49 protein-coding genes (1 of these 49 cut by a window edge) are annotated in these 57415 nt (G+C 70.6%); 31 read left to right on the top strand and 18 right to left on the bottom strand.

Features of this window, described 5'->3' with window-relative positions; all coding sequences use genetic code 11:
* From AB0M47_RS19365 to AB0M47_RS19355, 3 genes are all read left to right on the top strand, one after another.
* Positions 1–98: the 3' portion of a VOC family protein gene (locus AB0M47_RS19365; RefSeq protein ID WP_363415268.1), read on the top strand. It extends 553 nt beyond the left edge of the window; 98 of the gene's 651 nt are visible here — the last part of the coding sequence; its start codon lies beyond the left edge, outside the window; its stop codon occupies positions 96–98.
* A gap of 131 nt (positions 99–229) precedes the next feature.
* The gene (locus AB0M47_RS19360) at positions 230–1093 is read left to right on the top strand and encodes an alpha/beta hydrolase (RefSeq protein ID WP_363415265.1); all 864 of its coding nucleotides are present in this window, start codon (positions 230–232) and stop codon (positions 1091–1093) included.
* Between the two features lie 122 nt (positions 1094–1215).
* Positions 1216–3969, top strand: a complete 2754-nt coding sequence (locus AB0M47_RS19355) for a LuxR C-terminal-related transcriptional regulator (RefSeq protein WP_363415262.1) — start codon at positions 1216–1218, stop codon at positions 3967–3969.
* Here AB0M47_RS19355 and AB0M47_RS19350 read toward each other — a convergent pair.
* Complete coding sequence (locus tag AB0M47_RS19350; protein WP_363415259.1) at positions 3966–4325, bottom strand: nuclear transport factor 2 family protein; 360 nt, start codon at positions 4323–4325, stop codon at positions 3966–3968. The two genes, AB0M47_RS19355 and AB0M47_RS19350, sit on opposite strands and share 4 nt — an antisense overlap.
* A gap of 114 nt (positions 4326–4439) precedes the next feature.
* On the opposite strand from AB0M47_RS19350, the gene AB0M47_RS19345 reads away from it, so the two are divergent.
* Positions 4440–4562 (top strand): ribosomal protein bL36, encoded by a 123-nt coding sequence (locus AB0M47_RS19345; RefSeq protein WP_363415256.1) that lies wholly within the window; start codon positions 4440–4442, stop codon positions 4560–4562.
* Positions 4563–4568: 6 nt separating this feature from the next.
* Here the strand turns inward: AB0M47_RS19345 and AB0M47_RS19340 are convergent, their stop codons facing one another.
* Positions 4569–5321: a hypothetical protein gene (locus tag AB0M47_RS19340; protein ID WP_363415253.1), complete on the bottom strand. Its 753-nt coding sequence runs from the start codon at positions 5319–5321 to the stop codon at positions 4569–4571.
* A gap of 37 nt (positions 5322–5358) precedes the next feature.
* Positions 5359–5841, bottom strand: coding sequence for a MarR family transcriptional regulator (locus AB0M47_RS19335; protein WP_363415251.1), 483 nt, complete (start codon positions 5839–5841; stop codon positions 5359–5361).
* Between the two features lie 80 nt (positions 5842–5921).
* Between AB0M47_RS19335 and AB0M47_RS19330 the strand changes: the two genes are divergently transcribed.
* From AB0M47_RS19330 to AB0M47_RS19295, 8 genes are all read left to right on the top strand, one after another.
* On the top strand, positions 5922–6398 hold the full coding sequence (locus tag AB0M47_RS19330) for a hemerythrin domain-containing protein (RefSeq protein ID WP_363415248.1): 477 nt from the start codon (positions 5922–5924) through the stop codon (positions 6396–6398).
* A gap of 12 nt (positions 6399–6410) precedes the next feature.
* Positions 6411–7229, top strand: a complete 819-nt coding sequence (locus AB0M47_RS19325) for a helix-turn-helix domain-containing protein (RefSeq protein WP_363415245.1) — start codon at positions 6411–6413, stop codon at positions 7227–7229.
* Positions 7230–7278: 49 nt separating this feature from the next.
* Positions 7279–7677 (top strand): VOC family protein, encoded by a 399-nt coding sequence (locus tag AB0M47_RS19320; protein WP_363415242.1) that lies wholly within the window; start codon positions 7279–7281, stop codon positions 7675–7677.
* A 95-nt stretch (positions 7678–7772) separates the two neighbouring features.
* The gene (locus AB0M47_RS19315) at positions 7773–8282 is read left to right on the top strand and encodes a hypothetical protein (protein WP_363415239.1); all 510 of its coding nucleotides are present in this window, start codon (positions 7773–7775) and stop codon (positions 8280–8282) included.
* 4 nt (positions 8283–8286) lie between these two features.
* Complete coding sequence (locus AB0M47_RS19310; protein WP_363415236.1) at positions 8287–9387, top strand: histidine kinase; 1101 nt, start codon at positions 8287–8289, stop codon at positions 9385–9387.
* Positions 9384–10031, top strand: coding sequence for a response regulator transcription factor (locus AB0M47_RS19305; RefSeq protein ID WP_363415233.1), 648 nt, complete (start codon positions 9384–9386; stop codon positions 10029–10031). The genes AB0M47_RS19310 and AB0M47_RS19305 overlap by 4 nt, the downstream gene beginning before the upstream one ends.
* 39 nt (positions 10032–10070) lie before the next feature.
* Complete coding sequence (locus tag AB0M47_RS19300; RefSeq protein ID WP_363415230.1) at positions 10071–11972, top strand: sigma-70 family RNA polymerase sigma factor; 1902 nt, start codon at positions 10071–10073, stop codon at positions 11970–11972.
* Positions 11973–12093: 121 nt separating this feature from the next.
* Positions 12094–12780, top strand: coding sequence for a M23 family metallopeptidase (locus AB0M47_RS19295; RefSeq protein WP_363415227.1), 687 nt, complete (start codon positions 12094–12096; stop codon positions 12778–12780).
* Between the two features lie 212 nt (positions 12781–12992).
* Here AB0M47_RS19295 and AB0M47_RS19290 read toward each other — a convergent pair whose 3' ends face one another.
* The 5 genes from AB0M47_RS19290 to AB0M47_RS19270 all read right to left on the bottom strand — a co-directional run bounded on the left by AB0M47_RS19290 (position 12993) and on the right by AB0M47_RS19270 (position 21701).
* Positions 12993–17297 carry a discoidin domain-containing protein gene (locus AB0M47_RS19290; RefSeq protein ID WP_363415224.1) on the bottom strand — a complete coding sequence of 1435 codons (4305 nt, stop codon included), beginning with the start codon at positions 17295–17297 and terminating at the stop codon, positions 12993–12995.
* 194 nt (positions 17298–17491) lie between these two features.
* Positions 17492–17719 carry a CsbD family protein gene (locus tag AB0M47_RS19285; protein WP_363415221.1) on the bottom strand — a complete coding sequence of 76 codons (228 nt, stop codon included), beginning with the start codon at positions 17717–17719 and terminating at the stop codon, positions 17492–17494.
* 57 nt (positions 17720–17776) lie between these two features.
* The gene (locus tag AB0M47_RS19280; RefSeq protein WP_363415218.1) at positions 17777–18487 is read right to left on the bottom strand and encodes an SMI1/KNR4 family protein; all 711 of its coding nucleotides are present in this window, start codon (positions 18485–18487) and stop codon (positions 17777–17779) included.
* 95 nt (positions 18488–18582) lie between these two features.
* Positions 18583–20967 carry an FtsX-like permease family protein gene (locus tag AB0M47_RS19275; RefSeq protein WP_363415216.1) on the bottom strand — a complete coding sequence of 795 codons (2385 nt, stop codon included), beginning with the start codon at positions 20965–20967 and terminating at the stop codon, positions 18583–18585.
* On the bottom strand, positions 20964–21701 hold the full coding sequence (locus AB0M47_RS19270; RefSeq protein WP_363415213.1) for an ABC transporter ATP-binding protein: 738 nt from the start codon (positions 21699–21701) through the stop codon (positions 20964–20966). Before AB0M47_RS19270 ends, AB0M47_RS19275 begins: the two co-directional genes overlap by 4 nt.
* 110 nt (positions 21702–21811) lie before the next feature.
* Here AB0M47_RS19270 and AB0M47_RS19265 point away from each other — a divergent pair, with 110 nt between their 5' ends.
* The gene (locus AB0M47_RS19265; protein ID WP_363415210.1) at positions 21812–23035 is read left to right on the top strand and encodes a histidine kinase; all 1224 of its coding nucleotides are present in this window, start codon (positions 21812–21814) and stop codon (positions 23033–23035) included.
* Entirely contained in the window at positions 23023–23673 is a 651-nt protein-coding gene (locus AB0M47_RS19260; RefSeq protein WP_363415208.1) for a response regulator transcription factor, read from the top strand. The genes AB0M47_RS19265 and AB0M47_RS19260 overlap by 13 nt, the downstream gene beginning before the upstream one ends.
* A 27-nt stretch (positions 23674–23700) precedes the next feature.
* Here AB0M47_RS19260 and AB0M47_RS19255 read toward each other — a convergent pair whose 3' ends face one another.
* Positions 23701–24294: a hypothetical protein gene (locus AB0M47_RS19255; protein ID WP_363415205.1), complete on the bottom strand. Its 594-nt coding sequence runs from the start codon at positions 24292–24294 to the stop codon at positions 23701–23703.
* Between the two features lie 195 nt (positions 24295–24489).
* On the opposite strand from AB0M47_RS19255, the gene AB0M47_RS19250 reads away from it, so the two are divergent.
* Entirely contained in the window at positions 24490–27993 is a 3504-nt protein-coding gene (locus AB0M47_RS19250; protein ID WP_363415202.1) for a discoidin domain-containing protein, read from the top strand.
* 40 nt (positions 27994–28033) lie between these two features.
* Here AB0M47_RS19250 and AB0M47_RS19245 read toward each other — a convergent pair whose 3' ends face one another.
* On the bottom strand, positions 28034–29140 hold the full coding sequence (locus AB0M47_RS19245; protein WP_363415199.1) for a crosslink repair DNA glycosylase YcaQ family protein: 1107 nt from the start codon (positions 29138–29140) through the stop codon (positions 28034–28036).
* A gap of 112 nt (positions 29141–29252) precedes the next feature.
* Positions 29253–30215 (bottom strand): hypothetical protein, encoded by a 963-nt coding sequence (locus tag AB0M47_RS19240; protein WP_363415196.1) that lies wholly within the window; start codon positions 30213–30215, stop codon positions 29253–29255.
* Positions 30216–30357: 142 nt separating this feature from the next.
* On the opposite strand from AB0M47_RS19240, the gene AB0M47_RS19235 reads away from it, so the two are divergent.
* A complete protein-coding gene (locus tag AB0M47_RS19235) occupies positions 30358–33480 on the top strand; it encodes a BTAD domain-containing putative transcriptional regulator (protein WP_363415193.1) in 3123 nt (1040 codons plus the stop codon).
* Positions 33481–33679: 199 nt separating this feature from the next.
* Positions 33680–34090: a hypothetical protein gene (locus AB0M47_RS19230; RefSeq protein ID WP_363415190.1), complete on the top strand. Its 411-nt coding sequence runs from the start codon at positions 33680–33682 to the stop codon at positions 34088–34090.
* A 42-nt stretch (positions 34091–34132) separates the two neighbouring features.
* Here AB0M47_RS19230 and AB0M47_RS19225 read toward each other — a convergent pair whose 3' ends face one another.
* From AB0M47_RS19225 to AB0M47_RS19215, 3 genes are all read right to left on the bottom strand, one after another.
* Positions 34133–36178 carry an N-acetylmuramoyl-L-alanine amidase gene (locus AB0M47_RS19225; protein WP_363415187.1) on the bottom strand — a complete coding sequence of 682 codons (2046 nt, stop codon included), beginning with the start codon at positions 36176–36178 and terminating at the stop codon, positions 34133–34135.
* 16 nt (positions 36179–36194) lie between these two features.
* Complete coding sequence (locus AB0M47_RS19220) at positions 36195–37625, bottom strand: VCBS repeat-containing protein (protein ID WP_363415184.1); 1431 nt, start codon at positions 37623–37625, stop codon at positions 36195–36197.
* 189 nt (positions 37626–37814) lie between these two features.
* Complete coding sequence (locus AB0M47_RS19215) at positions 37815–38813, bottom strand: LacI family DNA-binding transcriptional regulator (protein ID WP_363415181.1); 999 nt, start codon at positions 38811–38813, stop codon at positions 37815–37817.
* Positions 38814–39117: 304 nt separating this feature from the next.
* Here AB0M47_RS19215 and AB0M47_RS19210 point away from each other — a divergent pair, with 304 nt between their 5' ends.
* The 9 genes from AB0M47_RS19210 to AB0M47_RS19170 all read left to right on the top strand — a co-directional run bounded on the left by AB0M47_RS19210 (position 39118) and on the right by AB0M47_RS19170 (position 50143).
* A complete protein-coding gene (locus tag AB0M47_RS19210) occupies positions 39118–39765 on the top strand; it encodes an SIS domain-containing protein (RefSeq protein ID WP_253762891.1) in 648 nt (215 codons plus the stop codon).
* Positions 39762–40793 carry a ribokinase gene (locus AB0M47_RS19205; protein ID WP_363415178.1) on the top strand — a complete coding sequence of 344 codons (1032 nt, stop codon included), beginning with the start codon at positions 39762–39764 and terminating at the stop codon, positions 40791–40793. Before AB0M47_RS19210 ends, AB0M47_RS19205 begins: the two co-directional genes overlap by 4 nt.
* Before the next feature lie 21 nt (positions 40794–40814).
* A complete protein-coding gene (locus tag AB0M47_RS19200; RefSeq protein ID WP_363415175.1) occupies positions 40815–42323 on the top strand; it encodes a DUF4185 domain-containing protein in 1509 nt (502 codons plus the stop codon).
* Between the two features lie 88 nt (positions 42324–42411).
* Positions 42412–43485 carry a glycoside hydrolase family 172 protein gene (locus tag AB0M47_RS19195; protein WP_363415172.1) on the top strand — a complete coding sequence of 358 codons (1074 nt, stop codon included), beginning with the start codon at positions 42412–42414 and terminating at the stop codon, positions 43483–43485.
* A gap of 77 nt (positions 43486–43562) precedes the next feature.
* The gene (locus AB0M47_RS19190; RefSeq protein WP_363415169.1) at positions 43563–44609 is read left to right on the top strand and encodes a DUF4185 domain-containing protein; all 1047 of its coding nucleotides are present in this window, start codon (positions 43563–43565) and stop codon (positions 44607–44609) included.
* An 8-nt stretch (positions 44610–44617) separates the two neighbouring features.
* The gene (locus AB0M47_RS19185) at positions 44618–45934 is read left to right on the top strand and encodes a sugar ABC transporter substrate-binding protein (RefSeq protein ID WP_363415166.1); all 1317 of its coding nucleotides are present in this window, start codon (positions 44618–44620) and stop codon (positions 45932–45934) included.
* Positions 45931–46884 (top strand): sugar ABC transporter permease, encoded by a 954-nt coding sequence (locus AB0M47_RS19180; RefSeq protein ID WP_363415163.1) that lies wholly within the window; start codon positions 45931–45933, stop codon positions 46882–46884. The genes AB0M47_RS19185 and AB0M47_RS19180 overlap by 4 nt, the downstream gene beginning before the upstream one ends.
* Entirely contained in the window at positions 46884–47699 is an 816-nt protein-coding gene (locus tag AB0M47_RS19175; protein ID WP_363415160.1) for a carbohydrate ABC transporter permease, read from the top strand. The genes AB0M47_RS19180 and AB0M47_RS19175 overlap by 1 nt, the downstream gene beginning before the upstream one ends.
* A complete protein-coding gene (locus AB0M47_RS19170) occupies positions 47696–50143 on the top strand; it encodes a GH116 family glycosyl-hydrolase (protein WP_363415157.1) in 2448 nt (815 codons plus the stop codon). The genes AB0M47_RS19175 and AB0M47_RS19170 overlap by 4 nt, the downstream gene beginning before the upstream one ends.
* 63 nt (positions 50144–50206) lie before the next feature.
* Here AB0M47_RS19170 and rbsD read toward each other — a convergent pair whose 3' ends face one another.
* Both rbsD and AB0M47_RS19160 read right to left on the bottom strand, forming a co-directional pair.
* Positions 50207–50623 (bottom strand): D-ribose pyranase, encoded by a 417-nt coding sequence (gene rbsD, locus AB0M47_RS19165; RefSeq protein ID WP_363415154.1) that lies wholly within the window; start codon positions 50621–50623, stop codon positions 50207–50209.
* 89 nt (positions 50624–50712) lie between these two features.
* The gene (locus tag AB0M47_RS19160) at positions 50713–51705 is read right to left on the bottom strand and encodes an alpha/beta hydrolase-fold protein (protein WP_363415152.1); all 993 of its coding nucleotides are present in this window, start codon (positions 51703–51705) and stop codon (positions 50713–50715) included.
* Positions 51706–51863: 158 nt separating this feature from the next.
* Between AB0M47_RS19160 and AB0M47_RS19155 the strand changes: the two genes are divergently transcribed.
* Entirely contained in the window at positions 51864–52766 is a 903-nt protein-coding gene (locus AB0M47_RS19155) for a GNAT family N-acetyltransferase (protein WP_363415149.1), read from the top strand.
* A gap of 86 nt (positions 52767–52852) precedes the next feature.
* Positions 52853–53176 (top strand): hypothetical protein, encoded by a 324-nt coding sequence (locus AB0M47_RS19150; RefSeq protein ID WP_363415146.1) that lies wholly within the window; start codon positions 52853–52855, stop codon positions 53174–53176.
* A gap of 69 nt (positions 53177–53245) precedes the next feature.
* Here the strand turns inward: AB0M47_RS19150 and AB0M47_RS19145 are convergent, their stop codons facing one another.
* On the bottom strand, positions 53246–54163 hold the full coding sequence (locus tag AB0M47_RS19145; RefSeq protein ID WP_363415143.1) for an arginase family protein: 918 nt from the start codon (positions 54161–54163) through the stop codon (positions 53246–53248).
* 59 nt (positions 54164–54222) lie between these two features.
* Between AB0M47_RS19145 and AB0M47_RS19140 the strand changes: the two genes are divergently transcribed.
* Both AB0M47_RS19140 and AB0M47_RS19135 read left to right on the top strand, forming a co-directional pair.
* Positions 54223–54822, top strand: a complete 600-nt coding sequence (locus tag AB0M47_RS19140) for a CGNR zinc finger domain-containing protein (protein ID WP_363415140.1) — start codon at positions 54223–54225, stop codon at positions 54820–54822.
* A gap of 124 nt (positions 54823–54946) precedes the next feature.
* The gene (locus AB0M47_RS19135; RefSeq protein WP_363415137.1) at positions 54947–55936 is read left to right on the top strand and encodes a redoxin family protein; all 990 of its coding nucleotides are present in this window, start codon (positions 54947–54949) and stop codon (positions 55934–55936) included.
* Between the two features lie 3 nt (positions 55937–55939).
* Here AB0M47_RS19135 and sigJ read toward each other — a convergent pair whose 3' ends face one another.
* Complete coding sequence (gene sigJ, locus AB0M47_RS19130; RefSeq protein ID WP_363415134.1) at positions 55940–56818, bottom strand: RNA polymerase sigma factor SigJ; 879 nt, start codon at positions 56816–56818, stop codon at positions 55940–55942.
* Positions 56819–56934: 116 nt separating this feature from the next.
* Between sigJ and AB0M47_RS19125 the strand changes: the two genes are divergently transcribed.
* Positions 56935–57348 (top strand): DUF6220 domain-containing protein, encoded by a 414-nt coding sequence (locus tag AB0M47_RS19125; protein ID WP_363415131.1) that lies wholly within the window; start codon positions 56935–56937, stop codon positions 57346–57348.
* Positions 57349–57415 lie beyond the last annotated feature (67 nt).

Below are 57415 nucleotides of genomic sequence, written 5' to 3'. Positions count from 1 at the left end.
GGCGGATGGTGTCCACCGAGCACGCGCCGGCCTGGTGGGTCCTGGCGGACATGGAAGGCAACGAGGCGTGCGTCGCGACGTGGCAGGGCCGTGATTGACCCGCCGGACAGGTGATTTCGCCGATGCGCGGCGACCGGCTCCTTTAAAAGAATCGCATCTGTCAATATTTTCGGCTCGTCCGGCCAGCGCTCCCCCCACGGCCGGCGGGCCACTTCCCCCGGGAGGGCAGATGCACCTTCGCAGATCCCGGCTGCTGGCCATGTTGTCGCTGGCGCTGACTCTCGCGGTCGGCGCGGCCGTGGCGAGCCCGGCGCACGCGCTCAACCCGTACCAGCGGGGTCCGAACCCGACGGACGCGATCCTGCAGGCGAGCAGCGGTCCCTACGCGACCTCGTCGATCAGCGTGCCGTCCACCGTGAGCGGATTCGGCGGCGGCCGGATCTACTACCCGACGACCACGGCCGACGGGACGTTCGGCGGCATCGCCATCTCGCCGGGCTTCACCGCGACCTGGTCCAGCCTGTCCTGGCTCGGCCCGCGCCTGGCCTCGCACGGCTTCGTCGTGATCGGCATCGAGACCAACACCATCTACGACCAGCCGACCAGCCGGGGCCAACAGCTGCTCGCGGCGCTGGACTACCTGGTCAACACCAGTTCGGTGCGGACCCGCGTCGACTCGTCCCGGCTCGCGGTGGCCGGGCATTCGATGGGCGGCGGCGGTACGCTCTGGGCGGCGAACTCGCGACCCTCGTTGCAGGCGGCGATCCCGCTCGCACCGTGGAACACCGACAAGTCGTGGAGTGGCGTACGGGTGCCGACGCTGATCGTCGGCGGCCAGTCCGACACGGTCGCACCGGTCGCGACCCACTCGATTCCGTTCTACACCAGCATTCCGGCCGCGTCGGAGAAGGCGTACCTGGAGCTGCGCAGCGCCAGCCACTTCTTCCCGCAGACGGTCAACACGACCGTGGCGGTGTCGATGGTGTCCTGGCTCAAGCGGTACGTCGACGACGACACGCGCTACGACCCCTGGCTCTGCCCGGGGCCGTCGGGGCTGTCCGTGTCCGACTATCGCGACACCTGTCCGGCCTGATTCGGGCTTGACGCACACCGATAAGAACATCGATACGCGCATCGACGCAGCCGGGGTGCCCGCCCCGGCTGCTTCGCGTCGCCCTCTTCCCATGCCGTTACCTGTGGGTAACACTGGACCGCATGGTATTTGCATCGACAGTGCATGTATCTCGGTTGCGCGGCCGGAACCGGGAGGCCGACGCCATCGCCGGCCTCCTCGCGGGAGCCGCCGCCGGCCGAGGGGGCGCCCTGACGATCTGCGGCGAACTCGGGCTCGGCAAGTCGGCGCTGCTCGACCACGCTGGGCGTACGGCGACGGGGTTCGCCGTGCTGCGGACCGCCGGGGTGGCCGCCGAGGCGCATCTCCCGTACGCCGGACTCATCCGGCTGCTGGAACCGCTCGCCGGCGGCGTCGACCGGCTGGCCGACGAACACCAGCGCGCCGTACGCCGGGTGCTGCGCGGGGAGGGGAGTCCCGAAGCGGACCGGCTTCCCCTGCGCCTCGGCGTGCTGGCGCTGCTCGGCTCGGCGGGCCGCCCGGTGCTGTGCGGTGTGGACGACGCCGACCTGGTGGACCCGGCGACCGGCGACGTCCTGGCGTTCGTCGCCCGGCGGCTGAGCAACCGGCCGGTCGCGGCGCTGCTCACGACGAGCCGGCCCGTCGACGGCGTACGCACGCTCCGGCTCGCCGCCCTGGACTTCGCCGACAGCCAAGCCCTGGTCGCCGATCGGCTGGACCTCGTGGACGAGGCCGTCGCCGCGCACCTCGCCGAGATCGGCCACGGCAATCCGCAGGCCCTGGCCGACCTGGCCGAATCGCTCACCGCCGCGCAACGGGCCGGCGTCGCACCCCCGCCACGCGGACTACCCGGCGGTAGCCCGCTGCGGCAGGCGTACCGGGCGCGGGTGGAGAGTCTGCCGCCGGAGACCCGGGACCTGCTGCTCCTGGCGGCGACCGAGGAGGCGATGCACACCTCGACGCTCGCCCGCGCGGCCGAGGCGGCCGGTCTCGGGCTCGGCGCGCTCAGCCCGGCGGAACTGTCCGGAGTGGTACGCGTCGCCGACGGCGTGGTGACCTTCCCGCAGCCGCTCGTGCGGCTGACCGCGTACGAGCTGGCTCCGTCGGCCCGGCGCCGCGAAGCGCACCGGCTGCTGGCCGGACTGCTCGACCGGACGCCGGATCGGCTGCGCCGGGCGTTGCACCGGGCGGCGGCCGGGCACGCGCCCGATCCGGTCCTGGCGGCGGAACTGGCCGAAGCGGCCGCCGGCAACGTCCGGCCCGATGAGGCCGCCGTCGCCCTGGAACGAGCGGCCGACCTGGCCGGCGATCCGCAGACCACGGCGACCCATCTCGTCGCCGCCGCCCGGTCCGTGTGGCTGGCCGGCCGCCCGGCGTACGCCCGATGCCTGATCAGCCGCGTCCGGCGGGCCCTGGCCGACGTTGCGCGTACGCCGCAAGCCGACCGCGTCCTCGGCCAGACCGACCTGCTCCTCGGCGAGATCGAGCTGCGCTCCGGTGCTACGGCAGCAGCCCTCGACGCCCTGCTCGCGGCAGCCGACCGGCTCGCCGACGGTCATCGGGCGCTGGCCGTGAGCGTCCTCATGCGAGCGTCGGAGGCGGCCTGCTTCTCGGGCGAGTACCCCCGGATCGCGGAGGTCCGGGTGCGCGCCGAAGCCCTGCGACGACCGGACGACTCACTGCGACTGCGATTCGTGTTCGCGCAGATCGACGGGTTCGCCGCAACCTTCACCGGCCGGTTCGACCAGGCAGGTCCGGCCCTGCGCGACGCGATCGCACTCAGCGAACGGCTCGGCGAACCCGGGGCGCTGGCCGCGGCCGGGGCCGCCGCACTGTTGCTGGGCGACGACCACACCGCGTTGCGGGTGACCGAGCGGGCCTGTGTCTCGGCCGACGCTGCCGGCGACCGGGCCGTGCTGCCCGTGACGCTGGAGCTGATGGCGTACGCGCAGTTCTGGCTCGGCCGGCACGACGCGGTCCGGCCGACCTGCCTGGCCGGGCTGCGGGCGGCCCGCGCGGGCGGTCAGGAGAACTACGTCGGCGACCATCTCGGGCTGCTCGCCGTGCTGGCCGCCGTACGCGGCGAGACCGAGGAGTGCCGCCGGCGCCTCGGCCAGCTCCGGGCGCCGGTCGAGGCGGGTCGGGTCAGCCGCCCCCGCGTGCTGCGAGATTGGGCGTTGGCGGTGCTCGACCTGGCCGCCGGCCGATCGGCCGAAGCGCTGAGCCGGCTGGCGGGCATCGCCGACCCGGCCACCGGCCACGGGCACGTCGTCGTGCAGGTGCTGGCCACTCCGTGGCTGGTGGAGGCGGCCGCCCGGTGTGGTGCGGCCGACCTGGCCCGGCCCGCCTGGCAGGCGTACGAGCAGTGGGCGGAGCAGACGGGCGATCCGGCGCGCCGCGCGCTGGCCCGGCGCTGCCAGGCGTTGCTGGCCGAACGGGGCAGCCCCGAAGCCGAGGCGCACTTCCGGGCGGCGCTGGACCTGCACGCGGCGTCCGACGCCGACTTCGAACACGCCCACACCCAGCTGCTGTTCGGCCAGGAGCTGCGGCGTATGCGCCGGCCCCGGGACGCCCGCGAGCACCTGCACCGGGCGTGGGACCTGTTCCAGTCGACCGGCGCGGTCCACTGGACTGATCAGGTACGCGCCGAGCTGCGGGCGGCCGGCGAGCCCATCGCGACGCCCGCGCTCGACGCGTCGGCGGCGTTGACCGCGCAGCAGTTGCAGATCGCGCAGTTGGTGGCCGACGGAGCGACCAACCGGGAAGTCGCCGCTCAGCTGTTCATCAGTACACGTACCGTCGACCACCACATGCGCAACATCTTCCACCGGCTCGGCATCCGCTCCCGGACCGAACTCGTCCGGGCGTTGCACTAGAACATGCCGTGGGGGATCTCGGCGTCGTCGGGGACCGGCTGCACGACGTCCCAGTGCTCGACGATCTTGCCGTCGGCCAGCCGCCAGATGTCGACGACCGCGAGTTCCTCGTCGGGCGTGCTCATCCGGTAATGGAGGACGACCAGGTCGTCTTCGGCGATCACACGCTTGAGGTCGAGTTTCGCCCCAGCCACCGGCGCGGTCGCGATGTACGCGATGAACGCGTCCCGGCCGGAGGGGTTGCCCGGGCTGTGCTCGACGAAGTCCTCGTGCAGCAGGGTCCGGAGGATCTCGATGTTGCCGGCGGCGAACTCGGCGAAGCCGTGCAGGACCAGGTCCTTGGTGCTCTGTGTCATGCCGATCACGCTCGCAGCCGACCGCGTACGGGGTCTATTACCTCACAGGTAACCGGGAATAGGCCCCGGCCGATCGACGTTGCAGCGCACGTTCCATCAGGAAAGGGGAGTGCGATGAAGGTTCGCAGCTCATTGCGGTCGCTCAAGCAGAAGCCCGGTTCGGCCGTCGTCCGCCGGCACGGCAAGCTGCTCGTGATCAACAAGCGTGATGCGCGGCTGAAGGCCCGGCAGGGCTGACGCCGATCAGGGGCGGATGATCACCGCCTCGCGGAGTGTACGCAGAAACGCGGCCGCCTCCGCGTGCGACGGCTTGCCGTAGAAGACGCCGACACCCATGCTGCCGTGGTCGATCCACGCGCACAGCACGACGGCCTGCTTCTTGTCGTCCTTGCCGTCGCCGCACTTGAGCAGGCCGCCGAGTCGCCCCGCTGAGTAGTCGGCCACGTTACGCAGATCCGGCCCGGCCCCCTGAATCACCGACTTCAGGGTGCCGGCCGGATCCCAGATCAACCCGGTGCCGCCGAACGCGATCACGGAGCGGCTCGCGGTCCGCGGGTCGACGAATCGGTCGGCGAAGCTGTCGTCGACGTACTCGCTGGCCCGGATGCGGAACTTCGTCTCCTCGGCGATGAGGCGTACCAGGCCGTTGTCGTCCCGCTCGAATCCGGCCACAGTGGACGGAGTGGCGGCGATCCGGGACGGATACTCGCCACGGAGCGGCGCGGTGATCACCGCACAGGCGCCGCAGCAGATCAGACTCAGTACGGCGAACACCCCCAGCACCCACGGCCAGCGCCTGCGACGGCGTACCTCCACGACGATGACCTGTGGCGGAGGCGGTACCGGAGTTGGCACCGGCAGCGGCGGCGCAGCCGCCGTCGGAGGCAGCGGAAGCGTCGGGGGCATCGGCATCGGCAGCGGCGTCGTCGGCGGCGGGGGAACCGGAGCCGAGCCGTGCCAGGGGTCGGCGGCCGGTGGCAGCGGGGGATCGACCACGCGCACATTAAACCGCCCTCGGCCGTGGGCACACCAGTCAGGCATCGAGTTCGGTGAGCACCTCGCGTTCGTAGGTGGCCAAGGTGTCGACGAACAGCTTGCGTTGCGCCGGGGTCAACGGCTCCAGGGCCTTCCGCCAGGCCCGGGCGCCCTGCGAAAGCCAGGCGTCGATCGACGGCCGCCGGTGTTCGGTGATGCTGACGATGGTGCGCCGGCGGTCGGCGGGGTCGTCGGTCCGCTCGACGACTTCGCGTTTGCTCAACTCGGCGATCATCAGGCTCACGGTGGTCGGTGCGATCTCCAGCCGGCGGGCCAGCTCGCCGACCGTGAGGGGCCCGTCGAACAGCAGGTACGACAGCAGCGACAGGTGCCGGGGAGCGAGGGCGAGCGTCTGCAGCTCCTCGGGGATCCGGATGCGCTTGACCCGGCCCACCATCCGGGGCATGAGCAGCAACAAGGTCCGGATGCCGTCGTCGACGCTCAACCCCTCGGCCGGATCGGCCCGCTTCGCCGTTGACATAGCTTTGTCTCCAAAGTATTTTTGCTTTCAAAGCCAATTCTTTGCTTAGCTGAGCGTAGCGGCTCTGGGAGAGGCCAACCATGTCAACGCCCTTCGGCCAGGTCGACTCCGTGGCCGCCGCCCGCATTCGCGCGGCGGCACGACAGCTCGCCGATATCCACCGTGCCCTGCGCGAAGACCTCAAGCGAGTCCGCGTGGCCGCCCAGGCGTACGCGGACGGTGCTGGGGGTGAGCCGCTAGCGCTGCCCAACCGTTTAGCCGAACACTGCGTCGCGTTCTGCGAAGCGCTGCACGCGCACCACACCGGTGAGGACTCGCTGGCCTTTCCCTATCTCGACGCCACCGTGCCCGAGCTGCGGCCGGTGCTGTCCCGCCTCCGGCAAGAACACGTCGTCGTCGCGGATCATCTGCGTACGCTGCGGGGATTGCTCGACATCGGACATACCGACCCGGGCGCGCTGCTCGGCCGCCTGGACCGGTTGACCGCTGACCTCGACGAGCACTTCCGATACGAGGAGGAGCAGCTCGTCCCGGCCCTGCGAGCGCTCGACGCGTGAGACAGTGGGGGCATGCCTCTCGCGGAGACGGCGGACCGGCTCGCCCCGCTGCCGTTGCGGCATGCCGTCGGGGTGTACCGCGGATATCACTACAGTGGCCAGGCACCGGGCGTACACCGGGGGCTGCCGTCGCTGGGCGTCACCGTGGTGGTCAGCCTCGCCGCGCCGACCCTGGTCGCGTTGGACGCGGCCGAGACCCCACGCGGCTACGCGTCGCTCGCCTCGGGGATGACGGTCGGCCCCGCGTACATCCCGCATGACGGCGAGCAGTACGGCGTACAACTGGAATTGACTCCAGCTGGTGCCCGCGATCTGCTGGGGTTGCCCGCGGCGGCGCTCGCCGCGCTGGTCGTGCCGCTGCCGGAGCTGCTGGGCCGGGACGCGCGCGAGCTGATCGAGCGGATGGCCGAGGCGCCGGGCTGGCCGCAGCGATTCGACGTGCTGGACGAGGTCCTGACGCGTCGCCTGGGCCGCGTTCGCGAGCGTGACCCGGCGGCCGAGGTCGCGCACGCCTGGGACGCCATCGTCACGCGTGCCGGCGCGGTACGCGTGGACGCGCTGGCCGCCGAGGTCGGCTGGAGCCGTCGGCACCTGTCGGCCCGGTTCGCCGCCGAGTTCGGGGTGTCGCCGAAGGACGCGGCCCGCATCGCGCGGTTCGACCGTTCGCATCGGCTGTTGCGGAGTGAGCAGCGGCTGTCGCTGGCCGAGATCGCCGCCAGGTGCGGCTACTACGACCAGCCGCACCTGGATCGGGAGTGGCGCGCCCTCGCCGGTGCCGCACCGACGGCCTGGCTGGCCGAGGAGAACCTGCCACTGCGCCCGCTGGACTGAGTTCCCATTCGTCCAAGCCTGGCCGCCGGCGATGCGGCAGGGTGAAGGCATGAGCGAGATCAAGACGGCCGTGTGGCCGGTGTTGCGTTACCAGGACGGGACCGCCGCGATCCGGTTCCTCGTCGAGGCGTTCGGCTTCACCGAGAAAGCCGTGTACCCGGGCCACGGCGGGGTGATCGACCACGCCGAGCTGACCTGGCACCACGGCGGCGGGGTGATGCTGTCGAGCCGGTCGGCCGAGGGCGACGAGGTGCGGACGTCACCCGGCACCGGGTCGGTGTACCTGGTCACCGACCAGCCGGACCTGCTGCACGACCGGGCGGTCGCGGCCGGGGCGAAGATCGTGCGCGGACTGCGCGACGAGGACTACGGCTCGCGAGGGTTCACCGCCCGTGATCCCGAAGGCGTCCTGTGGAGCTTCGGCACATACGCGGGCGAACCCGACTGATCATCTCCACCGGGGACCGGTTCCACCCCTGGTTCCACCCAGGTTCCACCCGTGGGTTGGAGCCTTTCGGCGTGCGGATTTCTACCGTCAAGATCATGAATTACGCGCAGATCCTGCTCATCGCCGCACTCCTCGTGTGGACCTTGGTCCGCCGGATGGCCGGGCAACCCGTCCAGAGCACGCGCATGGTCCTCGTTCCGATCGGTGTGACGATCCTGGGCGTGTCCGAGCTCGGCTCCGGGCATCTGCCGGTGGCGGACGTGCTGCTCCTGTCGGTGCAGGCGGCGCTGTCGATCGGGCTCGGCCTCGCCCGAGGCGCGTCCCTCCAGGTGTTCCTGCGGGACGGCGTCGCCTGGTGCCGCTATCGCCGGCTCACCCTCGGGCTGTGGGTGGCCACGATCGGCGTACGCGTCGTGTTCGCGGTCGTCGCCGGAGCGTTCCGGTCGGGTGGGGCCGCCTCCGGCATGCCGTCGCTGTTGATCGGGCTCGGCGTCGGGCTGCTGGCCGAAACGGCGATCGTGCTCTTCCGGGTCACCTCGAACGAGCTGCCGATGGCGCCCGACGGCCGGGCGGGGCGCGCGGACCGCCGTCAGACCATCCTGTAGAACAATGATCATGGACTGGCGGTACGCCCAGGGTCCGCGGTGGTTCACGACCCTCCGCGGCCTGGTCATCATGGGGCTGCTCACTGCGGGCTCCGTGAGTAACGCTCCCGCCGGTCCGGTCCCCTTCACCGTTGCCGTCCTCGTCGTGGTGGTACTCGGCTGGCTCGCCTGGCTGGTCCGGCCGGACAGCGAACGATGGCTGTTCGCCGGTCTGGCCGCGGTCGGGCTCGGCGGCGTCGTCCTGTCGGTGACGCCGAACGGGGTGGCCTTCTCGTTTGTGGTCGTGGCGGCGATCCGCTCCGCCCGCCGGCTGCGGCCCGAGTACTCGCTGATGGTCACCGTGGGTCTCGGGGTCCTCTTCGCCGTGGCGTGCCTGCTCACCGGGCGCGAGTCCATCCTGCTGACCGGCGGACTCGGCATCCTCGCGATCTGCGAGCTGGCCGGGCTCGCCCGGCGGCAGAGCGACCAACTGCGCGAGCAGAGCCAGCTGGCCCGGGCCGAACAGGCGCGGGCCGAGGCGCTGGCCCAACGCGCCCAACTGGCCCGCGAGGTCCACGACGTGCTCGCCCACTCGCTCGGCGCGCTCAGCGTGCAACTCGAATCGGCCGACGCGCTGCTCGAACACGGCCGCGCGGAGCAGGCTCGGGAGGCGGTCGGCAAGGCCGGTCGGCTGGCCCGCGACGGTCTCGCCGAGACCCGCCGCGCGATCGGCGTGCTGCGCGGTGACACGGTCCCGCTTTCCCAGCTGGTACGCGATCTCGCCGCCGCGCACGAGGCTCCTGTGACGGTATGCGTGGACGGCGACGAGGTTCCGCTGGTCCCGCAGGTGTCGCTCGCGCTCTACCGCACCGTGCAGGAGTCGCTGACCAACACCCGCAAGTACGCCCCCGGCGCGACCGTGACCGTCCAGCTGACCTATTCGGCGCAGCAGGTCGAGGTGACCGTGACCGACACCGGGGCGGGCCGGCCCACCGGACAGCTGGCCACGACCGGCGGCGGCTACGGCCTGACCGGGCTGCGGGAACGAGCCGAGCTGCTGGGCGGCGTCTGCACGGCGGGTCCCCGCGACGGCGGCTGGGCGGTCGATGTCAGGATTCCCCTGTGATCAAGGTGGTGGTGGCCGACGACCAGACGACGATCCGGGAAGCGCTCGCCCTGATGCTGGACCTGTTCGACCACTTCGAGGTGGTCGGCACGGCCGCCGACGGCGCCGAGGCGGTCCGGCTGGTCGCCGAGCACAGAGCCGACGTCGTCCTGATGGATCTGCGGATGCCGGGCACCGACGGGGTCACCGCCACCGCACGTCTGCGGCACGAGCATCCGGCCACCCGTGTCGTGGTGCTGACCACCTACTCCGACGACGCCGACGTGCTCGCCGGGCTGCGGGCCGGGGCCACGGGATATCTCACCAAGGACGCCACCCGAAACCAGATAGCGCAGGCGATCCGGGCCGCCGCCGAGGGCACGTCCGTCCTCGACCCCGAGGTCAGCCGCAAGCTGCTCGCCGCGGCCGGAGACGCGCCGGCGGCGTACCCGGGGGAGCTGCCCGACGGGCTGAGCGCCCGGGAGGCGGAGGTGCTGACGCTCATCGCGGCCGGCCTGGCGAACCGGGAGATCGCCGCCCGGCTCTTCGTCACCGAGGCGACGGTGAAGTCGCACATCAACCGGCTCTTCGCCAAGATCGGGGTGACCGACCGGGCGCAGGCGGTCCGGTACGCGTACCGGCACGGGCTGGCCGCCCCGGATTAAGGTGCAACCGGATCGGGCTCTGGGGCGTGTCGTGTTGGTATGGACTTCGGGGACTTCTACCAGACGACATCGCGCCGGACCCTACGGTACGCGTACGGGCTGACCGGGAATCTGCAGCAGGCCCAGGACGTGACGCAGGAGGCGTACACCCGGGCCTGGCAGCGGTGGCGGCAGGTCAGCGGATACGACGACGCCGAGGCCTGGCTGCGCGTCGTCGTCACCCGGCTCGTCCAGGACTGGTGGCGGCATCTCGGCGTACGCCGCCGCATCCGGCTGGAGCCGATGCTGCCGCTGCCCGCCCCGTCGGAGGACACCGTCCTGCTCACGACGGCGCTCAAGCAACTGCCCCCGGCGCAGCGGCAGGCGTTGGCGTTGCACTACCTCCTCGACCTGTCGGTCGCCCAGATCGCCGCCGAGACCGGGGTCAGCGAAGGCACCGTGAAGTCGTGGCTGTCCCGGGGGCGGGCGGGGCTGGCCGACAGCCTCCGGGAGGAGGCCGACGCCGCCGGCCTGCGCGACGCCGGGCAGATCGTCGAGGTCGGCCGCCGCCGACGGCGTACCAAGGCGATCGCGACGGCGACCGCCGCGGGACTGGCCGTGATCGCGGTCGTGACCCTCGCGGTGGCCGTGGTCCGCGGCGCGCGGCACGACCAGCCGGTAAACCCGAGCCCCAGCACTACCGTCCATTCGCTGCGACGACTTGGTGAGCCGCTGCCCGGGTCGGCGGGCGGTGACGTGCAGGCGACCATCGTCGGGGGACGGTTGTTCGTGGCCGTCGCCGACGCGCACGCGTTGACGGTGACCGCCCTGGACAGCGGCACCGGGCGGCAGGTGTGGCAGCGGCAGGTGCCGGGCCGGCACGACTCGATCGGCGGCATCGTGGCGTCAGACGGTTTCGTCGTGGTGTACGACGCGACGACGCCCGACGACGGCAACGGCGTCATCTCCAACCAGATGAGCGTCCTCAACCCCGATACCGGCGAGCTGTGGTGGCAACGAGAGTTCGCGGATCCCGACGGCAACGGCGAGCAGCTCGGCGAGGTTTCGATGGGCTCGACCCGGGAGGTCGCGCTGATCGGCGACATGGAGAGCGGCAAGCTGACCGCGGTGAACTGGCGTACTGGAACGGTTCGCTGGACCCTGCCCGGCGACGGCTCACGCACGATCGCCGAAATCGCCCAGCGCGAGGACGGCTACTCAGGCTTCGGCGATGGCGAGTACGACACCACTGCCGCGACGTCGGTGCTCCGGTTGAGCCCGTCCGGGGAACTGCGGAGGTACTCGCTGGCGAACGGCCAGTGGACCGAAGGCTGGAAATCGGTGCCCTACTCGAAGTCGACAGCCTATCTGGCCTACGGCGGCCGCCTGTATCTCACGACGGATTCCCAGCTGACGACCTTTCCCTTGTGGGACAACGGAAGCGGACCGATCGTCAGCTATACCGCGAACCCGTACGCCGCGGGTACGCGGGAGACGCACAGGCTGTGGAACCTGACCCCGTGCGGTGGGGACGCCATGTGCCTGATCGACGGCGGCAATCCGGAGGAGGAGCGCGGCCGCAATCCGTATGAGCTGGTCGCGATCCACGCGGGAGGTACGGTGAACCGTGTGGCGCTCGACTGGGACACGTTCATCAACACGACGGGTCCCTATGTGCTGCCGTCGAGTGGGGGTCTCTTCGATTCCGCGCTGCGCCCGATCGCGCCGCAGGGTCAGCGGACGGCTTGGCCGGTGCCGACCGGCACGGGCCAGGTGCTGCTGGTGGACCGCCGGGCCACCGAGCAAAGACGCTGGGAGCAGACGGCGTTGACGCTGTTCGACCCGGTCACTGCACGGGCGACGTCGCTGGGCACGATCGCCGCGGACGCCAGCTGGATCGCCACCGCCCCCGGCCGCCTGGCCGTTCTCACCGAAGCCGGCGTCGCGCTGTACGCGTACTAACGCTCGTGATAGATGCAGATCACGGTTACGCACGCCTCCACCGGCGGTTTCGGCCTGCGTAACCGTGATCTGCAGGGAGTCGCCTGTGTGCGGGCTGGGGTTGGCTGCCTATGCTGAGGCGATGGTCACCGAGACCGTCCTCTCGCTGCCGTTCGACGGCCGCTGGCTGGTGCAGAACAGCCCAGCCCGGCGTGTGCCCAGCCACGGAACCGATCTGCTGGGTGAGCGTTACGCCATCGACTTCGTCGGCGTCGACGATCGTCATCGCACAGCGGATCGCACCGATTGGCGTACGGTGCTCAGCACCGAACCTCCGGAACGGTTCGTGTCCTTCGGCCGCCCGATCCTGGCCCCGGTGGACGGCATCGTCGTCGGAACACACGACGGCGAAGCCGACCATGAGGCCCGGCGATCGCAACTGGCCCTGATCCCGTACGCGTTGAGCCAGGCCGCCCGGCTACGCCAGGGCGTCGGAGCGATCGCAGGCAACCACGTGATCCTCGAACTTCGCGGGGGCGGCCTCTACGCGGCACTGGTGCACCTGCGGGCCGGCTCCTTCCGCGTCGCGCCCGGTGATCGCGTCACCACCGGGCAGCCGCTCGGGGAGTGCGGAAACTCCGGCAACTCGACGCAGCCGCACTTGCACATCCAACTGATGGACGACCTCGACCTGAGCCGGGCGCGCGGCGTGCCGATGGTCTTCCGGGACTTCCGCGAGTGGCCACGCCAAGGTGAGCCGGTTGTCCGCGATCGCGGTATGCCCGCGGAGGGCTCCGTCGTCGCGCCGGCCCGGGCAGACTCCGGCTAGCGACGTCGGAGCCTGCGGCTCGAGCGACCAGGGCGAGGCGGCCCGCCCCTGGGTTGGAGCCAGATCAGGGATGTGGGTCGAATCTTGGTCCAAGATTCGACCTGGAACCCTGATCCAGCGCCTAGCACGCAGCGGCCAGCGAGGGCAGCGACGGCCCGGGGAAAGGAGTGGGGCGCCCCGCTGGCAGGCGGGACGCCCCGGGAAACGGACCGTCAGCTCCCGGTGATCTGGAACTGCGATCCCGGCTGGATGACGATGTTGCCGTCGGCGTTGCCGGTGCAGGTGACGTTGCTGAGCACCGCGTTGCCGCGTGCCCCGCCCATCGCGAGGATTCCGGCGCCGTTGACCGACCCCTGTACGCGTACGTTGGTGATCTTCACGTTCGGCATGCTGCCGCCGCCCGTCTTGAACTGGATCCCGTCGTACGTCGAGTCGTAGATCTCGGTGTCGCGGATGGTCACCCCGACGATGTCGGTGGTCGACGCGAACAGGGTGATCGCGCCGAACTCCTGCGCCTCGCCCCAGAACACGCCGCCGGCCCGGTAGAGGGCGTTGTTGGCGACGGTCGTCGTCCCCGAGAACGGCAGCGGGCTGTGGTCGGTCGCCAGCATGATCCCCGGATAGTTCATGGTGTCGAAGATCAGGTTGTTCTCGATGGTGTTGCCGTAGCCGCCGTAGATCGCCGCGCCGTTGGCCCGCCACGGCAGCTGGATCGTGTTGTTGGTGAAGTGGTTGTCGTGGCCGATGTCCACCGACTGGTCCTTGACGTACGGGTTGGCCCAGACCGCCAGGGAGTCGTCGCCGGTGGTGCGGAACGACGAGTTGAACACCGTCGAGTTGCGGGTGCCGTTGGAGAAGTTGATCCCGTCGGCGTACGTGTCGCGGATGCGCATCCCGCTGAACTGGAGCCCGTCACCGGGGTTCCAGTACGCCGGGGTGTCGGAGTAGTCGCGGCCGACCCAGGCGCCGACGTTGACGTGCTCGATCCAGAGGTTGGCGACCTTGGTGTTCTTGCCGAACCGGCCGTTGAGGCCGTGGCCGCGGTTGGCCCGGTTCGTCGTCATCCCGAAGATCGCCAGGTCGGACAGCTGCACGTTGTCGTCGATGTCGAAGCCGACGTTGCCCTCGTGCGGGTGGTTGATGTTGCCGACCACGTTCTGCGGTTCGGTGTTCGTGTAGAGCGTGGTGTACCACATGCCCGCGCCCTTGATCACCGCGTTGCGGATGCCCTTCTGGTTGTACTGGTTACGGGTCGGGTCGGGGGACAGGATCTTCTGCTCCTGCCGCCATTGCCCGGCCGGGATCCACACGCAGCTGATCACGCCGTTCTCGTCGTCGGTCACCGCGCGCTGGATCGCGCTGGTGTCGTCGAGCCCGTCGTTGGGGATCGCGCCGTACTGGGTGATCGAGGTGCACTCGGCCGGCTTGGTCAGCTCCGGCGCGACCTGCTCGAGGTCGATGAAGTCGACGATGTAGAAGGTCGCGGTGTCACCGGAATCCCGCTGGAGCCGGAACTTCGTCCCCGGTGGGTAGCTCGCCGGCAGCAGCGCGTGCGACTCGTCGAACAACCGGCGGGCGTTGGCCTGCGGCGAGTTCGACAGGCTCTCGGTGTCGTCGGTGGTGCCGTAGAGCCAGCTGTTGCGGGACGAGAGGGTGATCTTCTGGGCGAAGGCCCCGTTGATGTAGAGGCTGAGCGTCCGGTCGATGCCGCCGCCGCTCGGGGCGTCCGGGATCGAGTTGCGGACGACGATCGAGTTCGCCTGGTTCGTGGCGGTGAACTCGACGTACTGGCCCGCGTTGTCCAGGCGTACCGACTGCCGGCCGGAGGACTCGGTGGCGAAGTTGGTGTGCCCGAAGGTCCGCAGCGGATCGGCCGTCAGCAGGGTGCCCGAGTAGGACGCCGATTCGGCCTCGTACTCGGTGTAGGGCAGGGCCGCGCCCCGGCCGACCACGATGGCCTGGGAGAACAAGTTGTTGGTCTCGTTCGTCTCGGTCACCACGCCGGTGGCGTCCGCGGTCGCCGTGATCGTGGCGCCGCCCGCGGTCGCCGTCCAGGTGCCGGTCACCGGCACGGTGACGGTCGCGCCCGCCCCGACCGACGCGGTGTTCGTGTTCAGCGTCGTCCCGGCGACGGTCAGCCGGGTCACGCTCGTGACGCCGGTCGCGGTGGTGCCGCGGTTCTTCAGCGTGACAGTGAAGGAGACCGCTTGCCCGGCCGCCGGGTTCGCCGGATTCGGGGCGATCCCGAGCACCTGCAGATCCGGGCCGGGCGCCTGCGCCACCACCATGCTGGTCGCGTTGGCGGCGCTGTTGTTGCCCTCGTTCTTCTCGAACACCGTGTTCGCCGGATCGACTGTGGCGCTGACGGCGTACGTGCCCATCGCCAGGGTGCCGACGCTGACGCTGACCGGTGCGGAACCGCCGGCTCCGATAGCCGGAACGGTGACCGTCGCCTTCTGCGTACCGTTGAGGGCGAAGGCCAGCGTCGTGGCGGCCGAGGCCAGGTCCCCGGTGTTGGTCACCGTCGCCGACAGGCTCACGCTGCTCGTCTCGTCCGGCGACGCGGGGCTCCAGGCCACGGTGGACACCGTCAGGTCCGGGTTCGGCGCGGCCGTGCCGCACACCTCCAGCTCCGCGACCTGGCCAGACGCCGCCCCGGTGTTCGCGGTGAAGCGCAGCCGGATATCCGCGGTGGTCGCGGTCACCGGCACGGTCACGGTGTTCACGCCTTGCCCGAAGTTGTACGCCGCCGCAGCGACCAGTGACGTGTAGGTGGTCGACGCCTGATCGCGGCCGAGCACCTGGAACGTCTGGGAGCGCGTACCCCAGGCCGAGTCGGGGTTGAGCTTGACCGTGACCGACGAGACGGCGTGGTTGGCGCCCAGCGCGACGGTCAGATCCTGCGGGTAGGACGCCGAGCCCTCCCAGTAGGTCGTGACGTTGCCGTCGGTGGCCTTGTCCGGGGTGAACGTGAAGACCGAACCGGTCGCGGTCACCGGCTTGTTCAGTGCGACGTTCGAGCACGCCGGCGGCTGATGCCCGGTACGCGTGACCGTGTTGCTGTTGCCGGACAGGTTCCCAGCACCATCGCGGGCGCGTACGTAGTACGAGACCGTGGCGGTGGTCGGCTGAGTGTCCTGATAGGTCAGCACCGAGCCGAGCGTGGCGATGGCGGAGCCGTCCCGATACACGGTGTACCCGGCCAAGCCGCTGCCGCCGGAGTCGGTGGACGCGCCCCAGGTCAGCGTGATCGTCGTGCCCGACTCGGCGTACGCCAAGGTTCCGGGGACCGTCGGCGCGGTGGTGTCCGGGCTCGTCCCCGTACGCGTTACGGTGTTGCTGTTGGCCGAGACGTTCCCGGCGTTGTCCCGCGCGCGTACGTAGTAGGAGACGGTGGCCGTCGTCGGCTGGGTGTCCTGCCAGGTCGTGACCTGTCCGACGGTCGCGGCGAGGCTGCCGTCGCGGAAGACGTCGTACCCGGCCAGGCCGCTGCCGATGTCGGTGGACGCGCCCCAGGCCAGGGTGATCGTCGTGCCGGACTGCGTGAAGGACAGCGTGCCCGGCACGGTCGGCGGCGCGTCGTCGACCACGCCCGCGCTGTAGACCTCCAGCTCCGACAGCTGCCCGGCGGGCCAGCCGGTGTTCGCGGTGATCCGCACCCGGACGTAGCGGGCCGACACCGCGGTGAAGCTGATGGTCACCGAGTTGGCGGCCACCGACGGGTCGAAGGCGTACGCCGCCGACGCCTTCGCGGTGCTGTAGGCGGTGCCGTCCGTGCTCGTCTCGATCGACAGCGTCTGGGTACGCGTACCCCAGGTCGGCGGCAGCTTCAGCACGACCTTGCCGACCGAGACGGCCGAGCCGAGGTCGACGCCGGCCCACTGCGGGAAGGCGTTGTTCGCGCTCTCCCAGTAGGTGGCCGGGTTGCCGTCGACGACGTTGCCGGCGCCGTACACGTCGGCGTGGCCGCTCTCGGTGGTGGGCCGGCCCTGGGCCAGGTTGGTCGCCGACGTCGAGGTCCCGTAGACCTCCAGTTCGGACAGTTGCGCGGCGGCCCATCCGGTGTTGGCCGTGATGACGACGCGGACGTAGCGGGTCGACGCCACGGCGAAGGTGACGGTCACCGTGTTGCCGCTCGCCGGGTCGAAGGCGTACGCCGCCGACGGCTTGATGTCGGCGAAGCTCGTCCCGTTGGTGCTGCCCTGCACGGCCAAGGTCTGCGAGCGTGCGCCCCAGCCGGTGGGGAGCTTGAGGACGACCTGGTCGATGCTCGTGACGCTGCCCAGGTCGAGCTGGGCCCATTGCGGGAAGGCGCCGTTGCTCTCCCAGTAGCTGGCCGCGTTGCCGTCGTTGAGGTTGCCGGCCGCGTACGCGCCGTTGGCGCTGCTCGCGGATGCGGTCTTGCCGAGCGAGAGGTTCGGGCCGCCGGCGGCCTGCGCGGCCGGCGTCCAGCTCACGGTGGCCAGGGCGAGCGTGGCGACGACCGTTGTCGCCAAGCTGCGGAGAAGTCGTCTCATCAGTGTCCCTCCACTGTGCCGGTCTTGCGGCTCAGCTGTCACGGTTCGAACATCGAGTTGTCGAAATATTGCACTGATTGAGGCGAGAGGTTACCGAAGCGCCATCGGGGCGTCAACAGCCCGAAACACGTGCACGACAAAGGCGGTGGACCCCGGGTCTCGGGGTCCACCGCCGTCAGTCGTGGGGGCTGGAGTTACCTCGCCGAACGGTCCTCGTCGGCCTGGTTCTCGTCCGCCGGGTCGCCATCGCGGCCGCGCAGGGTGTCGCGAATGTCGTCGCCGGCCTGGCCCAGCTTCGCCTTGGCCTGCTCGGCCAGGCCTTCGGCTTGGAGGCTGTGGTTGTCGGTCGCGTCGCCGACCTTCTCCTTGGCCTTGCCGATCAGCTCTTCGGCCTTGTGCTTGGCGTTGTCCACGGTTCCCATGAAGTGCTCCTTCCTGAGTGCTCCCGGTACGGGGGATATGCCCTCGGAAGGCGCGCGCTAATCGTCGTATGGATCACGCGCGGCGACGTCGCGCAGCCACTCCGGTCGGATACCCACCGCGTCGGGCTGCTCGCCCCATTCGCAGGCGGGTCCGGCGTACGCGTCGATGTCGAGGGTGGACGTCGACGGGTCGGCCGCGTACCGCTCGAGGTCGTCGGCGTACCGCAGGAGCAGCTCCGTCCACGAGGGAGCGAGCACGTCCCACGTGGTGCACTCCGGGTCGACGCGGAACACCTGACCAGGCGTGCCGCCCTGGGGCGGGTCGAGGTCGAGCAGCCACCACACGTCGCCGTTCATGGTGCCGACGGGCACCCGGTTCTCGCCGGTCAAGGTCGGCCGCACCGCCCCGCTCACCCGGATCGTCTTGTCGTCGATCTGGTACGCCAGCACGCCGGGGTCGGTCCAGAGCGGATCGTCGTCGGAGCCATCGCGCCACATCCGAGTCGCCTCGACGATCTCGGCCGCCGGGTAGAGCAGGTCGAGCGGGACGGCGCTGGGCTTGGCCCACTCGGTCCCGTCGTGGACGCGCAGGCTCGCCTGGAAGTCGGGCGGCAACGGCAGTCCCAGGGCCGCCTCGACCGCGTCGATCTCCGCCTCGGTCGCGGGCGGCCGCAGCGTCGGCACCGTCTCCGGCAGTACGCGAGCCAAGGCGGCCTCGATCCGCGCCCATGCCTCGGTGACGATCTGGCCAGCGTCGGGATGTGTCACGACGGGCAGTCTAGGCCGGGTCATCCTGCTCGGCAGCGGTCGTGCCGCGACCTACGGAGCTGGCGGGCCTGGTCCGGCCCGCCAGCTGAGGCGTACTAGGCCGGGCGGCGCCACAGGGCCGGCAGCCCGGCGGAGAACACCGCGAGGACCAGGCATGCTCCGACGGTCGCGGCCAGCGTGCCCCACGGGATCGTCATCGGCACCGGCGCACCGATCTGGGCTGACAGCCCCCGGGCCAGCGCCGCCAACGCGGCCAGGGCGACGCCGATGCCGAGCCCGCCGCCCACGAGCACGACCGCCGACGTCTCGGCGCTCAGCATCCCGAGCACCTGGGCCCGGGTCGCGCCGGACAGCCGCAGCAGGCGCAGATCCGCCGCCCGGGCCGCGCTCGCCATGATCATGGTGTTGGCCACCGCGAGCAGCCCGAAGCCGGCCGAGACGCCGATCAGGATCACCGTGAACACCCACACCAACCGGTCGTCCTCGTCAGCGTCGGCGCGTGCGTACGCCGGCCCGGTGAGTTCCCGCGCGCCGAGCCCGCCCAGCTCACTGCCGACCTGATTCCGGAAGACCGCCGTCGTCAACGCCGATGGGTCCAGCGCCCGGACGACGGTCCGATCGAGCAGGATGCCCGCCGGAGCCGGGCCGTCGCTCAGCACCGCCGCCACCAGCACCGAATACCGCCGTCCGTCCGCGGCGGTCACCGGATACGAGCCGCCGAGCGTCCACCCTTCCTGGTCGGCGAACGCGGTCGTGATCGCTGCCGCGAGGGGTGCATCGGCGGCCGCCGGTTGATGGATCGCGGGCAGGTCGCCTGCCCCCACGGTGAACAGCGTGTCCTCGGCAGGGCTGATCCCCGCTGCGGGCACCGGCTCCGGCCCGGCGTACAAGGTGGTGGGCAATGTGGACAGTCCACCGGCGGCGGTGACGGCGGCGTCGGACAGACCCGGCGTGCCGGCGGGGACCACGACGGCGGCCGCTCCGGCGTCGGCGACCCGGCCGATGCCGTAGGAGGCGGTGGAGGTCTTCACCATGCCACCGACGAGGACGGCGAAGGCCACGCAGAGCAGGATCGGCGCGGCCGTCGACGCAGTACGCCGAGCGGCGGTGCGGGTGTGCTGGCGGACCAGGAGCGCCGTCGCGCCACGGCCCCGGGCGAACGGGGCGGTCAGCAGCCGGACGGCGGGCGGCAGGATCGCCGGAGCGAGCAGGCTGCCGGCCGTCGTCAACGCCATCGCCGCGTACAAGGCGTAGGAGCCGAGATCGGGCCCGGACGCGCCGGTGGCGGCGACACCGAAGAGCACCGCGACGGCGAGTGCGGCCAGTCCGGCCAGCCACCGCAGGCGGCTCATCGGCCGATCGTCCAATGCGGCCTCACGCAGCGCGTCGAGCGGGCTGACCCGGGCCGCCCGCCACGCGGCGGCGACCGCTCCGGCCAGCGCGACCAGTACTCCGGCAGCGAGCGCCGCGAGCGGAACCCACAGCCGGTACGCGACCGTGAACGTCGGCGGCTCGAACCCGGTACGCACCAGCCACCGGGCAACCGGAGCGGTCACCGCCAGCCCCACCGGTACGCCGGCCAGCCCACCGGCGAGCCCGAGGAGCAGCACCTCACCGCGGATCATCCGGCGGACCTGCCGGGGCAGCGCGCCCAGCAGCCGGAACAGGGCGAGTTCCCGATGCCGGCGGCGGGTCGCGAAGGCGAACGCGGACGCGACGATGAACACGGAGACGAAGGCCGCCAACGCCGAGACGGCCAGCAGGACCTGCAGACCGATCCAGCGCGTACGGGCGTCGGCAGGCGGTTCCACGGCGGCCCGCCCGTCGCCGTGCAGCACCTGACCGTCCCCGCCGACCAGCGCTGCCACTGCTTCGAGGTCGACGGCTTTCGTGGTGAGCACGCCGATGAGGCGTACGCCGCCCGCCCGGTCGCGGGCCAGCTCGTCGCTCACCCACAGCCCTGGGCCGTCGGCCGTCCCTGAGACGGTGAACTTCTCCGGACCCCGGGCAGTCAGCAGGGTCACCGCCGACCCGGGCGCGATCCCGAGCCCGCTGTCCACGACGACCTCGGCCGAGCCGGCGGGGGCGCGACCTTCGCGGAGGGCGTACCCGCCGAGGGCGGCAGCCGACCAGCCGGACGCGCCCTGGGCGTCGCCGGTCGGCACCCCGTCGCGCAGCAGTTGGGCGTAGAACCGATGCTCGGCGACGGTGGTGCGTACGCCGTCGATCCGGCTCAACCGAGCGGCCAACGCGTCGGCGTCCTCGGCGGACCACGGCCGCGGCTCGGTGAACGCCTCCGGATCGGACGGCGGGATCGGGCGTACCAGCACGGGTGCGGCTGCGTACCGGCTGGGCGAGACGGGGTGGGCCGAGGCGAGCAGCAGCCCGCAGACGGTCAGCACGGCGACCGCGATCGTGAGGGTGAGCACGGTGCCGAGCAGGCTGCGCCACCGCTGGCGCAATGAGGCCAGCGCGATCATGCCCGCACCGCCGCCTGGACGAGCCGGGCCGCGATCTGCGCGGGACCGGCGCCGGTGATCTCGTCGACGAGCCGCCCGTCGGCCAGCACGAGGACGCGATCGGCGGCCGCCGCCGCGACCGGATCGTGGGTCACCATCACGACCGTCTGATCATGGGTCTCGACCAGGCGTCGCAGCGCGGCCAGGACGACGCCGGAGCTGACGCTGTCCAGCGCGCCGGTCGGCTCGTCGGCGTACAGGACGGCCGGGCGGGTGATCAGGGCCCGGGCCAGTGCCACCCGCTGCTGCTCACCGCCGGACAGTTGGGCCGGATAGTGCCCGGCCCGATCGGCCAGCCCCACCTCGGTGAGCGCGCGGGTCACCTCGGCCGGATCGAGGGCGCGCCGGGCCAGCCGGTGCGGCAGGCCCACGTTCTGCGCGGCGGTCAGCGCCCCGACCAGGTTGTACGCCTGGAACACGAACCCGATCCGGTCGCGCCGCAGCAGCGTACGGGCGTGCTCGGACAGCCCGGCCAGCTCGGCGTCGCCGATGGTGATCGTGCCGCTGTCAGCGGTGTCGAGGCCGGCGGCGCAGTGCAGCAGCGTCGACTTGCCCGAGCCGGAGGCACCCATGACGGCGGTGAAGCTGCCCGCCGTGAACTCGGCGCTCACCCCGTCGAGCGCCGTCACCGTGGCGGAGCCGGTTCCATACGTCTTGCGGACCGCCGTCAGGCGGACCGTCACCGTGGATGTCATGACCACACTTCACCGTGCGCGGGGTGCCCGGCGCACTGGTGCGTGAGCGAGGATCAGGACTACACCCAGCACTACTGTGCCCGGTGTTTACGCAGGTTAGGGTTCGTGCCGTGAACCCTCGCACCGCCCTGGCCGCCGCCGCCTCGCCGCCGTGGCGACTGGCGCGCTCGGCCTGGCCCTGGCGATCGCTGGCCTACCTGCTGACCGGGCTCGTCCCGGCCGCCCTGCCGCTGGCGCTGCTGGCCGGCATCGAGCTGCTGCGGCCGGAGTTGACCGAGCTGGTCGGCCTGCTGCTGGTGGCCCTGGTGATCGTGGCGGCCGCCGGTCCGGTGCTGGCCGGGTTCGAGCGGTGGCGGCTGCGCCTGGTCGACGCCCGGCCGCTGCCCGCCCGGCCGCCTCTCCGGCTCGCCGAGCCCGGTCTGTGGCGCGAGCTCGGGTACGCCGTCCTCGGCGCGTGCGTCGCCTGGTGCCTCGACCTGGCCGTCATCGGGCTGTCGCTGTTCCCGCCGTTGCTGCTGCTGTCGGCCCCGCTCCAGCCCTCGGACGCGTCAGCCGAGCTGTCGGCCGCCCCGGCGATGCGGACGGTCCTGTTCGTGGCCGGGCTCATCCTGCTGCCGCTGACGGCGTACCCGATCACGGCGTGGGCCGGGGCCCGGGCGGCGATCGCCCGCGCCGTGCTGGCCCCGGCCGACCCCGACCTCGCCGATGAACTCGTCGAGGTGATGCGGTCCCGCGTACGCCTCGTCGACGGATTCGACTCCGAACGGCGGCGCATCGAACGCGACCTGCACGACGGCGCGCAGCAACGCCTCGTCGCACTGAGCATGACGCTCGGCCTGACCCGGTTGCGGCTCGCCGACGACCATCCGGCCGCCGCTCTGCTCGATCAGGCCCGGGAGCAGACCGCCCAGGCCCAGGCCGAGCTGCGCGAGCTGATCCGGGGCGTGCATCCGCAGATCCTCAGCGACCGCGGGCTGGCCGCCGCACTGCGCGACGTGGCGGGGCGCTCACCCATCCCGGTCGACCTGCAGCTTCGGCTGGACGGGCGGTTGCCCGCCCCGGTGGAGATCACCGCGTACTTCGCGGTGTCGGAGGCGTTGACGAACCTGGTACGGCACAGCGGCGCGTCGGCCGGTGTGGTGGCGGCGTCGGTGCACGGCGGCCGCCTCGTGGTGGAGGTCTCCGACGACGGGACCGGCGGAGCCGACCCGGACCGGGGCACCGGCCTGACCGGGCTGGCCGACCGCGCGGCCACCGTCGGCGGGCGGCTGCTGCTGGCCAGCCCGGCCGGCGGCCCGACCCTGCTGCGGGTGGAGCTGCCGTGCGAGCGCTGACGATCGTGCTCGCCGAGGACTCCGTGCTGTTGCGCGAAGGACTCACCAGCCTGTTGCGGCACTTCGGGCACGACGTCGTGGCGGCGGTCGGCGACGCCGACGCGTTGCGCCGCGAGGCGGTGGATCGGCAGCCGGACGTCGTCGTCACCGACGTACGCATGCCGCCCGGGTTCAGCGACGAAGGACTCCGCGCCGCGCTGGCTCTGCGCGCCGAGCGGCCCGAGCTGCCGATCCTGGTGCTCAGCCAATACGTCGAGCAGACGTACGCGACCGAGCTGATCGACGCGGGCCGCGCGGCGGGCACCGGTTACCTGCTCAAGGACCGGGTCGGCGAGGTGGCCGAGTTCGTCGACGCGCTCGCCCGGGTCGCCGACGGCCACACCGTCATCGACCCGGAGGTGGTCCGGCAACTCCTGGACCGCCGCCGCGACCCGGTACGCCGCCTGACGCCCCGCGAACGGGAGGTGCTGGGCCTGGTCGCCGAAGGCCGGTCCAACGCGGCCATCGCCCGTCGCCTCGTCGTGACCGAAGCCGCGGTCGCCAAGCACATCGCCGGGATCCTGACCAAACTCGACCTGCCGCCGGACGCCGACGACCATCGCCGGGTGCTCGCCGTGCTCGCGTACCTGCGCGCCTGACCCGCCGGCGTTCGCCGTGGCCGGGAGTCAGCCCGCGAACGGCGGCAGGACGGCGAAGCGCGGGTCCACTGTGACCTGAGCGGCCAGCTGCGCCATCACTTGCCGGACCCGGGTCAGTGGATGCTGCGGGAACTGCGGGTCGTACGCCGGGCTGTCCGCCACGTGCGAGGGCAGGCCGCCGTCGCCGTCGGGACCGTACGGGTGGGGATGGAAGTACGCCGTCGGCCCGACCTGGGCCATCACGAGCGCTTCCCGCATGCCGGTGGTGCCCTCTTCAGCGGCCTGGACGCGCAGCACGGCGCTGCACCGGGACTTGGGCAGGATGTAGCTGCCGAGGAACGCCTGTCCGTGCTCCTGATGCTGCAGCTTCACCTTCACGACCTGGCGCAGGGCGGGCTGCCCGCCCAGCGGTACGACGTCGGCCTCGATCAGCGCTCCACCTTCCTGCGCCGCCAACCTCGCCAGCCCGCGCCGCAGCGACGGCAGGTCGTGCAGCGGGGCCGGCAGATCCGGCACGAGTCCGAAGAAGACGGGCTGGACGATGATGCGCTCGCCGTTGGCCCAGGTGTCTTCGGCGACGGGTGCGAAGCCGGGCAGGAGGAACTGCTGAAAGGGGTGCATGTGACGGGATGCTGCCAGATCTTGGCCCGCCGCCGTGCACGGGCCGCCCTTGACATGTGGACGTAGGTCTATCATTCTCTGCGAGAGAGCGCTCTCCAGCATGATCCACCGGTTTCCCGACCGGTCGTCCCCGCACGCCCCGGCGGACGGCAGCGACGCCGCCGCCGGGCGTACCCGCACCCCGGGAGATGCCCAATGAGCCTCCGCCCAGGCCTGCTCCGCCCGCACCGCAAACGTCCACGTTGGATACTGCTCGCCGCTTCCGCCGTGCTCGTCGCGGCCACCTCGCTGATCGGCGCGGCCCAGCCCGGTCACGCCGCCTCCGTCCTGCTGTCGCAGGGCAAGCCCGCCACCGCGTCCACGGCCGAGAACGCCGGCACCGCCGCCGGCGCCGCGGTCGACGGCGACGCCGGAACCCGATGGTCCAGCGCGTTCAGCGATCCCCAGTGGATCCAGGTCGACCTCGGCGCCACCGCCACGATCGACCAGGTGATCCTGCGCTGGGAGGCGGCGTACGCGACCGCGTTCCAGATCCAGGTATCGGCCGACGCGGCGACCTGGACCTCGATCTACTCGACCACCAGCGGCACCGGTGGCACTCAGACCCTCGCGGTCTCCGGCACCGGCCGCTACGTCCGCATGTACGGCACCGTCCGGGCCACCGGTTACGGCTATTCGCTGTGGGAGTTCCAGGTCTACGGCGCCGCCGGCTCCGGCAGCTGCGGCACCACGAACGCGGCGCTCAACAAGCCCGCGACCACGTCGTCCACGGAGAACGCCGGCAGCCCGGCGTCGGCCGCCGTCGACGGCAACACCGGCACCCGCTGGGCGAGCGCGTTCAGTGACCCGCAATGGCTGCAGGTCGATCTCGGTTCGTCGCAGAACATCTGCAAGGTCGGGCTGAGCTGGGAGGCGGCGTACGCGACCGCGTTCCAGGTCCAGGTGTCGGCCGACGCCGCGACGTGGACCTCGATCTACTCGACGGCCACCGGGACCGGCGGCTCCGAGAGCCTCACCGTTTCCGGCACCGGCCGCTACCTCCGGATGTACGGCACCGCCCGGGGCACCGGCTACGGATATTCGCTGTGGGAGTTCACGGTGAACACCACCGGCGGCGGGGATGGCGGCGGGGGCGTCTCCGGCCCGATCATCTCCCAGTACGCCTCGGTGAAGGCCTCCTCGTACGAGGGTGGCAACGCCCCGGCCGCCGCGCTCGACGGGCGTACGACGACCCGGTGGTCCAGCGCGTTCGGCAGCGATCCGCAGTGGATCCAGGTCGACCTCGGCGGCACCGCGTCGATCACCGGCGTCGTGCTCAACTGGGAGTCGGCGTACGCGTCGGCGTACCGGGTCGACGTGTCGGCCGACGGTACGACGTGGTCGACGATCTACTCCACGACCAGCGGGCACGGCGGCATCGAGAACCTCGGCATCACGGGGACCGGCCGCTACATCCGGATGTACGGCACGGCTCGGGCGACCGGCTACGGCTACTCGCTGTGGGAGTTCGAGGTGCACGGCTCGGTCGACACCAGCGCGACGACGCCGCCGATGTTGTCCGGCCCGACCAAGCCGCCCGCGACCACCGGTCAGTTCGCGCTGTCCGCGCCGGCCGACGCGGCGATGATCACCACCACCCGGCGGCCGGCTTTCAGCTGGGCGGCGGTGTCCGGTGCGGTGCGGTACCAGGTCTGGATCAACCTCAGCCGGACCGACTACGACTTCAGCGCCACCGGCAACCTCCTCGACCTGTACACCAAGGTCGCCGAACCGACCGGGACCAGCTACACCCCGAACTGGGACCTGCCCGACCGGTGGACCTACAAGTGGTACGTCACCTCGGTGTCCGGCACCGGCGCGACCACCACGTCGGCCATCCGGACGTTCAGCGTCTACGTTCCCGTGCTCGCCTCCGGCGACGGCGTGAGCATCGTCAACGGCAGCCGGGATCTCAACAAGAACGGCACGATCGAGCCGTACGAGGACTGGCGTCAACCCGTCGCGACCCGGGTCAACGATCTCCTGTCACGGATGACGCTGACGGAGAAGGCGTACCAGATGTTCTACAACGCCCAGACGTTCCCGCAGTCGGGCTGGCACTTCGGGCCGGCGCAGGCCCCGGATCTTGACTCCTACCTGCGGGCCTCGGCCGCGACGCGGCTGGGCATTCCGTTCATCTCGGCCGGGGACACCATCCACGGCTACCAGACCACGTATCCGACGCAGAGCGCGCTGGCCGCGAACCGCGACTACCTGCTCGACTACAAGCTCGGCGACGTGCAGCGTCGCGAGCAGCTCGAAGTCGGCACGCGCGGCGTCCTCGGCCCGCTGGCCGAGGTCGGCACGAAGGTGATCTACCCGCGGATCCAGGAAGGCAACGGGGAGAACGCCGACGTGGCCGCCGCCCAGGTGCGGGCGCTAGTCGCCGGGCTGCAAGGCGGACCGGAGCTGAACCCGAAGTCGGTGCTGGCGACGGTCAAGCACTGGCCCGGCGAAGGTGCGGGCGGCGAGGCGGGCATCACCTACGACGCCGTCACCATCAAGTACCACATGATCCCGTTCCGGGCCGCGATCGAGGCCGGGGCGGTCAACATCATGCCCGGGTACGCCGGAAGCTCCTTCCTGGACCCGGGCGGCCCCGGTGCGGGCAACAGCGCGCCGATCCTCAACTACCTGCGGACGAACCTCGGCTACACCGGGCTGATCACGACGGACTGGCTGCCCGCCGGTGATCCGTGGATCTCCGCCGCCAACGCCGGGTCGGACGTGATGGGCGGGGCTGACCCGGGAGCGACCGGCTTCTCGATGGCCACGTTCACCTCCAGCGTCGCCGCGAGCCGCATCGACGACGCCGTACGCCGAATCCTGGCCCTGAAGTTCAAGCTGGGCCTGTTCGAGAACGCGTACGGGGACCCCGTGAACGGCCCGTACCGGATGCACCAGCCCGCGTATGCGCAGCTGGCCAACCAGGCCGCCCGGGAGTCGATGACCCTGCTGAAGAACACCGGCGCGGTCCTCCCCGTACGCCTGAACGCCGGGGACAACGTCGTCGTCGCCGGCGCACGAGCGGCCGACGGGCTGGCCTGCTGCGTCTGGACCAGCTACTTCCACCAGGAGTACGGCTCGATGACGTTCTTCGACGCCATCAAGGCCAGGGGAGCGGCCGCCGGGATCAACGTCTACAAGGACACGGCGACCGCACCGAAACTGGCGATCGTGGCCGTCGGCGAACCTTCCTACACACATGCCACCGCATGGGCGAAGGAACAGCCGTACATCCCCGCCGACCAGGTGGCGCTGATCCAGAACTTCAAGAACCAGGGGATCCCGGTCGTCGTCCTGCTCGTCCTGCCCCGGCCGTATGTGATCACCGACTGGAACGGCCTGGCCGACGCCATCGTGGTCACCTATCGGGGCGGCGAGGAGATGGGGCCGGCCGCGGCGAGTCTGCTCTTCGGCGACTACACGCCGCGCGGCAAGCTGCCCTGGCAACTGCCGCGCACCCTGGACCAGGTGCTCAAGCCCGGCGGCACCGACGTGCTCGCCGACGCCAACGAACACTGGGACGTGCCCTACGACCTCGGCGCGACCGCCGCCGACGTCGCCTCCATCCGCACCTACATCAACAACGGGCAGACGGTGCCGACGACCTTCGGCAACCCGCTCTACCCCTACGGAGCCGGCCTCCAAGGCTGGTGACGCTCGTCGGGGCCGGGCCACCCGGTCCGGCCCCGCCGGGTCACTCGTCGGGCAGGTCGAGGGCCAGGCGCAGGAAGCGGGCGAGGTCTTCGATCTCGTGCCGGACTTCGGCCGACAGCTTCTTGCCGAACGGGACGTCCTGATGGACCGCGTCCACCCGGAGGACGCCGCGCTTGTGGTCGGCGGTGGCGTCGACCTTGCCGACGAGCCGGTCGCCGTGCAGGATCGGCAGCGCGAAGTAGCCCCAGCGCCGTTTCGCCACCGGCTTGTACATCTCCAGCTGGTACTCGTACTCGAACAGCTCGGTCATCCGCTTGCGGTCGTAGACCAGCCGGTCCAGCGGCGACAGCAGCGCCGTCCGGCCCTCGAAGGGCCGCCCGAGCTGCTCCGGGTCGACCCGCCACTTGCCGCGGACGCCCTCGATCACGGCCGGCTCACCGGCCTCGGCGACATCGTTCGGCTCGATCTGGTGCTCGGTCGACTTGCCGCGCGCGATGCCCAGCGAGCGCAGTCGCTTATGGTCGCGCAGGTGACGCGCCTGGTCGCGGGGGACGGCCCGATCGTCCGGGTAGATCCGCTCGGCCAGGTCCCACAGCCGCTCCCGGCCTTGGCGTCCGGCGGTCGCGACCTCGCCGCGCCGCTCCATGAACTCCAGCAATCTCATGACGTTCTTGTCGTTCGTCCAGCCGCTCGACTGCCACGGCAGCACACAGGTGTCCGGGATCTCGCGCGCGGCCAGCGGTCCGTCGGACCGCAGCCGATCGAGGATGTCCAACCGGCAACCCCGATTCGCGTCGATCCAGTCCCGCACATACTCCTGCCAGTCGCGCAACGGCTCCGGTCCCGGCCAGACCGCCATGTCCGCGCGGTACAGCGCGAGATCCTCGCGCGGCCGGATCATCCCGAACACCTCGACCAGCGTCTGATTGCCCAGGTCCGTCTCCAGGTCTTTCGACTGGTACGCCGTGGCGCCGAGCCTGCTCCACAGCACGAGATCGGCGTTGGGCGCGACGGCGGCGGTGAGATCGACCTGCAGCAGGGTCAGCTGCCGGACCACGTCCACCAGATCGTCGGGCCGGGGCCGGTCGAGCAGCTGGGCGCGTACGGCGATGCGGCGCGCCTCCTGGCGGGACAGCTCGTGGACCATTCGCCCAGCCTAGGCCCCGCGTATGACTAATCGCCGCCGCCGCCGAGGTCGCCGGCCGACGACACGAAGGGCCGGGCGCACGACGCGCCCAGCCCTTCGCCCCCGAGACCGGTCAGCAGCTGTAGGACTTCCAGCCGACCATGTAGTGCGGCGACGGGTAGTTGTACTTCACCTCGACGCAGCGGTTGTTGTTGTGGGCGTACAGGAAGGTCTGCCAGACCGAGCCGAAGTAGGCGTTGATGAACAGGTTGCAGGCGTAGCGGATGATCGAGTTGGGGATCATGCCGCACATCCGGCTGGTGAAGTACCGCAGGCCGTACGCCTGTGCGTAGGTGACGGCGTTGTGCACCTCGCTCTTGCTGTAGCGGACGTAGATGAACCAGCCGAAGCTGACCGACGGGTCGGCCGTCACCGGGTACGCCGCGCCGGCGTGCTCGATGGTCTGCACGAGCTGTCCGGCCGCGTTCACGGTGTAGCTGGTCGGCACGGTCACGTTGGCGGCGTCCCGCGCCCACGCCGGGTTCAGGTAGCCCAGCGCCTCGCCGGTCACCGAGTTGACGATGCCGATGATGCTGCCGGTCTCGCTCTCGGCGACGGTGACGAACTTGATGTCCGGGCTGCCGATCGAGTAGGTGTAGGTCGTCGGCGCGGCGGCGTTGTCGATGACGATCAGCGATCGCACCCGGTTCTCGCTGCGCTCGTTCACCAGCGAACCGGACGCGCCCGTCGTGACCGACGTCGTCGACGACACCGTGGTCACCGTGGACCCGGTCCCGAGCGACGGCGGCACCACCGACACGTTGGTGCCGTTGACGACCGCCACCGGTGCGCCGCCCTGCAACGAGGTCGCGACCGTCGGCGTGCGGTCCGCGTCCACGACGATGTCGACGTCCGGCGTCGCCGGGTCGTTGTAGGTGCTGTCGGCGATGTCGCTGGTCGGGGTGAAGAACTGCGCGTCGTAGTTCGCGGCGACCGCCCCGGCGTCGGCCGCGATGGCCGCCGCCGAATCCGCCACCGCTGGTTGAGGCGTCGCCAGGAGCAACGCCAGTACCCCAGCCCCCGCAAGGACTGTCATCCTTCTGGTTCTCACGTGCCTAACCTCCAAAGAGATCGTCGTGTGCTTCGCAGGTGATCCTCGCCAGCGGCGGTGGTCGATCGGTGGTGCGACGGTGGCAGGGTGGTAGCCAGCGATCGGCGTCTCCGTCTACGCTGCGGCTGTGATCGGCTTTCGGGTGCTGGGCGGCATCACGGCTGAGCGCGACGGGGCGGAAGTCGAGGTCGGCGGGGCCATGGTTCGGCAGCTGCTGGCGGTCCTGCTCGCCGCGGCGAACCGAGTCGTGCCGCGCGACAAGCTCATCGACGCGCTGTGGGAGGGAAGTCCGCCGGCCGCCGCGCGGAAGACCCTGCACGGATATGTCATGCGGCTACGCAAGGCGATCGGTGAACCCGAACGTCTCCAGTGGACCGCGGGCGGCTACCGGCTGACCGTCGGCGCCGGCGAGCTGGACGCCGATCGGTTCTCGAGCCTCATCTCCCGCGGCAAGCAGGCGTGGGCTCAGCGAGAGCTTTCTGCCGCGGCGGCGGACTTCACGGCGGCGCTCCAGCTCTGGCGGGGTGACCCGTTCCCGGACGTGCCGGCGGCGGGGGTCGCCGAAGAGGTCCTCGCGTTGCAGGAACTGCGGCTGACCGCCATCGAAGGCCAGGCCGAGATCGGCCTCGACCTGCACCGCGCCGCCGAGGTCGCCGCGTCACTGGTACCGCTCGCACCGGCTTTCCCGTACCGGGAACGGCTCCAGGAGTTCCTGATGCTCGCCCTGTTCCAGGCGGGCCGCCCGGCCGAGGCGTTGGAGGCCTACCGCCGGCTGCACCGGCAGCTCGCCGACGAACTCGGGGTGGCGCCGGGGGCCCGGCTTCAGCAGCTGCACGAGGAGATGCTGCGCGGATCGCCCGATCTCGTCGCGGCGGCGTCCTCGCCGCCGGTGCGGACGACCGTCCCACGGCGGCTGCCCGCCTCGGTGGCCGGGTTCGTCGGCCGGTCGGCGGAGTTGGCGCGGCTGCGGGAGCTGCTGCCAGACGAGGACGAGTCGGCGATCGTGGTCATCAGCGGCACCGCCGGCATCGGCAAGACCGCGTTGGCCGTGCGCTGGGCGCATCAGGTGGCGGCCCAGTTCCCCGGCGGCGCGCTGTACGTCAATCTGCGCGGCTACGATCCGCGCGAGCCCATGCGGCCGGGCGAGGCACTGGCCCAGCTCCTGCGCGCCTGCGACGTTCAGGAGCTGAGGATCCCCGCCGACGAGGAGGAAGCGGCGGCGTTGTTCCGGGCGGTCATCGGGGCCGAGCCGACGCTGATCCTGCTGGACAACGCGCGATCGGCCGACCAGGTCCGGCCCCTGCTTCCCGGCGGCGGCGGTCACCTGCTCCTGGTCACGAGCCGGGACCTGCTCGGTGGACTGATGGCCCGCGACGGCGCGCGCCGGATCCTGCTCGACACGCTGAGCCGGTCCGAGGCCCTGGATCTCATGCGGTACATCCTCGGCGACCGGGTGGACGTCGAGTCCCACGCGGCTACCGACCTGGTGGCCGCCTGTGGCAACCTGCCGCTCGCCGTACGCGTCGCCGCCGCGAACCTCGCCAAGCGGCCCCGCCAGACGATCGCCGATCAGCTGAGCCGGATGCCGCCCGCCGACCGGCTGGACGCGTTGGCCGTCGACGGGGACTCGCAGAGCACCGTCAGCGCGGTGTTCGAGCTGTCCTACCAGCACCTCACCGACGGGCAACGGGAGGTGTTCCGGATTCTGGGCCTGATTCCGGGGCCCGACACGGGCGCCGAGGCGATCGCCGCGACGGCCGGGCTGTCCGTCGCGGACGCGAGCGTCGTGCTGGGCCAGCTCGCCGACGTGTGCCTTGTGACGGAGCACGCGGCAGGCCGGTACAACACCCACGACCTCATCAAGGAGTACGCCGCCCGCCTCGCCCGGGATCCGCGGCACCACGCCGCCGCGGAGGTCGCGCTGAAGCGGTATTACGACTGGCTGCTCGGCCGTGCGTACGCGCTCGAGGCGGCGCTGGGCGGCGCACCTCGACGGCCGGACGACCGCGATTCCTTCGAGAGCACGGGCGACGCCATCGCCTTCGCCGACGCCGAACGCCAGAATCTCCTCGCCGCCGTCGAGTCCGCCGCCGCGCTGGGGCACGCCGCGTCCGCTTGGCGGCTCACGTACGCCGTCAGCGACTACTACGTCATTCGCATGGCGCCGGTCGACCTGGTGAAGATGGGCGAGGCGAGTCTGTCCGCCGCTGTCGCCGCCGGTGACAAGCAGGGTCAGGCGATGGCGGAGATGGTGCTCGGCCAGGCGCACAACCTCGCCGAGCGGCCGACCGTCGCACTCCCGCATCTCGAACAGGCCCAGGAACTCGCCGAATCGGTGGGGGCTGTCGAAGTGGCCTTGGCCGCGCTCAACGGCAAGACGAACGCCAAGCTCTTTCTCGGCGACCTGCCCGGCTACGTGGATGCCGCCGCGACGGTCGCGGCGCTGGCCGCCCGGCTCGGCCGCCCGGTGACGAGGTACGTGGGCAAGCAAGGGCTGGGCTGCATGCTGCTGGGCCGGCTCACCGAGGCGAGCGCCTTCCTCGAGCAGGCCGCCGACGCCGATCCGGACTACTCCCGTCACGGCCGGGCCATCACGCTGTTGAACCTCGGTGAGGCGTACACCGGCCAGGGCCGGCACGACGACGCCGAGCAGGTCTTCGACGAGGCGATCCAGTGCTTCGAGAGCGTCGGCGGTCACCACTATCTCGGCATCGCCCAGGTCGGCCTGTCGCATGTGCTCCGGGAGACCGGCCGGTACGCCGAGGCGGCCGAGCAGCTTCGCCGGGCCGAGACGGTGCTCGGCGAGACGGTCGAGATCCAGAGCAAGGCACAGCTCCGGTACGCCCAGGCCATGCTGCTCCGGGCGACCGGCCGTCCGCAGGAGTCGCTGGCGCTGGCGATGGGGACGCTGGCCGAAGCGCGTACCGTGCGCATCGCGCATCCGCTGGTTCAGTTGCTGATCGTGGCGGCGCTGGCCTGTCACGATCTGCGAGAGGCCGACCGTGGTCTGCGGTTCGCCGACGAAGCGCACGAGCTGGCCGCCAAACACGAGTACGCCCTGCTCGACGGCATGGCTCTCGCCGCGGTCGCCGTCCTGTCCGCGGCGCGCGGCGACGTGGCTACTGCCGTCGTGGCCGCGCAGCAGGCCGAGGAGACGCACCGGCGATGCGGGCATCCGCAAGGGGTGCGCATCGCACGGAGCATTTTGGACAGAGTGCGGCCACGACCGTCCATGGTGGCCGAATATTGACCCCGGCCGACTGACTACGCCGGGGGACCAGCGCTACACTCTGAGCCCCTGCGGCGATCAGGTGTGACGGGCTGGTGGTGGGAGCCCGTCCTCGGCGTGGACCGCTTCGGCGGTCCACGCCGCCCCACCTGGGGGACGGCGCGTTTGCCCGGCAGCGCAGCGGGGTAGCCCTAGGACAACCGTCCGAGGGGAGACCTCCATGTTTACTCGTAGACAGGACCGCACCGCGGAGTGGTGGAACAGCCTGTCCGACGCGTTGTCCGATGCCCGTGACAGTGCCGCCGATCGGGCGCACGACGTCGGTGGCAAGTTCGACGACGCCACCTCCGAGGCCCAGCGCCGCGCCGTACGCGCGTGGGCGGCGCTGTCGGGCAAGCCGGTCCGGCCGGCCTGGCCCGTGATCGCGGCCGCCGTCGGCGCCGGAGTGGCTCTGGGCTGGCTGGGCGCGCAGGCGTACCGCCGGCCGCAGATCCGCCGGGCGCTGGCCTCGGCCGAGGAGACGGCCCAGGAGCGGATGCAGGACTTCACCATGGCCGCCGGCGAACGCGCCCGGCAGCTCAAGGCGTCCTCCAACAACCTACTGGACAAGGCTCACGGCCGGATGTCGTGACCGTCGCGGGGGCCGGGACGCCGTCCCGGCCCCCGCACCCGCTCAGAGAGTCGCCTCACCGGGCAGGCCGAAGAAGTCGTGCCACTTCACCCCGCCGTTGAACGACGTGCCCGTGGACAGCCCCACCCAGACGTCGTTCGTCGACCCCTTGGTGAAGGTGATGGCGTCGGCCTTGCCGTCGCCGTTGTAGTCGCCCAGGAACGGGAACTCCCCGCCGAGGCAGAAGTAGTCGCTCCACTTGAGACCGGTGCCGACGAACGACGTGCCGTTCGACAGCGCCACGTACGCGTCGGCGTTCGAGTCGCAGGTGAAGCTGACGATGTCGGCCTTGCCGTCGCCGTCGACGTCACCGACCCGGGGCTGTTCGCTGCCCACCGCGAACAGGTCGTGCCACTTGGCCGACGCGCCGAACGAGGTGCCGGTCGACAGGGCGACGTAGACGTCGGCGAGGGTGGCGCCCGGTCCCCGGGTGAAGGTGATGATGTCGTCCTTGCCGTCGCCGTTCACGTCGGCGGCGGCCGGGATCTCGCCGGTCAGGGCGAAGAAGTCGTGCCATTTGGTCGACGCGGTGAACGAAGTGCCGGTCGACAGCGCCACCCACACGTCGCCCTCGGCGTTGTGGGTGAACGAGATGACGTCGTCCTTGCCGTCGCCGTTCACATCGCCGACCGCCGGCACCTCGACGCCCGGCGCGAACCAGTCGTCCCACTTCACCCCGCCGGCGAACGACGAGCCGGTGGACAGCCCGACGTAGACGTCGCCCAGTGAGCCGCCGGTGAAGGTGATCGCGTCGTCCTTGCCGTCGCCGTTGAAGTCACCGGAAAGCAGCGTCTCCCCGGTCAGCCCGAAGTAGTCGTTCCACTTCACCGAGGTCCCCGCGAACGAGGTGCCGGTCGACGTGGCCACGTACGCGTCGTTGAGCGTACCCAGGGTGAAGGTGACGATGTCGTCCTTGCCGTCGCCGGTGAAGTCGGTCGACGCCCCGGCCACCGGCTGCCCGCCGGAGTTGACCAGAGACATGTAGTAGTCCCAGTTCCAGTAGCCGCCCGGGTCGGTGTGGTCGTTGCCCGGCATCTCGTTGTGACCCTTGATCGCGGTCCGGTTCTTCGGCAGGCCCCACTTGTCGGCCAGGTAGCGGGTCAGCGCGGCCGACGAGCGGTACATCGAGTCGGTGAACCAGCCCGGATCGTCGACGTAGCCCTCGTGCTCGATGCCGATCGCGTACGAATTGGCGTCGCGCACGTGGTAGGCGGTGTCCTCCTCCCGCACCATCTGGGTGATGTCGCCGTCGCTCGACCGCACCACATAGTGCGCGCTGACCTGCGCCGACGGGTTCTGGAACCAGCTGATCGTGCCGGCGTAGGAGCCTTGGGTCACGTGGATGACGATCGTGCTGATGGCCGACGACCGGCCGGGCGAGTAGTTGCTGCCGTTCGCGGCCACCCAGTGCGCCGGCGGGTACTGCGGCACCGCTGCGGCGGCCAGCGCCGTCGCCTGCTGCGGCTGCCCGGTGCTCAGCTGTCCCGCCGGGGTGACGTCCGCGTACCGGCCCAGCTCGGGTCGCACGGTTCGGGGCGCTACGCGTACCGGTCCGTCGATGCCTTGGCGGAGCAGGCTGTAGACCTGGTCGGCGGCGACCCGTGCGGTGGCGTCGCTGCTCGCCCCGGCGAAGGCGGCCACCGCGGGATACCAGGCCGCGATCCGGTGCCGGTCAGCGCGGCTCATTCCGATTTTCACCGCGTACGCGTTGAGCACGGCGGCCGCCCCGCGCACGTTGGCAGCCGGGTCGGACTTCAGCCGGGGTACGCCGACGCCGGTGAGCGCGGCAGCCTCGGTCAGCGAGTGGTTCGCCGGATTGTCGGCGAGGTGCATGACGCCGTACCCGTTGTCCTGGCTGGGTTTTCCGTCGTGATCGAGCAGCCGGGTCTCGCTGAAGCCGATCGCGGCGAGCAGGTCCCGGGGCACGTCGTACGCCGCCGCGGCGCGGGCGAAGGTGGTGGCCAGATCCGGCGTCGCCGGTGCGGCGGCGGCCGGGGTGGCCGGTGCGAGGAGCAGCAGTGCTCCCGCTAGGACAGACAGCGGTCTCACGATTTCTCCTAGGGGCTTAGAGAGTGGTTTCGCCGGGCAGGCCGAAGAAGTCGTGCCACTTCACTCCACCGAGGAATCCGGTGCCGGTGGAAAGGCCGACCCAGACGTCATTCGTGGAGCCTTTGGTGAAGGTGAGCGCGTCGGCCTTGCCGTCGCCGTCCACGTCGGCGAGATAGGGGAACTCGCCGCCGAGGCAGAAATAGTCGCTCCACTTGAGACCGGTGCCGACGAAGGACGTGCCGTTCGACAGCGCCACGTACGCGTCCGCATTCGAGTCGCAGGTGAAGCTCACGATGTCGGCTTTGCCGTCGCCGTTGACGTCGCCGACTCTGGGCAGCTCGCCACCGACGGCGAACAGGTCGTGCCACTTGGCCGACGCGGCGAACGAAGAGCCGGTCGACAGGGCCACATAGACGTCGGCGGCGGTATCACCCGGTCCCTGGGTGAAGGTGATGACGTCCGCTTTGCCGTCGCCATTGACATCCGCGACGGCGGGATATTCGCCGGTCGGTGCGAACCAGTCGTGCCATTTGGCGCTCGCGGTGAACGCGGTTCCGGTGGACAGCGCGACATAAACGTCGCCCAGCCCATCGTGGGTGAAGGACACGATGTCGTCCTTGCCGTCGCCGTTCACGTCGCCGGTCGCCACCAATTCGCCGCGTGGGGCGAAGAAGTCATGCCATTTCGTGGCGCCCGCGAAGGAGGTGCCGGTGGACAACGCCACCCACGCGTCGGCGTCCGAGCCGTGCGTGAAGGTGACCGCGTCGTCCTTGCCGTCGCCGTTGAAGTCGCCCGTCAGCGCGGTCTCCCCGCCGAGCGAGAAGTAGTCGTTCCACTTGACCGAGGTGCCGGCGAACGAGCTGCCGGTCGACGTCGCCACGTACGCGTCGGCTAGCGAACCCTGCGTGAACGTGACGATGTCGGCCTTGCCGTCGCCGTCGAAGTCGGTCGGCGTGCCGGCGGTCATCTCGACCGTACGGCGGGCGGTCGCCAGCAGCTGTCCCGCCGTGCCCGCCGCCTGGTCGTAGCGGTCGGGAAAGCCCGACCCCTGCACACATTGGGCGACCTGCCCCGCCGAGTACGCCGGATGGTTCTGGTCGCAGCCGATGGCGCGGGTGAAGAACTGGGTCGAGGCGTAGACCGGGTCCATGATCTGTTCCGGCGTGCCCCAGCCGTAGTCGTACCGCTGCTGGAACACCCCGAGCGAGGTCTTGTCCCCGCAGGGCAGGTTGTTCATGTGGGACTCGACCCAGCCCGCCTCGAACCCGGCGAGCAGGACTTTCTCGGAGACGTTCAGGTTCCGGGCGACCCGGTGCACGACGACGAGCACCGAGAGGTCCGCGGTGGACGGGATCGAGGGGCAGGCGGCCGCGGCCCGGCCTGGGTCGAGGACGGCGACACCGCCGGCCGTGCTGAGGGCGCACAGTATCGCGAGGAGACGTCGCATCGAAGCTCCTGGATGGAAGAAGGGCGCACTCGTCCAAGGCGAGCGCGATGAGCTGGAAGTTCCGCGCGCCGGAGAAATGGGCGCGCTGCGTCAGGCCTTACGCGGGATGGATGGGGATCGAATTGTTGCGGGCGAAATTAGCAACCGCTGCGAAGCGGCGTCAAGTGACGAAATTTCAGCCGTCGAGGTTCACGCAGGCCGGACCGAGCTTTCCCGGATCTTGAGTTCGGTCTGCAGGGTCACCGTCGAGGCCGGGCGGCCGGGTTCGGCGATCCGCTCGGCCAACAGCAGGGCCGCGGTGCGGCCGAGTTCGTACGTGGGCTGCACGACCGTGGTCAGCGACGGGCGTACGAGATGGGCCCACGGGATGTCGTCGAAGCCGACCACGCCGAACCGGCCCGGGACCGAGATCCCGCGATCGACCAGGCATTCCATCGCGCCGACGGTCATCAGGTTGTTGGCGGCGAAGACGGCGTCAGGTTCCGCGCCGGAGTCCAGCAGCGACGCCATCGCGGCGTAGCCGCCCTCCTCGCGGTAGTCCGCGTGGCGGATGAGCTGGTCGTCGGCCGGGCGCTTGTGGCGCTTGACGGCGTTGGTGTATCCGCGGAGCCGCTGCTGGGCGGTCGGCAGTTTGCGCGGCCCGGTGATGCAGGCGATCCGCTGGTACCCGGCGGCGATCAGGTGCGACGTCGCGACGTCCGCGCCGTGCTCGTTGTCGGCCAGCACGGTGTCCACTGTGGCTCCCCGGATCTGCCGGTCGATCGCCACCACCGGGGTCCCGGACTCGACGAGCCGCGTGATGGTGGCGAGCTTGCCGGTCGAGGAGATGATCACACCCGCCATCTGCTCGGCGAGCGCGGCGCTGACGTAGCGGTCCTCCTTGCCGGGGTCCTCGTCGCTGTTGCAGAGCACCACGGAGTACCCGGCGGCCTGCGCGACGTCCTCCACGCCGCGGACCAGCGAGGTGAAGAACGGGTTTCCGATGTCGGAGATGATCACCGCCCAGATGCTGGTCTGCTGGCGGCGCAGGTTGCGGGCGACCGCGTTGGGGCGGTAGTCGAGGTCGCGCATGGCCTGATGGACCCGGGCGGCGAGCGCGGCGTCCACCGTCGTACGCCCGTTGACGACGCGCGAGACCGTCGCGGCGGAGACGCCGGCGTGCCGGGCGACGTCGTAGATCGTGGCCATGAATCCCCGCCTTCCAGAAGCGCGTTGAGCCTAGCAGGAGAAATCGATCCCTCGGACCGCACTCCCAGCGTCTCGCCCCGGCGGCTTCCCGGTGCGGTCGGCGCGGTCGCGGAGATTCCCCGGCTCGGCGAGGCGGTTTCCGGAAATCGATCTCGCCATCGCTGACCAGGTAAATCGGCTCTGACATCTGGTGCTAGCAGGCCGGAAACGAACTGTTGACAACCCTCGTTGCCGAGCCTACTCTCTGGAAATCGATTTCCCGAACCTGCTCGATCGGGACCCTCAGCACTTCGTAAGGAGCACCGTGACGACGCAATCGGCGGACGGGCCGGCTCGCCTCGATCCTGGCATCGGCGACCCCGGCATCACTGCGGCCCGCCAGGCGCTGCGGCACGAGGCCGACGCGGTCGCCGCCCTCATCGGCCGGCTCGGGCCGCAGTTCACCGCGGTCGTCGACGCGATCCTCGAATGCCGGGGCCGCGTGGTGGTCTCCGGTCTGGGCAAGTCCGGCATCATCGGCCGGAAGATCGCGGCGACGCTGGCCAGCACCGGAACCCCGACGGCGTTCGTCCACGCGGCGGAGGCGCTGCACGGCGACTCCGGCATGGTGGCGCCCGGCGACCTGGTGATCGCCCTGTCGGCGTCCGGTGAGACCGCCGAGGTCTGCGACTTCGCCGAGATGGTGACCGCGCGGGGCATCCCGGTGGTCGCGCTGACCGGCCGACCCGACTCCACCCTCGCCACCCTGTCCCAGCACGTGCTGGACGTGGCGGTCGAACGAGAGGCCGATCCGTTGAACGTCGCGCCGACCGCCTCCACGACGGCGACCCTGGCGATGGGCGACGCGCTCGCCTCGGCGCTGATGGTCCGCCGCGGGTTCACCTCGCAGGATTTCGCCGGGTTCCACCCCGGCGGCTCGCTGGGCCGGCGGCTGACCGGGGGTGCCCGATGATCCCGCAGCAGACCGGCGGCGACGACGGCTTCGACGTGTGCGTCCTGGGCAGCTTCATGAAAGACCTGGTCACGCAGGCGCCGCGGCGGCCGCGGCCGGGCGAGACGATCCGGGGCCGAGCCTTCGACGAGTACCTCGGCGGCAAGGGGTTCAACCAGGCGATCGCGGCGCGCAGAGCCGGGGCGCGTACGGCGATGATCGGGCGCGTCGGCGACGACCGGCACGGCGCGGAATTCCTCGCGATGCTCGCCGAGGAAGGCGTCGACGCGGCGTACGTGCGGCGCGACTCGGGCTGGGGGACCGGCGTCGGCCTGCCCGTCGTGGAGCCGGACGGCAGCAACTCCATCATCATCGTGCCCCGCGCGAACGACGCCGTCACCGCCGACGACGTCCTGGCCGCGGCCCCGGTCATCCAGCGCAGCCGCGTACTGCTGGTGCAGTTGGAGGTGCCGCTGCCCGCCGTGCTGACCGCGTTGCACCTCGCCCGGTCGGCGAACGTGCTGACCCTGCTCAACCCGGCGCCGTCGGCGCCGCTGCCGGAGGACATCAGCGCGCTGGTCGACGTGGTGGTCCCGAACGAGGTCGAGGCCGAAAGCCTCACCGGCCTGCCCTGTCACGGCGACGCCGTCCTCGGCACCGCGCCGACGCTGCGGCGGCGGCTGGCCCGCCGGGGCGCGATCATCACCCTCGGCGGACGCGGTGTGGTGGTGGTCGACCGGCCCGGCGACGACGAGGTGCCGCCCGAAGCCGTCGACGCGTACGCGGGCTGGCGGACCAGCGTTCTCAACCCGCTGGCGGTCGACACGATCGACACCGTCGGGGCCGGCGACGCCTTCTGCGGCGCGCTCGCCGCTCGCATCGCGGCCGGGGACGGCCTGCTGAGCGCAGCCGAGTACGCCAACGCCGCCGGCGCGCTGGCGACGACCCGACGGGGAACCGCACCGGCCATGCCCCGTGCCGACGAGATCGGCGCGCTGCTCACCCGTACGACAGTCTCCGGCGCGCCCGTCGGAGAGCACGCACTGTAACCCCGTTGGAGGTGGTGCTCGATGAAGACCCGGACGTACAGCGCCGCAGCGGTCGGCGTACTGCTGCTGGCTCAACTGGCCGTGGCGGCCCAGCCCGCCGCGGCGACGACCGCGACATCCCCGGCGATCGTGGTGGCCAAGGTGACCGGGCCCGGCTCGGTCAGCTCGACCGACACGGCCTGGAACATCAAGGCGACCGACCTCGGCATCATGTGGGACAACGGCGCGGGCGAGATCCTCACCGCGTTCGGCGACACCTTCGGCGCGGCGGCCACTCCGCCCGGCGCCAACGGCGACGACTGGCGTAGCCAGGTGCTGCTGCGCAGCAACGACCACAATCTGTGGGACGGCATGTCCTTCACCAGCGCGGTCACGGACGGTCCCGGCCACGCCAAGCAGCTCATCCCCAGCCAGAAGGTCGACAACTCCGAGATCACCGTCATCCCGACCGCCGGCGTCTCGGTCGGCTCGCGGCAATACCTCGCCTACATGTCGGTACGCCACTGGGGCGCGCCCGGCTACTGGGACACCAACTACGCCGCGATCGCGTACTCCGACGACAACGGGCAGAACTGGGTGACGTCCGGCGGCCCACGCTGGGACAACCCGGGCGGCGGCGACCACTTCCAGATGGCGGCGATGGCCCGCCGCTCCGGCTACGTCTACCTCTTCGGTACGCCCAACGGCCGCAACGGCGCCCTCTATCTGGCCCGGGTGCCCGAGGCGTCGGTGCTGACCAAGTCGGCGTACGAGTATTGGACCGGCAGCACGTGGCAGACCGGCGCGGACACCCTGGCGACCGCGATCGTCGCAGCGCCCGTGTCGGAGCTGTCGGTGCAGTTCAACGCGTACACCGGCAAGTGGCTGATGACCTATCTGCAGGGCAGCGACATCGTGCTGCGCTCGGCCGCCGCGCCGAACGGGCCGTGGAGCGGGCCCAGCGTGGTGGCCTCCTCGGCCGACTATCCCGGGCTGTACGGCGGGTTCATGCACCCCTGGTCCAGTGGCTCCGACCTGTACCTGACGATGTCGGACTGGACGCCGTACAACGTCTACCTGATCCGCGTCACGCTGAACCCGGACGCGACCATCGGCAACCCGAACCTCGTCCGTGACCCGAGCTTCGAACGGCAGACGACCGGCGCGGTCGCCTCGCCCTGGGCCGTCCGCGGCAACGGCGGGATCGACCACAACACCTGGAGCTTCACGGGCGACCGCAACGGATTCGTCCGATACAACCAGGGTTGGCACGATCTTCACCAGGTGGTGACGGTCGCCCCGAACACGAACTACGTGCTGTCCGGCTGGCTGCGCACCTCGGGCAACAACGACAACGGCTTCTTCGGCGTACGCAACGTCAACGGGCTGCCGTTCGCCGAGGTCAACTTCCACGCCGTGGGTTCGTGGACCCGGTTCACGGTGTCGTTCAACAGCGGCGGGCGTACGCAGGTCGAGGTGTTCGCCGGGATTTGGACGGACAACGGGGACATGTGGTTGCAGCATGACGACTTCGCGGTGGTCAAAGCCTGACACGCCCAGCCAGGAGATCAACGCCTGAGACATCATCGGATCGGTTCGGCGGCAGCGTGGCCGCTGTGACCGCGAGAGAGGGGACAGCGTGAACTACGGTTCATACGGCAGCAGTCTTCGGGACCTGCCCCGGTTGCGACCGCATCGCCGCCGGCGGGAGTCGAGCTGGGACCGGAGCGGCGGCAACGACGACCGGGTCACCGTCCACCCCGGCGAGACCGTGACACTCGCCGACATCCAGGGCGCGGGTTCGATCAACCACATCTGGATGACCGTCGCCCCGCGCGACGCGGCCACGCCCGCCACCGCCGACCGTGACTTCCTGCGCAAACTCGTCCTGCGGGTCTACTGGGACGACGCCGAGCATCCGAGCGTGCTCGTGCCGCTCGGCGACTTCTTCGGGGTCGGCCACGGCCGCACCGCGAACTTCGTCTCCGCGCCGCTCCAGATGAGCCCGCAGGACGGCAAGGCCTTCAACTGCTTCTTCCACATGCCGTTCGCCACCCGTGCCCGGTTCGAGCTGACCAGCGAGTGCGAGTCGGAAGTCCTGTGGTTCTACTACTACATCGACTACGACCAGTTCGATGAGCTGGGCGCGGACCTGGGCCGGTTCCACGCCCAGTGGCGGCGCGAGAGCCCCACCGACGGGATCGAGCAGGGCGACCTGTCGAACTCCGACTGGCTGTTCTCCGGCAGCAACCTCGACGGGGCGGGCAACTACACGATCCTCGACGCGGAGGGCCGTGGCCACTACGTGGGCTGCGTGCTCAACGTGACCAACCTGCGCCAGACCGCCGACTGGAACTGGTACGGCGAAGGCGACGACATGATCTTCATCGACGGCGAGGCGTTCCCGCCGAGCCTGCACGGCACCGGGACCGAGGACTACTTCAACACCGCCTGGTGCCCGAGCGAGTCCTACCACGCGCCGTACCACGGGATCACCCTGCCGGGCGGCGAGAACTGGAGCGGGCAGATCTCGCTCTACCGGTTCCACATCGAGGATCCGGTGCCGTTCCGCAGCTCCATCCGGGTGACCATCGAGCACGGTCACGCCAACCGGCGCAACGACGACCTGTCCTCGGTCGCGTACTGGTATCAGGAGCTGCCCCACAAGCCGTTCATCCTGCCGCCCGTCGCCCAGCGACTGCCCCGGCTGTGAACCACCGAGCCCGTCTGCCCGCTCTCGTCGCGGTGGTGCTGCTCACCGCCGGATGCACGAGCCCGTCAGGAGAGACCGTGACCGTGCTGGACCCGCGCACCGACAAGCCCTTCGTGCTGACGGGCGTCGGCGGCCTGACCGAGATCGGCCAGGTCACCGGCGTGCCGGGCGGCACCGACAAGTACGCCGTGCACGGCACCGACCTGGGCTCGATGTTCAGCGCCGGCGATACCACGTACTTCGTCTTCGGCGACACCTTCGGCGAGCGGACGGACGGGCAGACCGGGGCGGGCGGCAGCTTCTGGCGGTCGAACGTCCTCGGCTACACCACGGATCGCGACCCGTCCGACGGCGTACGCCTCACCGGCATGGTCACCGACGAGATCGGGCTGGCGAAGGAGCTGTTGGGCAGCAAGAAGGTCGACGGCGACGAGATGACCGTCATCCCCACCTACGGATTCGCCGTGGGGAAGACCTTCTACCTCTATTACATGTCGGTGCGGCACTGGGGCGACCCCGGCCGCTGGGACGCCAACCACGCCGGGCTGGCCCGCTCCACCGACGGCGGGCAGAACTGGACCCGGCTGGACGCGGTGACCTGGCCAGGTGACTCCGGATTCATCCAGGTCAGCGTCACGCATGTGCTCGAGGACGGGGTGGACCAGCTCTACTTCTGGGCCATCCCGGCCGGCCGATTCGGCGGCGTACGCCTCATGCGCGTACCCGCCGCGCAGGTCGAGCAACTGTCGGCGTACCGGTACTACGCCGGCGCCGGCTCCACCGGCCCGATCTGGGCCGCCGACCGGGACCAGGCGGTCCTCGTCGTCGACGACACCGTCGGCGAGCTGTCGGTGGCGTACAACTCGTATCTCGACCGGTGGATCATGATGTACCTCCGCGAGGGCGACGGCGTCGTCCTGCGGGAGGGCGTCACCCCCTGGGGCCCCTGGAGCGAGCCGCGCACCGTTGTGGACGCGGCCGGTCACCCGGGCCTCTACGCACCCTTCCAATACCCGGTGACCAGCGAAGCGACCGATGACGGTGGCCGCCGGATCTACTTCAACCTCTCCCTCTGGGGACCGTACAACGTGTTCCTCTACTCAATTGATCTTGAGAAATCCTAGGAGTTGCGATGAAGCGCAGAGCTCTGCTCAGCGGGCTGGCCGGCGCGGCCGCGCTCGCCGCCGCCGGGTGCGGCAGCAAGGACAGCGGTTCCGGTGACAAGAGCGAGGTGACCATCTGGCAGCAGAAGTTCACCGACCAGGAGGACGCCTGGTACAAGAAGGCGGTCGCCGCGTACAACGCCTCGCAGAACAAGGTCAAGGTCGTGCACCAGATCGTGCCGGCCGACGCCTGGGACCAGAAGATGAAGGCCGCGCAGGCGGCGGGCAAGGCGCCCGACGTGTTCACCCTGAACTACAACAAGGTGCAGGGATTCGCCCGGACCAGCCAGATCCAGGCCCTCGACGGCGTCATCGCCGCCGACAAGTGGTCGGGGCTGCAGGAGTCGGTCGTCGGGTCGATCACCTACAAGGGCAAGAAGTACGGCTACCCGATGCTCGTCGAGCCGTCGGCCGTCCTCTACTACCGCAAGGACCTGTTCGCCAAGGCCGGCCTCGACCCCGAGAAGCCGCCGACGAGCTGGGCCGAGCTGGTCGACTTCGGCAAGAAGCTGACGACCAAGGACGTCTCCGGCTTCTCCACCGCCGGCAACCAGATCGACATGGGCTGGTCGACGTGGGGCCTGCAGTGGAACGCCGCCGGGCACCTGCCGATCAGCGACGACTGGTCGCAGCCGCGGGCCAACGACCCGGCGTACAAGCCGCTCCTGCAGGCCTACCAGGACCTCTACAAGCAGGGCATCATGCCGAAGCAGCCGCTCGCCCCGTACGCCGACGCCACCCCGTTCGGCCAGGGCAAGGCCGCCATGATGGCCTGCGGTTCCTGGGCGGCCAGCGTGCTGCTGTCGGACTTCCCGAAGGTCGTCGGGAACGTGGCCGCCGCGCCGATGCCCTCGTTCGACGGCGACGCCACCAAGCCGACCGCCACCCTCGGCGGCTGGACCTGGGTGATCGACGGCAAGTCGACCAAGGCCCAGGCGGCGGCCGAGTTCATCGCGTACGTGCTGGCCGGCGACCCCGCCCTCCTGGTCGACTACTTCAAGACGACCAAGTTCTCGAAGTACTCTCCCCGAACCGCGGTCGCCGACACGATCAGCAGCGACCCGGCCGCGAAGGAGAACCCGTGGGCGCAGACGATTCAGGACAAGGTGGTCAAGTACGCCAAGCCGGAGCCGACCTACGACTGGTCGATCAGCCTGGCGTTCGGCAAGGCGATCGAGAAGGCCCTCCAGGGCAAGGACATCGACACGGCCCTGAAGGAGGCCGACGCCGAGATCAAGGACATCATCGCGAAGAACAACCTGGCCGGACAGGGCACCACGTCATGACGAGCGCGGCCGGTGCTGCGACCGCGGTCGCAGCACCGGGCACCCGCGACGCGTCGGGGTCGACGGCGCGGCGACGGCGGCACGGCGACACCAAGGTCGCGTACCTGATGCTCGCGCCGCTGGTCGTCCTGCTGTCGATCTTCGTCATCTGGCCGTTGCTGCACGCCGTCTACATCAGCTTCTTCACCTGGAGCTTCTACGCGCCGTCGGAGTTCGTGGGGCTGGACAACTACCTCAACGTGCTGACCGACCAGGCGTTCCTGTCGTCGGTGCTGCGTGGACTCGGGTTCGCCGCGATGGTGGTCCCGGCGCAGCTGCTGATCGCGTTCGCGTTCGCCAACCTCGTGAAGTCGTTCAGCGGGCGCATGGCCGGCGTACTCAAGGTCACGATCTATGTTCCGGCCGTGATCTCCGAGGTCATCGCGTCCATCATCTTCACGATCATCTACGCGTACCGTGGGGGCATCCTGAACTGGGCCCTGGGTCTGGTGGGGCGCGACGACACCGCGTGGCTGGGGGAGACCGGGACCGCGTTGCCCGCGATCGCCGTGCCGGCGATCTGGATCGGGATGGGCATCGCCTCGCTGATCATGCTGGCCGGCCTGCTGGACATCCCGGAGGCCTACTACGAGGTGGCCTCGCTGGACGGCGCGGGCTGGTGGTCCAAGATGCTCCACATCACGCTGCCGCTGATGAAGAACATCTTCCTCTATCTGCTGGTCACCGGGTTCGCCGGCTCGCTGCAGTTCCTCGTCGTGCCGCTCGTGATGACCAACGGCGGCCCGCTGGAGTCGACCACGCTGCCGAACCTGTTCATCTTCCGGCACTTCACCAACGACCTCTACTCCGGCTATCCGATCGCGGCCGCCCTGCTGTTGTTCCTCGTCCTGGGCTCGGTGTCGGCGATCATCTTCCGGCTGGTGCGATCCGAGAAGGCGGTGGACGGCTGATGCGGTTCCTCGTGATGGCGGGCAAACTCGGGCTGGCGGGGCTGTTCCTGCTCAGCGCCCTGTTCCCGCTGGCCTGGATGCTGATCGCGGGGTTCAAGAGCAAGACCGAGGTCGTGCAGACCCCGTTCCAGTTCTTCCCCGAGGTCTGGCGCTGGGAGAACTACACCCAGATCCTCGGGGACCCGGCGTTCCTGCGGTCGATCGGCGTGACCTTCGTCGGTGCGCTGCTGTTCGCCGCGCTGAGCCTGGTGGTCAACTCCCTCGGGGCGTACGCCTTCGCCCGGCTGGACTTCGCCTTCAAGCGCACCCTGTGGGTCGTGGTCATCACGACGATGTTCATCCCGGGCATCGCCATCATGCTGACCTCGTTCATCGTGGTGACCCAGCTCGGGATGCTCGACACGATGGCGGTCCTGGTCATTCCGGGCGCGGCGTCCGGGCTGCAGGTGTTCTTCCTGCGCCAGTACTACCTGGGCGTGCCGGTCGCGCTGGAGGAGGCCGCGCTGATCGACGGCGCCGGGCGGTGGCGGATCTTCCTGCACATCTTCACGCCGATCTCGAAGGGCGCGCTGGTCGTCGTCGGGGTCACCTCGTTCCTGGCGTTCTGGAACGCGTACGTCTGGCCGGTGCTCACCATCACCGACCCGAACCTGTTCCAGATCCAGCAGTACCTGGCGACCTTCCGGTCCGATCGGTCGTCCGAGCTCGGCCTGCTCATGGCCGGGTCGACGTTGGCGGCACTGCCCGTGATCCTGCTCTTCCTGGCTTTCCAGAAGCAGATCATCGGCGGCATCCGGATCTCGGGGATGAAGTGAGGGCCCGTCCGGTCCCGCACGAGGAGGGGCGCTTCGTCGCGATGCCGCTCGGTGGCATCGGCACCGGCGGCTTCGCGATCGGCGCCGACGGCGGGCTGCGGCAATGGCAGCTGCAGAACGTCGGCAACCATCACGGCGAGCTGCCGGGGACGTTCTTCGCGCTGCGGGTCAGCCAGATCGAGCCGCCGCTCGACCGGACCTACGTGCTGCAAGCGCCGCCCGGCCCGGTGGACGCCGCCCGGACCCCGCTGGTCGACGACGATCTCGTGCCGGGCTGGCAGCGGGATCTGCTCGGGGCGTACCCGGGTGCGGCGGCGACGACGTTCCGCGGGCTGTATCCGGTCGCCGAGATCGACTATCACGGGCTGCCGGTGGACGTCCGGCTGACGGCCGTCAACCCGCTGATCCCGCTCGACGTCGACCGGTCGTCGCTGCCGGTGGCGATGTTCACCTTCACGGTCACCAATCCGTCTGATGTGGACGCCCATGTCTGGCTGGGCGCCGCGATGCAGAACCCGGTCGGGCACGACGGGACCACCCCGATCGACGGCGTGACCGCGCGCGGGTACGGCGGCAACACCAATCGCGTTCGGCGAGAGAACGGCTGGACCTCCCTCGTCCTGGAGAACCACGCAATCGACCCGCTCGCGCCGGGCGCGGGCCAGGCCGTCCTGGCGATCGACTCGCCGTCGGCCGCGACGCTGCCGCAGTGGCAGCATCCGGCCGAGTTCCTCGGCTTCCTGGACGCCCGCGCGTTCTACGTCGACTCCTCGGTGCTCGCCCCACATGCCGCCGACTACCAGCCCAGCGGTCCCGCGCCGGCCTGGGGGCCGAGCGGCCCCGGCCGCACGTGGAACGGCGGGGTCGCGGCGGTGCTCGACCTCGAGCCCGGGGAGACCGGCACGATCCGCGTCCTGCTGGCCTGGCATTTTCCCAACCGGTACGCGAATTTCGTGCAGTTCGGCCCGCCGAATCCCCAGTGGGGGCCGACCCGGTTCTGGCTCGGCAACGCCTACGCGCAGCGGTACGCCGACGCCCAGGCGGTCGCCGCGGAGGTGGTGTCGCAGTGGGATTCGCTGCTGGCCGACACCCGGGCGTGGACGTCGGTGCTCAGCGAGAGCAGCCTCGACGACGACGCGGTGGAGCACCTGGCCGCGCAGGCCGCGATCCTGCGCAGCCCGTCCTGTTTCGTGACCGCCGACGGCGCGTTCTTCGGTTTCGAAGGAGTGCTCGGGGCGTCGACCGTCATGTGGACCGGCGACGTCGGCGGCTCATGCCCGCTCAACTGCACTCACGTCTGGAACTACGCCCAAGCCGTGGCGAAGCTGTTCCCGCAGCTCGAACGCAGCATGCGGCAGACCGAGTACGACGTCATGCAGGCGCCGGCGGGCTATCTGCCGCATCGAGTGATCTCGCCTTCGTACCTGCCGCAGCTGTGGGACAAGCCCATCGGCGGCCCGGTCGAGCCGGCCCTCGACGGGATGCTCGGCAGCGTCCTGAAGACCTACCGGGAGGTACGCAACGGCGCCGGCCTCGACTGGCTCCAGCGGTACTGGCCCTCGGTGCGGCGGTTGCTGGACTACGTGCGCGATCGCTGGGATCCGACGGCGTCCGGGGTGCTGCGTGGCGTACAGCCGTCCACGCACGACATCGATCTGTGCGGGGTCAACAGCTTCATGGGCACCCTGTGGCTCGCCGCGTTGCGGGCCGCCGAGGAGATGGCCCGACTGGTGGACGATCCCGCCTACGGCGCGGTCGTCGCAGACCTGTTCGAGCGGGGCAGCAAGGCGTACGACGAGTTGCTGTTCAACGGCTCGTACTACGTCCAGGTCCTCGACGAGGGGGAGTCCACCGACTACCAGTGGCTGCACGGTTGCCTGGCCGACCAGCTCATCGGCCAGTGGTGGGCGCACCAGCTCGACCTCGGCTACCTGCTGCCCCGGGAACACGTGGTCACGGCGCTGCGCTCGATCGTGCGGCACAACCTGCGTACGGGGTTCGACGGGTTCGACCACATCTACCGGGTGTTCGCCGACCGCGACGACACCGGGCTGCTGATGTGCACCTGGCCCGGCGGCGGACGGCCGTCCGTACCGACCCGCTACTGCGACGAGGTGTGGACCGGCAGCGAGTACCAGGTGGCGGCGCACTGTCTCCGGGAGGGACTCGACGACGAGGCGTACGCCATCCTGCGCGGGATCTGGGCGCGGTACGACGGGCGGCGGCGCAATCCCTACAACGAGATCGAGTGCGGCGACCACTACGTACGCGCGATGGCGGGCTGGTCGGTCGTCGACGCGCTGTCCACGCGACCGGGGACGTGGCCGTTGCTCACGCCGACCGGATGGGGCACCGTCACCCGCAGCTCCGACGGCGTCTCCGTCTCCTGCCGCTACGGCACCATCCCTGCAACGGAGTCGCGCGACCCTCAGGTACCTCTGTAGGCGCAGATCACGGATGCGCAGGCCAACCGGCGCTCGGTGAGCCTGCGCATCCGTGATGTGGTGCTAGGAGAACGCTTCCGGCGCGGCCGGTCCATAGGGGACGCCGGCCTGCAGGATGATGTTGGCGTAGGGGGTCACCTCGCCGGTCCGCACGATCGCCCGCGCGGTCCGCGTGATCCGCTTGAACTCCTCGTGCCCGACCCGGCCGATCCGCGACGCGGGAATCAGGCCGGCGATGCCGTCGGCGATCGTGGCGTCGGACAGCTCCTCGGCCACGGTCGCGTGCTCCACCACGAACTCGCCGAGCACCTGCCGCAGGACGGGCAGGAAAGCGGGTTCGCCGGACCGCCACGCGAGGTGGACGACCTCGACCCCGGGCGGGGCGGGCAGTCCGGCGTCGCACACGACGATCAGATCGGTGTGCCCCGCGCTCGTGAGGATCTCCAGCAGGCGTGGGTGCCACAGGCCGTCGTGCCGCATGCTTCCTCCTGGTCAGTCCGTCGGGAACGCCGAGTCCTCCGACCGAGAATTCGATTTCCCGCCAACGCTAAAGAAAGGGTCGCCCGGTGTCAACGGGCCGGCGTCAGCGCCGCCACGATGCCCGGGACGTCCTCGCGGAAGTTACGCGTCCAGTGCTCGCCGGAGTGCGTACCGGGGTAGTCGTGGAAGTCGTTGGCGATGCCGGCGTCCAGCAGCCGCTGATGGAACGCGGCGTTCTGGTAATGCACCACCCGCTCCTGGACGTCGCTCATCCAGGCGCCCGGCGTCACGTCGGTCAGCCCGGCGTACAACGCGATCCGCTTGCCACGGAAGCTCTCCACCCGGTCCCAGGGATTCTCCGGCGTCATGAGGTCGTGCCGTTCGCCGACGACGCCGTAGACCGCGCCCGGGAGCTGCCCGTCGGCGGCCGGGGTCACGAAGATCCAGCTCTCGATGTCGGCGGCGAGATTGTTCGACGGGCCCGAGTACGAGGAGACGGCGGCGAACCGGTCCGGGAACTCGGCGGCGTACTTCTGCGCGCCGTAGCCGCCCATCGACAGCCCGGCGACCGCCCGGCCGGCGGCTGCGCCGGTGGTCCGCAGGTTGGCGTCGATCCACGGGATCAACTGGTGGATGTGGAAGTTCTTCCAGTTCAGCGGGCCGAACAGCGGGCGCAGGTGGTTCGCGTACCAGCCGATCTTGTAGCAGTCGGGCATGACCACGATGACCTCCAGGCCGGCGGTGGACTCGACCGCGCCGAGTTCCATGTGCCACTGCCGGAAGTCGGTGTTGCCGCCGTGCAGCAGGTAGAGCACCGGATAGCGGCGCGTCGGATGGGCGTCGTAGCCGTCGGGCAGCAGGATGTTCACGCCCGGGTCCCGGGTCAGCTCGGTGCTGCGGAATCGCACGTACGCGAGCCGCGCGTCCCAGCGTTGGTTCTCCAGCACGGTCAGGCCGAAGCCGTTGCCGACCGGCAGTCCGGCGGCGCGCGCGGGCGAGCCGAACAGCCCGGCGGTCGCCACGGCAGCGGTGGTGGCGGCGGCGCCGGCCAGCAGGCCGCGCCGCGAAACAGGTGGTCGCATGAGTCCTCCCCAGATGCGTCGGTGAATCGGGAAATCGATTTCGCGAAGGCTTCATGGTGCCACACGGATCGACGTTGACGAAAGGCTGTGGCCTGATCCGGTCGCGGCCTGGCGACAACCGCGTGGGACGGATCCGGGCGCCACGCTAGGTTGTCTCCATGATCCAGGTGACCTACCGCCCGGCGACGACGGCGGATGCGGCCGCGCTGGCCCGGCTGCGGACCGCGATCCGTGAAGAGTCCGGCCACGGCCGGGCCGCCGCCGAGGCCGACGTGGTCCGCGAGTTCACGGAGTACGCGACCCCTGACTCGGTCCTGCTCGCCGAGGCGGACGGCGACCTCGTCGGCTGGGCGTACGCGGAGCCCGGCGGCGACGGGAGTCGGCGCTTCCTGCCCGGCGGCGTACTGCCGGCGCACCAAGGCCGGGGCATCGGCCGTCACCTGCTGGGCTGGCAGCTCGACCGGTTCGGCCCGGCGGGGCTGCCGATGATCGGCTGCCGCAGCACCGACGCCGCCACCCAGGCTTTGCTGCGCCGATTCGGGCTGCACCCCGAGCGCACCTTCCTCTGGATGACCCGCGACGTGGCACTGCCGACGCTCGCCGCCACGACGGACCTGACGGTCGCCGCCTACCGGCCCGGCGACGAGCACGCCCTGTGGGTGGCGCACCAGGAGGGGTTCGCCGATCACTACGGCTTTCATCCGACGCCGTTCGAGGAGTGGGCCGACCGGTTCCCCCGGGACAAGCGGTTCCGCCCCGACCTGTCGTACGCCGCCTGGGACGGGGACGAGTTGGTCGCCTTCGCGTCGTGCTACCTGCTGTCGGTGGCCGACGAGGAGCCGAGGACGGTCGTGATCGAACAGGTCGCGACGCGTACGCCGTGGCGGGGTCGCGGGGCGGCCGGCGCACTGCTCGCCGCCGTGATCGACGCCGCGCGGGCGGCGGGCGTACCGGAGTTGGCGTTGAACGTCGACGGCGCGAACCCGACCGGAGCCGTCCGGATCTACGAACGGGCCGGTTTCGTCGAAGCGTTCCGCCGCGTCCAGTTCGCCCGCCCGTGACCGGGATGCGAAGCGGGCCACGCGATCCACGTCGTCGGTGCTAATTTCCTGGGCGATACGCATCAGATGGCGGACAGGAGCAGCCGATGAACGACGACCTCGACCTGGGCCTCGACCTGGACGTGGCAGTGGCGATCATCGGCGAGGGTGCCATGATGAGCGACTTCCTGGTCTGGACGCTTCAGCACGGCTATCAGGCGGGCGAGCGCACGCAGGTCGGCGACGGGTTCTCCCGGCTCGAGATCGTCTACCGCGGGCGGGTGACCGAGCAGGATGCTCGATCGGCCGAGGAGAACCTGCGCCGCTTGTGGACCCGGCACGCCAAGAAGCCGTACAAGGTCCGGGTCAGTTTCGTGCCGAGCCAGGGCCAGGCCTGGCAGCAGAAGTACCCGGCGTCGGGCAACTGGTGAGAAGCCCCCGTTCAGCCTGGCAGTGACTTCAGCGCGGCAGTGACTTGGGCCTGGCAGTGAGGAGGTCCGTCACCGCCGGGCTGCGAAGCCCTCGCCGAGCGCGGCCGCGATCGGTCCACTGTAGAGACGATCGGGGTCGAGCTCCGGGTCGTAGATGCCGACGTCCGCGCCGATGACCCGCTCGTCCGCCGCCAGCCGCCCGAGCAGCTCGGTGAGCTGCGCGAAGTCGAGGCCCGGCGCGCCGGGGGAGTCGACGGCCGGCATCACGGACTCGTCCAGGATGTCGACGTCCAAGTGCAGCCACACGCGGTCCAGGCCGCGCTCGCCAAGCCGGTCGAGCGTCCGGGCGCTCGTCGTCTCGATGCCGTGGTGCAGGATCTGCTGCGTGGTGAAGCGGACGATCGCGGAATCCTCGACCATCGCCCAGTGGTCCTGCTCGGCCGGCACGTCGGTCTCGCGGTCGCCGAGCTGGACGACGTCGCCGTCCGCCACCAGCGGCGTACCAATGATGGGCCAGTGGGTCAGCAACGGCTCGCCGCGGCCGGTCGCCAGCGCGAGGTCCATGCCCGCGGCGGAGCCGAGCCGGGCCGCGGTGTCGTAGTTGTTCGGGTGGAAGAAGTCGTTGTGGCCGTCGAGGTGCACCAGCCCGCACCGCCCGTCGCGACGCGCGCCCGCGAGGCACCCCAGCAGATTCGCGCAATCACCCCCGACCACCAGGGGGAATCGGCCGGCCGCCAGGGCCGTGCCCACGACCTCCGCGATGATCATCGAGTACGCCCGCAGACCGTGCCCGTTGCGTAGCCGCGTGAGGGGCTGGGCCTCGAAGTCATAGTCGGGATGGTCGAGCGTGGTGACGTGACGGGCGCCGAGGCGGTCGGCGAGCCCGGCGTCCAGGAGGGCCTGCGGGGCGCGCCAGGCGCCGGGTTCGTGGCCGGGCGTGAGTGGCCGCAGGCCGAGGCTGGACGGTGCGGTGATGAGCTCGATCATGCCGACAGTCTACCAGTAAAACGCTGTTTACCGGTTGCATGATCGCGTATCGTGGAGACATGCAGGTACGAGCGCACGACTTCCAGCCCCGGGACCTGGTCGCCGGCGACGTCGTGCTCGACTTCGTCAACACGGTCACCGCGCGGGACACCGAGCCGATCGACTGGCTCGACGACTACGCCGCGTTGCTCTCATGGTCCGTGCTGGCGGACCTGCCGCCGGACGCGGTGGCCCGGCTCGCCGCCGAGGCAGTCGCGCACCCGCGCCGAGCCGCCCGCGCGCTGGCCGAGGCGAAGGTGCTCCGCGAAGCGCTGTGGAAGCTGCTGACACACGACCAGGCCGAGGACGCCGTCGCCCGGCTGACCGAGTCGTGGCGGTCGGCCACGGCCGCGGTCGTCCTGACCGGCTCAGCCGGGCGGCTGGAACCGACGGTCACCGTCGAGAACTCCGGACTGGCCTATCCGGAGCACTTCGTCGCCCTTCGGGCCGTCCGCCTGCTGGAGGCCCTGCCGTCCGTTCGGCTGCGAGTGTGCGGCGGCAGGCATTGCGGCTGGCTGTTCCTGGACACGTCCAAGGCCGGCCGACGCCGCTGGTGTGACATGGCCACCTGCGGAAACGCCGAGAAGACGCGTCGCCACCGAGCGGTGGCCCGCCCCTGACGCCTTCCCCGAGGCACGGCGGCGGAGATCATCAGGGCTCGACCAGGGGTTTTCCCGGGGGTCGTCGAGGGGCGTTCCGGACGACGATGGCGATAGAAGATCACGTCGTACGGAGGTAGCCGTCATGGCAGCACAGTGGACCGTTCCGGACGGGCTGCGTACCACCCCGCCGAGGTTGCCGGTCGAGGGCGTGGTGCCGTCGTTCGCCGGCGCGCCCGCCGATCTGCGCGGGAACGTCGTCCTGGTCAGCTTCTGGACCTACACCTGCGTCAACTGGCTGCGGCAGCTGCCCTACCTGCGCGCCTGGACGCACAAGTACGCCGGCCACGGGCTCGTCGTCGTCGGCGTGCACACCCCTGAGTTCGGCTTCGAAGCCGAACCGGACAACGTCAGCCGGGCCGTCGTGGCGCTGGGCGTGGACTACCCGGTCGTCGCCGACAACGACTACGCGACCTGGCGGGCGTTCGGCAACTCCGCCTGGCCCGCGCTCTACCTGGCCGACACCGAAGGCCGCATCCGCCGTCACCACCTCGGCGAGGGCGAATACCAGCAGACCGAGGCGGCGATCCAGGCGCTGCTGATCGAACGCGGCTCGACCGGATTCGACCCGGCCCCGGTCACGGTCGACGCCGAGGGCATCGAGGCACCGGCCGACTGGACGACGCTGCGCACCGCCGAGACCTACACCGGATACCAGCGGACGGCGTACTTCGCGTCTCCCGGGGGGCTCGTGCCGAACCGGCGGAACGCGTACGCCGAACCCGCGCGGCTGGCCGTCGACGCGTGGGCGCTGGCCGGCGACTGGACCGCCCAACCGCAGGCTGTCGTGTCGGACGCGCCCGGCGGCCGGATCGCGTACCGGTTCCACGCCCGCGATCTGCACCTCGTCATGGCCCCGGCCACGCCCGGCAGCTCGGTGCCGTTCCGCGTACGTCTCGACGGCGGCGCGCCCGGTCCGGCGCACGGGCTGGACGTGGACGCCGACGGCTACGGCGTACTCGCAGAACCGCGGCTGTACCAGCTGATCCGGCAGCCGGGCGAGATCGCCGACCGGACCTTCGACATCACGTTCCTCGACGCCGGCGCCGGGGCGTACGCCTTCACCTTCGGCTGACGGTCAGTCCTCGGCGGTCCACGGACCCAGCTTCTCCGGGTTGCGTACCGCCCAGACGCGCCGGATCCGTTCGCCGGCCAGCTCGAACGCGAACACCGCCACGGTGGCGCCGTCGCGCCGGCCGACCAGGCCCGGCTGGCCGTTGACGGTGCGTTCCAGCAGCACCATGCCGGGCGCGTTCGTGGCGAGGTAGAGGGCGAACTGAGCGACCTGCTCGGCGCCCTCCACCGGGCGTACCACGGTGCTGACCAGCCCGCCGCCGTCCGCGACCACGGTCACATCCGGGTCGAGCAGACCCACCAGCGCCTGGATGTCCTGCGCCTCCCAGGCCTGCTTGAAGTTCCGCACGACAGCGGCCAGATGCGTCGCCGGAGCCGGTGACGGCTGCGCAGCGTCCAGCCGCCGTCGCGCGGCCGTCGCGAGTTGACGGCAGGCCGCGGGCGTACGCCCGACGATGTCGGCGACTTCGGCGAACGGGTAACGGAACACGTCGTGGAGGATGAAGGCGACCCGTTCCGCCGGGGTCATCGACTCCAGGACGACCAGGAACGCCATGCTGACCGACTCGTCGAGGGTGACCCGATCGGCGGGATCGGCCGGAGCCTGATCGGGGATCGGCTCGGGAATCCACTCGCCGACGTAGCGCTCGCGCCGCACCCGGGCCGAACCGAGCAGATCGAGACAGATCCGGCTGGCGACCTTGGTCAGCCAGGCCCCCGGCGACTCCACCTCGTCCTGCTGCTCGCGGGTCAGGGCGTACCAGCGGGCATAGGTGTCCTGGACGACGTCCTCGGCGTCGGCCAGCGAGCCGAGCATCCGGTACGCCAAGTTGATCAACTGGCGTCGTTCGGCCGCGATGGCGCTGATGTCGGGAGTGCTCATACTGCTCCGACGATATAGCCGGCCGGAATGTGACCTGGACCTCCCCGCCTCACATTCCCGAGCGCTGCGTCGTCGGACTCAGTGAAAGTGAGTCACCCCAAGGACAGGACAAGCCGATGCGCAAAATCTTCGCCGCCCTCGCTGGACTCCTCGTGCTGCTCGTCGTGGCGCAGTTCTTCTTCGCCGCGAGCGGTGGCTTCAGCAGCCGGCCGGGCGAGGAGGCGTACCGGGGCCACCACATGCTCGGCTACGTGCTGTTCCTCTGGCCGATCGTGATGATCGTCGTCGCGGCGATCGGCCGGATGCCGGGCCGGCTCATCGGCCTGACCGCGGTGATCCCGGCGCTGACGACGTTCCAGGTCGTGGTCGCGAAGATCGCCATCGGCATGCACGACAGCGGCAGTGGTACGGGCTCCGAGATCGTCTTCGGCCTGCACGGCATCGGCGGCCTGCTGACCGGCGTGTTCGCGGGGCTGATCCTGCGCCAGGCCCGGGCGCAGCTCAAGCCCACCCCGCCCGCCGCCGCCTGACATCGGTCGCCAGCCGCCGGTGGGGACAGCGGATCAGGGTTCTAGGTCGAATCATGGGACATGATTC

Origin of the sequence: Hamadaea sp. NPDC051192 (assembly GCF_040682475.1) — a bacterium.
Classification (GTDB): domain Bacteria; phylum Actinomycetota; class Actinomycetes; order Mycobacteriales; family Micromonosporaceae; genus Hamadaea; species Hamadaea flava.
This window is presented reverse-complemented; position numbering and strand designations above follow the sequence as displayed.

Bases quoted from the DNA above. Each gene is read 5' to 3' on its own strand.
- AB0M47_RS19295 (WP_363415227.1), top strand. From the start codon at position 12,094: ATGGTCACCGAGACCGTCCTCTCGCTGCCGTTCGACGGCCGCTGGCTG.
- AB0M47_RS19330 (WP_363415248.1), top strand. From the start codon at position 5,922: ATGTCAACGCCCTTCGGCCAGGTCGACTCCGTGGCCGCCGCCCGCATT.
- AB0M47_RS19355 (WP_363415262.1), top strand. From the start codon at position 1,216: ATGGTATTTGCATCGACAGTGCATGTATCTCGGTTGCGCGGCCGGAAC.
- AB0M47_RS19270 (WP_363415213.1), bottom strand. From the start codon at position 21,701: ATGACATCCACGGTGACGGTCCGCCTGACGGCGGTCCGCAAGACGTAT.
- AB0M47_RS19230 (WP_363415190.1), top strand. From the start codon at position 33,680: ATGTTTACTCGTAGACAGGACCGCACCGCGGAGTGGTGGAACAGCCTG.
- AB0M47_RS19125 (WP_363415131.1), top strand. From the start codon at position 56,935: ATGCGCAAAATCTTCGCCGCCCTCGCTGGACTCCTCGTGCTGCTCGTC.
- AB0M47_RS19250 (WP_363415202.1), top strand. From the start codon at position 24,490: ATGAGCCTCCGCCCAGGCCTGCTCCGCCCGCACCGCAAACGTCCACGT.
- AB0M47_RS19145 (WP_363415143.1), bottom strand. From the start codon at position 54,163: ATGATCGAGCTCATCACCGCACCGTCCAGCCTCGGCCTGCGGCCACTC.
- AB0M47_RS19300 (WP_363415230.1), top strand. From the start codon at position 10,071: ATGGACTTCGGGGACTTCTACCAGACGACATCGCGCCGGACCCTACGG.
- AB0M47_RS19245 (WP_363415199.1), bottom strand. From the start codon at position 29,140: ATGGTCCACGAGCTGTCCCGCCAGGAGGCGCGCCGCATCGCCGTACGC.
- AB0M47_RS19185 (WP_363415166.1), top strand. From the start codon at position 44,618: ATGAAGCGCAGAGCTCTGCTCAGCGGGCTGGCCGGCGCGGCCGCGCTC.
- AB0M47_RS19335 (WP_363415251.1), bottom strand. From the start codon at position 5,841: ATGTCAACGGCGAAGCGGGCCGATCCGGCCGAGGGGTTGAGCGTCGAC.
- AB0M47_RS19200 (WP_363415175.1), top strand. From the start codon at position 40,815: ATGAAGACCCGGACGTACAGCGCCGCAGCGGTCGGCGTACTGCTGCTG.
- AB0M47_RS19360 (WP_363415265.1), top strand. From the start codon at position 230: ATGCACCTTCGCAGATCCCGGCTGCTGGCCATGTTGTCGCTGGCGCTG.
- AB0M47_RS19205 (WP_363415178.1), top strand. From the start codon at position 39,762: ATGATCCCGCAGCAGACCGGCGGCGACGACGGCTTCGACGTGTGCGTC.
- AB0M47_RS19175 (WP_363415160.1), top strand. From the start codon at position 46,884: ATGCGGTTCCTCGTGATGGCGGGCAAACTCGGGCTGGCGGGGCTGTTC.
- AB0M47_RS19320 (WP_363415242.1), top strand. From the start codon at position 7,279: ATGAGCGAGATCAAGACGGCCGTGTGGCCGGTGTTGCGTTACCAGGAC.
- AB0M47_RS19220 (WP_363415184.1), bottom strand. From the start codon at position 37,625: ATGCGACGTCTCCTCGCGATACTGTGCGCCCTCAGCACGGCCGGCGGT.
- AB0M47_RS19240 (WP_363415196.1), bottom strand. From the start codon at position 30,215: ATGACAGTCCTTGCGGGGGCTGGGGTACTGGCGTTGCTCCTGGCGACG.
- AB0M47_RS19310 (WP_363415236.1), top strand. From the start codon at position 8,287: ATGATCATGGACTGGCGGTACGCCCAGGGTCCGCGGTGGTTCACGACC.
- AB0M47_RS19325 (WP_363415245.1), top strand. From the start codon at position 6,411: ATGCCTCTCGCGGAGACGGCGGACCGGCTCGCCCCGCTGCCGTTGCGG.
- AB0M47_RS19350 (WP_363415259.1), bottom strand. From the start codon at position 4,325: ATGACACAGAGCACCAAGGACCTGGTCCTGCACGGCTTCGCCGAGTTC.
- AB0M47_RS19215 (WP_363415181.1), bottom strand. From the start codon at position 38,813: ATGGCCACGATCTACGACGTCGCCCGGCACGCCGGCGTCTCCGCCGCG.
- AB0M47_RS19150 (WP_363415146.1), top strand. From the start codon at position 52,853: ATGAACGACGACCTCGACCTGGGCCTCGACCTGGACGTGGCAGTGGCG.
- AB0M47_RS19345 (WP_363415256.1), top strand. From the start codon at position 4,440: ATGAAGGTTCGCAGCTCATTGCGGTCGCTCAAGCAGAAGCCCGGTTCG.
- rbsD (WP_363415154.1), bottom strand. From the start codon at position 50,623: ATGCGGCACGACGGCCTGTGGCACCCACGCCTGCTGGAGATCCTCACG.
- AB0M47_RS19140 (WP_363415140.1), top strand. From the start codon at position 54,223: ATGCAGGTACGAGCGCACGACTTCCAGCCCCGGGACCTGGTCGCCGGC.
- AB0M47_RS19285 (WP_363415221.1), bottom strand. From the start codon at position 17,719: ATGGGAACCGTGGACAACGCCAAGCACAAGGCCGAAGAGCTGATCGGC.
- AB0M47_RS19135 (WP_363415137.1), top strand. From the start codon at position 54,947: ATGGCAGCACAGTGGACCGTTCCGGACGGGCTGCGTACCACCCCGCCG.
- AB0M47_RS19155 (WP_363415149.1), top strand. From the start codon at position 51,864: ATGATCCAGGTGACCTACCGCCCGGCGACGACGGCGGATGCGGCCGCG.
- AB0M47_RS19255 (WP_363415205.1), bottom strand. From the start codon at position 24,294: ATGCACCCCTTTCAGCAGTTCCTCCTGCCCGGCTTCGCACCCGTCGCC.
- AB0M47_RS19160 (WP_363415152.1), bottom strand. From the start codon at position 51,705: ATGCGACCACCTGTTTCGCGGCGCGGCCTGCTGGCCGGCGCCGCCGCC.
- sigJ (WP_363415134.1), bottom strand. From the start codon at position 56,818: ATGAGCACTCCCGACATCAGCGCCATCGCGGCCGAACGACGCCAGTTG.
- AB0M47_RS19180 (WP_363415163.1), top strand. From the start codon at position 45,931: ATGACGAGCGCGGCCGGTGCTGCGACCGCGGTCGCAGCACCGGGCACC.
- AB0M47_RS19275 (WP_363415216.1), bottom strand. From the start codon at position 20,967: ATGATCGCGCTGGCCTCATTGCGCCAGCGGTGGCGCAGCCTGCTCGGC.
- AB0M47_RS19290 (WP_363415224.1), bottom strand. From the start codon at position 17,297: ATGAGACGACTTCTCCGCAGCTTGGCGACAACGGTCGTCGCCACGCTC.
- AB0M47_RS19315 (WP_363415239.1), top strand. From the start codon at position 7,773: ATGAATTACGCGCAGATCCTGCTCATCGCCGCACTCCTCGTGTGGACC.